The 57,399-nt window shown below is 71.8% G+C and carries 50 protein-coding genes, 4 tRNA genes and 2 pseudogenes (2 of these 56 cut by a window edge); 39 read left to right on the plus strand and 17 right to left on the minus strand.

Features of this window, described 5'->3' with window-relative positions; translation table 11 throughout:
* From AC230_RS25200 to AC230_RS25215, 4 genes are all read left to right on the plus strand, one after another.
* Positions 1–363, plus strand: the final stretch of a protein-coding gene (locus tag AC230_RS25200) for a polyprenyl synthetase family protein (RefSeq protein ID WP_049718596.1). Its footprint begins 648 nt before the window's first position; the window shows 363 of its 1,011 coding nt (coding positions 649–1,011); its start codon lies beyond the left edge, outside the window; the stop codon is at positions 361–363.
* Positions 364–616: 253 nt separating this feature from the next.
* On the plus strand, positions 617–1,882 hold the full coding sequence (locus AC230_RS25205; protein WP_049718597.1) for a LolA family protein: 1,266 nt from the start codon (positions 617–619) through the stop codon (positions 1,880–1,882).
* Between the two features lie 16 nt (positions 1,883–1,898).
* On the plus strand, positions 1,899–2,846 hold the full coding sequence (locus AC230_RS25210) for an ABC transporter ATP-binding protein (protein WP_049718598.1): 948 nt from the start codon (positions 1,899–1,901) through the stop codon (positions 2,844–2,846).
* Positions 2,833–3,705 (plus strand): ABC transporter permease, encoded by an 873-nt coding sequence (locus AC230_RS25215; protein ID WP_049718599.1) that lies wholly within the window; start codon positions 2,833–2,835, stop codon positions 3,703–3,705. Before AC230_RS25210 ends, AC230_RS25215 begins: the two co-directional genes overlap by 14 nt.
* Positions 3,706–3,771: 66 nt before the next feature.
* Here the strand turns inward: AC230_RS25215 and AC230_RS25220 are convergent, their stop codons facing one another.
* The 8 genes from AC230_RS25220 to AC230_RS25255 form a co-directional block, all read right to left on the minus strand.
* Positions 3,772–5,118, minus strand: a complete 1,347-nt coding sequence (locus AC230_RS25220; RefSeq protein ID WP_049718600.1) for a M28 family metallopeptidase — start codon at positions 5,116–5,118, stop codon at positions 3,772–3,774.
* A gap of 67 nt (positions 5,119–5,185) precedes the next feature.
* Positions 5,186–6,205: an EamA family transporter RarD gene (gene rarD, locus AC230_RS25225; protein WP_049718601.1), complete on the minus strand. Its 1,020-nt coding sequence runs from the start codon at positions 6,203–6,205 to the stop codon at positions 5,186–5,188.
* Positions 6,206–6,287: 82 nt separating this feature from the next.
* Positions 6,288–8,339 carry an APC family permease gene (locus AC230_RS25230; RefSeq protein ID WP_078871555.1) on the minus strand — a complete coding sequence of 684 codons (2,052 nt, stop codon included), beginning with the start codon at positions 8,337–8,339 and terminating at the stop codon, positions 6,288–6,290.
* A 208-nt stretch (positions 8,340–8,547) separates the two neighbouring features.
* Positions 8,548–9,597 carry a 2-oxoacid:ferredoxin oxidoreductase subunit beta gene (locus AC230_RS25235; RefSeq protein WP_049718602.1) on the minus strand — a complete coding sequence of 350 codons (1,050 nt, stop codon included), beginning with the start codon at positions 9,595–9,597 and terminating at the stop codon, positions 8,548–8,550.
* The gene (locus tag AC230_RS25240) at positions 9,590–11,575 is read right to left on the minus strand and encodes a 2-oxoacid:acceptor oxidoreductase subunit alpha (protein ID WP_049718603.1); all 1,986 of its coding nucleotides are present in this window, start codon (positions 11,573–11,575) and stop codon (positions 9,590–9,592) included. Before AC230_RS25240 ends, AC230_RS25235 begins: the two co-directional genes overlap by 8 nt.
* Positions 11,576–11,877: 302 nt before the next feature.
* Positions 11,878–12,537 carry a response regulator transcription factor gene (locus AC230_RS25245; protein ID WP_049718901.1) on the minus strand — a complete coding sequence of 220 codons (660 nt, stop codon included), beginning with the start codon at positions 12,535–12,537 and terminating at the stop codon, positions 11,878–11,880.
* Positions 12,538–12,627: 90 nt separating this feature from the next.
* A complete protein-coding gene (locus AC230_RS25250; RefSeq protein ID WP_049718604.1) occupies positions 12,628–13,980 on the minus strand; it encodes a sensor histidine kinase in 1,353 nt (450 codons plus the stop codon).
* Between the two features lie 128 nt (positions 13,981–14,108).
* A complete protein-coding gene (locus AC230_RS25255; protein WP_049718605.1) occupies positions 14,109–15,287 on the minus strand; it encodes a sensor histidine kinase in 1,179 nt (392 codons plus the stop codon).
* Positions 15,288–15,478: 191 nt separating this feature from the next.
* On the opposite strand from AC230_RS25255, the gene AC230_RS25260 reads away from it, so the two are divergent.
* The 11 genes from AC230_RS25260 (at position 15,479) to htpX (ending at position 26,545) form a co-directional block, all read left to right on the plus strand.
* Positions 15,479–15,880: an NADH-quinone oxidoreductase subunit A gene (locus tag AC230_RS25260; protein ID WP_049718606.1), complete on the plus strand. Its 402-nt coding sequence runs from the start codon at positions 15,479–15,481 to the stop codon at positions 15,878–15,880.
* Positions 15,871–16,464 carry an NADH-quinone oxidoreductase subunit B gene (locus AC230_RS25265; protein ID WP_049718607.1) on the plus strand — a complete coding sequence of 198 codons (594 nt, stop codon included), beginning with the start codon at positions 15,871–15,873 and terminating at the stop codon, positions 16,462–16,464. Before AC230_RS25260 ends, AC230_RS25265 begins: the two co-directional genes overlap by 10 nt.
* Positions 16,461–17,792 (plus strand): NADH-quinone oxidoreductase subunit C, encoded by a 1,332-nt coding sequence (locus AC230_RS25270; RefSeq protein ID WP_078871556.1) that lies wholly within the window; start codon positions 16,461–16,463, stop codon positions 17,790–17,792. The genes AC230_RS25265 and AC230_RS25270 overlap by 4 nt, the downstream gene beginning before the upstream one ends.
* A complete protein-coding gene (locus tag AC230_RS25275) occupies positions 17,789–18,760 on the plus strand; it encodes a complex I subunit 1/NuoH family protein (protein WP_049718608.1) in 972 nt (323 codons plus the stop codon). Before AC230_RS25270 ends, AC230_RS25275 begins: the two co-directional genes overlap by 4 nt.
* Positions 18,757–19,302, plus strand: coding sequence for a NuoI/complex I 23 kDa subunit family protein (locus AC230_RS25280; RefSeq protein ID WP_049718609.1), 546 nt, complete (start codon positions 18,757–18,759; stop codon positions 19,300–19,302). The genes AC230_RS25275 and AC230_RS25280 overlap by 4 nt, the downstream gene beginning before the upstream one ends.
* Entirely contained in the window at positions 19,299–19,871 is a 573-nt protein-coding gene (locus tag AC230_RS25285) for an NADH-quinone oxidoreductase subunit J family protein (protein WP_049718610.1), read from the plus strand. Before AC230_RS25280 ends, AC230_RS25285 begins: the two co-directional genes overlap by 4 nt.
* Positions 19,871–20,257, plus strand: coding sequence for an NADH-quinone oxidoreductase subunit NuoK (gene nuoK, locus AC230_RS25290; RefSeq protein WP_049718611.1), 387 nt, complete (start codon positions 19,871–19,873; stop codon positions 20,255–20,257). Before AC230_RS25285 ends, nuoK begins: the two co-directional genes overlap by 1 nt.
* Positions 20,254–22,245: an NADH-quinone oxidoreductase subunit 5 family protein gene (locus tag AC230_RS25295; RefSeq protein ID WP_049718612.1), complete on the plus strand. Its 1,992-nt coding sequence runs from the start codon at positions 20,254–20,256 to the stop codon at positions 22,243–22,245. Before nuoK ends, AC230_RS25295 begins: the two co-directional genes overlap by 4 nt.
* 71 nt (positions 22,246–22,316) lie before the next feature.
* Positions 22,317–23,897 (plus strand): complex I subunit 4 family protein, encoded by a 1,581-nt coding sequence (locus AC230_RS25300; protein ID WP_049718613.1) that lies wholly within the window; start codon positions 22,317–22,319, stop codon positions 23,895–23,897.
* Positions 23,897–25,435: an NADH-quinone oxidoreductase subunit N gene (locus tag AC230_RS25305; RefSeq protein WP_049718614.1), complete on the plus strand. Its 1,539-nt coding sequence runs from the start codon at positions 23,897–23,899 to the stop codon at positions 25,433–25,435. The genes AC230_RS25300 and AC230_RS25305 overlap by 1 nt, the downstream gene beginning before the upstream one ends.
* A gap of 246 nt (positions 25,436–25,681) precedes the next feature.
* Positions 25,682–26,545, plus strand: coding sequence for a zinc metalloprotease HtpX (gene htpX, locus AC230_RS25310; protein ID WP_049718615.1), 864 nt, complete (start codon positions 25,682–25,684; stop codon positions 26,543–26,545).
* A gap of 13 nt (positions 26,546–26,558) precedes the next feature.
* Here the strand turns inward: htpX and AC230_RS25315 are convergent, their stop codons facing one another.
* Positions 26,559–26,774, minus strand: coding sequence for a hypothetical protein (locus tag AC230_RS25315; RefSeq protein WP_049718616.1), 216 nt, complete (start codon positions 26,772–26,774; stop codon positions 26,559–26,561).
* Between the two features lie 439 nt (positions 26,775–27,213).
* Between AC230_RS25315 and AC230_RS25320 the strand changes: the two genes are divergently transcribed.
* The 3 genes from AC230_RS25320 (at position 27,214) to AC230_RS25330 (ending at position 28,948) form a co-directional block, all read left to right on the plus strand.
* Positions 27,214–27,606 carry a YccF domain-containing protein gene (locus tag AC230_RS25320; RefSeq protein WP_049718617.1) on the plus strand — a complete coding sequence of 131 codons (393 nt, stop codon included), beginning with the start codon at positions 27,214–27,216 and terminating at the stop codon, positions 27,604–27,606.
* Positions 27,607–27,677: 71 nt separating this feature from the next.
* Positions 27,678–28,316, plus strand: a complete 639-nt coding sequence (locus AC230_RS32765) for a hypothetical protein (protein ID WP_157868657.1) — start codon at positions 27,678–27,680, stop codon at positions 28,314–28,316.
* Between the two features lie 161 nt (positions 28,317–28,477).
* Complete coding sequence (locus AC230_RS25330) at positions 28,478–28,948, plus strand: DUF3574 domain-containing protein (protein WP_049718904.1); 471 nt, start codon at positions 28,478–28,480, stop codon at positions 28,946–28,948.
* 296 nt (positions 28,949–29,244) lie between these two features.
* Here the strand turns inward: AC230_RS25330 and AC230_RS31505 are convergent.
* Both AC230_RS31505 and AC230_RS25335 read right to left on the minus strand, forming a co-directional pair.
* Positions 29,245–29,720: pseudogene (locus tag AC230_RS31505) on the minus strand (hypothetical protein).
* Between the two features lie 30 nt (positions 29,721–29,750).
* Positions 29,751–30,614 carry an NsdA family TPR-like regulatory protein gene (locus AC230_RS25335; protein ID WP_241833359.1) on the minus strand — a complete coding sequence of 288 codons (864 nt, stop codon included), beginning with the start codon at positions 30,612–30,614 and terminating at the stop codon, positions 29,751–29,753.
* Positions 30,615–30,796: 182 nt separating this feature from the next.
* On the opposite strand from AC230_RS25335, the gene AC230_RS32770 reads away from it, so the two are divergent.
* Entirely contained in the window at positions 30,797–31,135 is a 339-nt protein-coding gene (locus AC230_RS32770) for a DUF7848 domain-containing protein (RefSeq protein WP_049718618.1), read from the plus strand.
* 615 nt (positions 31,136–31,750) lie between these two features.
* Here the strand turns inward: AC230_RS32770 and AC230_RS25345 are convergent.
* On the minus strand, positions 31,751–32,251 hold the full coding sequence (locus AC230_RS25345) for a hypothetical protein (RefSeq protein ID WP_049718619.1): 501 nt from the start codon (positions 32,249–32,251) through the stop codon (positions 31,751–31,753).
* Between the two features lie 244 nt (positions 32,252–32,495).
* On the opposite strand from AC230_RS25345, the gene AC230_RS25350 reads away from it, so the two are divergent.
* Positions 32,496–33,443, plus strand: a complete 948-nt coding sequence (locus AC230_RS25350; RefSeq protein WP_078871558.1) for a site-specific integrase — start codon at positions 32,496–32,498, stop codon at positions 33,441–33,443.
* Positions 33,444–33,463: 20 nt separating this feature from the next.
* Here AC230_RS25350 and AC230_RS25355 read toward each other — a convergent pair whose 3' ends face one another.
* Positions 33,464–33,952, minus strand: coding sequence for a YajQ family cyclic di-GMP-binding protein (locus AC230_RS25355; RefSeq protein ID WP_049718620.1), 489 nt, complete (start codon positions 33,950–33,952; stop codon positions 33,464–33,466).
* 237 nt (positions 33,953–34,189) lie between these two features.
* On the opposite strand from AC230_RS25355, the gene AC230_RS25360 reads away from it, so the two are divergent.
* A tRNA-Tyr gene (locus AC230_RS25360) sits at positions 34,190–34,271 on the plus strand.
* A 92-nt stretch (positions 34,272–34,363) separates the two neighbouring features.
* Here the strand turns inward: AC230_RS25360 and AC230_RS25365 are convergent.
* A complete protein-coding gene (locus AC230_RS25365; protein ID WP_049718621.1) occupies positions 34,364–35,026 on the minus strand; it encodes an NAD(P)H-binding protein in 663 nt (220 codons plus the stop codon).
* Between the two features lie 32 nt (positions 35,027–35,058).
* Positions 35,059–36,339, minus strand: a complete 1,281-nt coding sequence (locus AC230_RS25370; protein ID WP_049718622.1) for an amidohydrolase family protein — start codon at positions 36,337–36,339, stop codon at positions 35,059–35,061.
* Positions 36,340–36,563: 224 nt separating this feature from the next.
* Between AC230_RS25370 and AC230_RS25375 the strand changes: the two genes are divergently transcribed.
* From AC230_RS25375 to AC230_RS25410, 8 genes are all read left to right on the plus strand, one after another.
* Positions 36,564–36,636 (plus strand) — tRNA-Thr (locus AC230_RS25375).
* Positions 36,637–36,687: 51 nt separating this feature from the next.
* A tRNA-Met gene (locus AC230_RS25380) sits at positions 36,688–36,760 on the plus strand.
* Between the two features lie 85 nt (positions 36,761–36,845).
* Positions 36,846–37,010, plus strand: a complete 165-nt coding sequence (gene rpmG / locus AC230_RS25385; RefSeq protein ID WP_004571794.1) for a 50S ribosomal protein L33 — start codon at positions 36,846–36,848, stop codon at positions 37,008–37,010.
* 82 nt (positions 37,011–37,092) lie between these two features.
* Positions 37,093–37,545 (plus strand): MaoC family dehydratase N-terminal domain-containing protein, encoded by a 453-nt coding sequence (locus AC230_RS25390; protein ID WP_049718623.1) that lies wholly within the window; start codon positions 37,093–37,095, stop codon positions 37,543–37,545.
* Positions 37,545–37,979 carry a MaoC family dehydratase gene (locus AC230_RS25395; RefSeq protein ID WP_049718624.1) on the plus strand — a complete coding sequence of 145 codons (435 nt, stop codon included), beginning with the start codon at positions 37,545–37,547 and terminating at the stop codon, positions 37,977–37,979. The genes AC230_RS25390 and AC230_RS25395 overlap by 1 nt, the downstream gene beginning before the upstream one ends.
* 54 nt (positions 37,980–38,033) lie before the next feature.
* Positions 38,034–38,576 carry a TetR/AcrR family transcriptional regulator gene (locus AC230_RS25400; protein ID WP_198535604.1) on the plus strand — a complete coding sequence of 181 codons (543 nt, stop codon included), beginning with the start codon at positions 38,034–38,036 and terminating at the stop codon, positions 38,574–38,576.
* A 102-nt stretch (positions 38,577–38,678) separates the two neighbouring features.
* A complete protein-coding gene (locus AC230_RS25405) occupies positions 38,679–40,094 on the plus strand; it encodes an MFS transporter (RefSeq protein WP_049718626.1) in 1,416 nt (471 codons plus the stop codon).
* Between the two features lie 24 nt (positions 40,095–40,118).
* Complete coding sequence (locus tag AC230_RS25410; RefSeq protein WP_049718627.1) at positions 40,119–41,174, plus strand: UDP-N-acetylmuramate dehydrogenase; 1,056 nt, start codon at positions 40,119–40,121, stop codon at positions 41,172–41,174.
* Positions 41,175–41,878: 704 nt separating this feature from the next.
* Here the strand turns inward: AC230_RS25410 and AC230_RS31515 are convergent.
* Both AC230_RS31515 and AC230_RS25420 read right to left on the minus strand, forming a co-directional pair.
* A pseudogene (locus AC230_RS31515) lies at positions 41,879–42,895 on the minus strand (adenosine deaminase); the annotation flags it as partial.
* A 97-nt stretch (positions 42,896–42,992) separates the two neighbouring features.
* Complete coding sequence (locus AC230_RS25420; RefSeq protein WP_049718629.1) at positions 42,993–44,240, minus strand: pyridoxal phosphate-dependent aminotransferase; 1,248 nt, start codon at positions 44,238–44,240, stop codon at positions 42,993–42,995.
* Positions 44,241–44,477: 237 nt separating this feature from the next.
* On the opposite strand from AC230_RS25420, the gene AC230_RS25425 reads away from it, so the two are divergent.
* From AC230_RS25425 to AC230_RS25470, 10 genes are all read left to right on the plus strand, one after another.
* Positions 44,478–44,550 (plus strand) — tRNA-Trp (locus tag AC230_RS25425).
* Between the two features lie 102 nt (positions 44,551–44,652).
* A complete protein-coding gene (gene secE / locus AC230_RS25430) occupies positions 44,653–44,940 on the plus strand; it encodes a preprotein translocase subunit SecE (protein WP_049718630.1) in 288 nt (95 codons plus the stop codon).
* A gap of 96 nt (positions 44,941–45,036) precedes the next feature.
* Entirely contained in the window at positions 45,037–45,882 is an 846-nt protein-coding gene (nusG, locus tag AC230_RS25435) for a transcription termination/antitermination protein NusG (protein WP_049718631.1), read from the plus strand.
* Positions 45,883–46,024: 142 nt separating this feature from the next.
* Positions 46,025–46,459, plus strand: coding sequence for a 50S ribosomal protein L11 (gene rplK, locus AC230_RS25440; RefSeq protein ID WP_030412999.1), 435 nt, complete (start codon positions 46,025–46,027; stop codon positions 46,457–46,459).
* Positions 46,460–46,543: 84 nt separating this feature from the next.
* A complete protein-coding gene (rplA, locus tag AC230_RS25445) occupies positions 46,544–47,260 on the plus strand; it encodes a 50S ribosomal protein L1 (protein ID WP_049718632.1) in 717 nt (238 codons plus the stop codon).
* 143 nt (positions 47,261–47,403) lie between these two features.
* A complete protein-coding gene (locus AC230_RS25450; RefSeq protein ID WP_049718633.1) occupies positions 47,404–48,360 on the plus strand; it encodes an SCO4651 family lipoprotein in 957 nt (318 codons plus the stop codon).
* A 281-nt stretch (positions 48,361–48,641) separates the two neighbouring features.
* A complete protein-coding gene (rplJ, locus tag AC230_RS25455; RefSeq protein ID WP_049718634.1) occupies positions 48,642–49,172 on the plus strand; it encodes a 50S ribosomal protein L10 in 531 nt (176 codons plus the stop codon).
* Between the two features lie 107 nt (positions 49,173–49,279).
* Positions 49,280–49,669, plus strand: a complete 390-nt coding sequence (gene rplL, locus AC230_RS25460) for a 50S ribosomal protein L7/L12 (RefSeq protein WP_049718635.1) — start codon at positions 49,280–49,282, stop codon at positions 49,667–49,669.
* A 639-nt stretch (positions 49,670–50,308) separates the two neighbouring features.
* A complete protein-coding gene (rpoB, locus tag AC230_RS25465) occupies positions 50,309–53,791 on the plus strand; it encodes a DNA-directed RNA polymerase subunit beta (protein WP_049718636.1) in 3,483 nt (1,160 codons plus the stop codon).
* A 124-nt stretch (positions 53,792–53,915) separates the two neighbouring features.
* A protein-coding gene (locus AC230_RS25470; protein WP_049718637.1) for a DNA-directed RNA polymerase subunit beta' crosses the window boundary here: on the plus strand, positions 53,916–57,399 show its 5' portion. The gene runs 416 nt beyond the window's last position; the window shows 3,484 of its 3,900 coding nt (coding positions 1–3,484); it begins with the start codon at positions 53,916–53,918; the stop codon falls past the right edge of the window.

The following is a 57,399-nucleotide window of genomic DNA, read 5'->3' on the forward strand; positions in this document are numbered from 1 at the left end:
CAGCTCGCGGATGACGTCCTGGACATCGCCAGCGACTCCCACGAGTCCGGCAAGACCCCGGGCACCGACCTGCGCGAGGGCGTCCCCACCCTGCCGGTGCTGCACCTGCGCGCGAGCGCCGCGGCCACCGGGGCGCCGGAGGACGTCGAGCTGTGCGAGCTGCTGGAGGGCGATCTCGGCGACGACGGGCGGCTCGCCGAGGTGCTGCGCCGGCTGCGCGTCCACCCGGCCCTGGAGCAGGCCCGCCGGGACACCGTCCGCTACGCCCAGGAGGCCCGCGCGGCGCTGGCCCCGCTGCCCGACTGCCCGGCCAAGGCCGCGCTGGAGGAGCTGTGCGACGCGGTCTGCCACCGGGCGGGCTGACGGGCCGTCGGCCGTCCGTCCTCCCGGAGGAGCCTCCCCCTAGGGGGCGTCATACCGCAGAGGTACGGGAGGCTGATTCCGGCGGCTGATGACCGGGGCGCGGCGGCTTGGTGGAATGGGAAGGGTCGTGCCGGAGCGCGGAGGGAAATCCTCCCGGCCCGGCGCCCCCGCCGAGCGGTCGGGCCACAATGAGTCCCGGTGTGGGCGAGTGCACGACGTGAACAGACCGCCGCAGACGACGGAGGTAGAGCACATGGCACGGATCCAGCCGACACCGGACGCCGCGGGCCCCGGGACGTCCGGAGAGAACGGCCCCTCGGGCCCGGGCCGCCGCAAGGCCGTCCGCTACGCGGTGCCCGTCGCGGTGGCGGGCGTCGCCGCGGCGACGATCGGCATCGGTTCCGCCCTGGCCAGTTCGGGCGACCCCGACCTGCCGGAGATCGGCGCGAAGGAGCTCATAGCCAAGGTCGCCGCCTCGGACGCCCGGCAGCTGTCCGGCTCCGTCCGGATCACCACCGACCTCGGGCTGCCGTCGCTGCCCTCGGGCATGTCGTTCGGCGGGCAGGGGAACCAGGGCGGCAAGGGCGGCGCCTCCCCGCAGGAGCGGCTCACCGAGCTGGCCTCCGGCACGCACACCCTGCGCGTCGCCGCGGATGGCCCGGAGCGCCAGCGCGTGTCGATCGTCGAGCGCGCCGCGGAGTACAGCGTGGTCCGCGACGGCGACCAGGTCTGGGCGTACGACAGCGGCAGCAACTCCGCGTACCACGCGAAGGCGCCCGAGGGGCACGAGCGGCACCCGGGGAGCGGGCTGGAGAGCGCCTCCCCGCAGGAGCTCGCCAGGAGGGTCCTCGACGCCGCCGGTCCCACCACCGACGTGTCCGTGGACGGCACGGCCAAGGTGGCCGGGCGGGACGCCTACCGGCTCACCCTGAAGCCCAAGCAGGGCGACACGACCGTCGGCGCGGTGCGCATCGCGGTCGACGCGAAGAACGGCGTCCCGCTGAAGTTCACCGTCGACCCGAAGGGCGGGGGCAAGGCCGTCGTGGACGTGGCCTTCACCAAGGTCTCCTTCGACAAGCCCGCGGCGTCCTCCTTCTCCTTCACGCCGCCGAAGGGCGCCAAGGTCACCGAGGCGGGCGAGGGCCGGGGGAAGGGCCACGGCCAGGACTTCGGCAAGGGCGTGCTGCCCGTCGTCCCGCCCGGTACCGGTGCCGGCGGCGGCGAGCGGGTGATCGGTACGGGCTGGTCCTCGATCGCCGAGTTCTCCGGCGGCGGCAAGGGCAAGCTGCCCGCCGGCACGGACGACAGGGGCGGCAAGGGCGCGAAGGGCGACAGGACGTCCGCCGACTCCGCGGCCCTGCTGGACTCCTTCGGCAGCAAGGTGACCGGCGACTTCGGCTCCGGCCGGATCGTCAGCACCCGCCTGGTCAACGCCCTGCTGACCGACGACGGCAAGGTCTACGTCGGCGCGGTCACCAAGGACGCGCTGCTGAAGGCCGCCGACTCGGCCGCCCGCTAGAGCGGGAGGGGGATTCGTGACGGAGCCGGCGGCGGTCATCGAGACGCGGGGGCTCACCAAGCGCTTCCGCGGGGGCCAGCTCGCGGTGGCGGGCCTCGACCTCGTCGTGCCGCGCGGCAGCGTGTTCGGCTTCCTCGGGCCCAACGGATCGGGCAAGACCACCACGATCCGGATGCTCATGGGGCTGATCGAGCCGACCGCCGGGCTCGCCCGGGTGCTCGGCGAGCCGATGCCGGCCGCCGGCGCCCGGGTGCTGCCCCGGGTGGGGGCGCTCATCGAGGGCCCCGCGCTCTACGGCTTCCTCTCCGGCCGCGACAACCTGGTGCGGTTCGACGCGGCCGACCCCACCGCCGATCCGCGCACCCGGGCCGCGCGGGTCTCCGAGGCGCTGGAGCGGGTCGGGCTGGCGAGCGCCGCCGGCAAGAAGGCCCGCGCCTACTCGCTGGGCATGAAGCAGCGCCTCGGCCTGGCCGCGGCGCTGCTCCGGCCGCGCGAGCTGCTCGTCCTGGACGAGCCGACGAACGGGCTGGACCCGCAGGGCATGCGCGAGATCCGCGCCCTGGTGCGGTCGCTGGCGTCCGGGGGCACGACGGTCTTCCTCTCCTCCCATCTCCTCGACGAGATCGAGCAGGTGTGCACCCACGCGGCGGTGATGTCCCGGGGCCGGCTCCTCGTCCAGGGCACCGTCGGCGAGCTGGCCGCCTCCACCCGCGGCCGGCTGGCCGTCACCACCCCCGACACGGCGGACGCCGTCCGCGTCCTCAAGGAGCACGGTGTGAACGATCTGGCGGTCGCCGACGACCGCGTCACCGGCGAACCCCCAGTGGCGCCCGCCGACCTCGCCGACCTCAACGCCGCCCTCGTCCGGGCGGGCGTGCGGGTCCGCGCCTTCGGCACCGAACGGGCCTCGCTGGAGGACGCGTTCGTCGCCCTCACCGGGGAGGGCTTCGATGTCGCAGGCTGAGGCGGCGGTGCGGCCGCCCGCGCTCCGGCGGCTGTCCCTCTTCCGCAACGAGACCGTCACCCTCTTCCGGCGGTGGCGCACGCTGGTGCTCCTCGGGGTGCTCGCGGCCGTCCCCGTCCTGGTCGGCATCGCCGTGAAGATCGAGACGGGCGGGGGCGGGCGGGGTGCCGGCGCGCACGGCGGGGACGGGCCGGCGTTCGTCGGCCAGGTCACCAACAACGGGCTCTTCCTCGTCTTCGCGTCCCTCGCCGCGACGCTTCCGTTCTTCCTGCCCATGGCGGTCGGGGTCGTCGCCGGCGACTCGATCGCGGGCGAGGCGTCGGCCGGCACCCTGCGCTATCTGCTCGTCGCCCCGGCCGGGCGGACGCGGCTGCTGCTCGCCAAGTTCACGACGACGCTGGTCTTCTGCCTGGCGGCCACGCTGGTCGTGGCGGTGTCCGCGCTGGCGGTCGGGGCGCTGCTCTTCCCGCTCGGCGAGGTGACGCTGATCAGCGGGACGACGGTGTCGCTGGGCGAGGGGCTCGTACGGGCCCTGGCCATCGCCGGCGTGGTGGCGGCCTCGCTGGTGGGCGTCGCGGCGCTGGGGCTGTTCGTCTCGACGCTGACGGGGAGCGGGATCGCGGCGATGGCGGCGACCGTGGGGCTGCTGATCACGGTCCAGATCCTGGACCAGTTCCCCCAACTGCACGCCGTGCAGCCGTATTTGTTCCCGCACTACTGGCTGAGCTTCGCGGATCTGCTCCGCGATCCCGTGTACGGCGACCAGCTCTGGCGGAACCTCGCCCTCCAGGGCCTGTACGCGGCGGTGTTCGGCTCGGCGGCGTGGGCCCGCTTCACGTCGCGCGACGTGACGGCGTAGCCCCCGCCCCGCCCTTGCGTCCCGGGGGACGGGGAGGGGACGGGCGGGGGCGGATCCCCGCCGGGGCTAGAAGGTGAGCTTCCAGCTCCGCAGGGTGCCGGAGTCCTGCGGGGCGACGTCCTGGACGCGCAGTTTCCAGGTGCCGTTCGCCGGCTCGGCCGACGCGTCGACGGTGTAGGTCGTGACGACGTCCGCCGCGGAGTCGTCGGCGTCGGACGGCTTCAGCCGGTACGCCCGTCCCCCGGGAGCGACCAGGTCGACGACCAGGTCACCGCGGTAGGGGTGGGCGATGTCGACGCCGACCTTCAGGGAGGAGGGGGCCCGGCCCGTCAGCCCGCTCACGGTGAGGGGGGATTCGACCGCCGCCCCCGCGTCGGGAATCGCGACGGAGACCTTGCTCTCGAAGCTCGTACCGCCCGGCGGCGTCGTGGACGAGCCCCCGCTCAGCTTCCAGACCGCACCGGCGATGGCCGTGCTGTTCGTGCCGAGCGCCTTGTCGTCGATGTTGGAGGACGTGTCGCAGGAGCGGTGGTAGCAGGCGTCGAAGGCGCGGCCCGCCGTGCCGCCCCAGTTGCGGGCCTGCTCGTCGGTCTTGATGTAGTCGGCGCCGCTGAAGAGGCCGCCGACGCGTATGCCCGCCCGCTGGAAGGGCGCGTGGTCGGAGCGGCCGTCGCCCTCGGTGTCCACCTCGGTCGCGATGTTCCGCGCGGTGAACCAGTCCTCGAAGAGCGACTTGAGGGACGCATCGTAGCCGTAGACGAAGTAGCCCGGGTTCGGCGAGCCGATCATGTCGAAGTTGAGGTACGCGTCGATCTTCGAACGCTCGCCGGCCGGCAGCTGGTTGACGTAGTACGAGGAGCCGCGCATCCCCAGCTCCTCCGCTCCCCACCAGCCGAACCGCAGGTGCTTGTCCGGCTTGTAGCCCGACTTGGCCACGGTGAGGGCGACTTCGAGGACGCCGGCCGAGCCGGAGCCGTTGTCGTTGATGCCGGGGCCGGCGGAGACGGAGTCGAGGTGCGAGCCGGCGAACACGACGTGGTCCGGGTCGCCGCCGGGCCAGTCGGCCACGAGGTTGTAGCCGGTGGCGCCGTTGGTGGTGAACTGCTGGACGGTGGTGGTGTAACCGGCCGCGTCCAGCTTGGACTTCACATAGTCGAGGGACGCCTTGTAACCGGTGCGGCCGTGCGCGCGGTTGCCGCCGTTGGCGTTGGCGATGGACTGCAACTGGTTCAGGTGGGCTTTCACGTTCGCCGCGGGTATCTCGGGGGCGTCGGCGGCCGGCCGGGCGGTGGGTACCCGGGCCGGGGCGGAGGCGGACGCCTGGGCCGCGGGGGCCGATGCGAGACCGAGGAGGGCGGCCGTCAGGGCCGCGCCGAGGGCGGCCGATCTTCGGGTGGGTCCGTTGAGGAACATGGGGGGCTCCCAGTATTTGACGTGCCCATGATGTGCCCATGATGTTCAACGGACCCTCGAAGACGCGTCAAGGGCGGGTTTCGGACACCGCACTCCGGTTTCCGGATATCGGGCGCCCGGTGGGGGCGGCCTGGTCCGGGGCGGCGTCCAGAGCCGCGTCCCGCGCCGCCGCGAGCTCCGCCCGCCCCGCCCGCGCCGTCCGCATCGCGTCCCACGTCAGCACCGCCAGCGCCAGCCACACCAGCGCGAAGCCGGCCCACCGCTCCGGCGGCATCGACTCGTGGAAGACCGCGAGGCCCAGCGCGAACTGGAAGACCGGCGCCAGGTACTGGAGCATCCCCAGCACCGACAGCGGCAGCCGCACCGCCGCCGCACCGAAGGAGACCAGCGGCAGCGCCGTGATCGCACCGGACGCGATCAGCAGCGCCATGTGCCCGGCGCCCGCGCTCACGAAGGTGCTCCCGCCGCCGCCACCGCCACCGAGGAACAGCAGGAAGCCCAGCGCCGGCAGGAACTGCACGGCCGTCTCGGCCGCCATCGACTCCAGCCCGCCCAGGCCCACCTGCTTCTTGATCAGGCTGTACGTGCCGAACGACGCCGAGATGCCCAGGGCGATCCACGGCAGCTTCCCGTAGCCGACCGCGAGCACGACCACCGCCACCGCGCCGATGCCGACCGCCGCCCACTGCGCCCTCCGCAGCCGCTCGCGCAGCACGACGACGCCGAGGGCGATGACGACGAGCGGGTTGATGAAGTAGCCGAGCGAGGTCTCGACGACGTGGCCGCTGTTCACGGCCCAGATGTAGATGCCCCAGTTGACCGAGATCGTCGCCGCGCCCAGCGCGATCATGCCCAGCCGCTTCGGCTGCCTCAGCAGCGGGGGTATCCAGGCCCAGCGCCGGGTCACGGCGAGCACGGCGACGACCGTCACCAGCGACCACACCATCCGGTGGGCGAGGATCTCGGTCGCGCCGGAGGGCTCCAGCAGGGGCCAGTAGAGGGGGAACAGCCCCCAGATCGCATAGGCGGCGACACCGCACAGGAACCCCGTGCGTGCCTCGTTCTTCTCCTGTGGATCCGGCTTCACGGAACCCTCCCGGTGGGACGACGGCGACCCGGCGAAGGTAACGCCGCCCCGGCCCGGCTGTCATGTCCGTATCGCATGACGGTCATGACGCCCCGGTATCCGGCGTGCCGGACGCCTCCTCCCGCGCCGCGCGCAGCAGTTGGATGGCCTGGGTGACGTCGAACGGGAGGATCGTCACCGCCACGTTCGGCAGGTGCTCCAGCGCGCGGGCGATCAGGTCGCCGGTGTCGCGGTGGAGCAGCCGGCCGAGCGGGGTCGAGTGGGTGCGCCGGGGGATCAGCAGGGTCAGGGCCGTCGCCCGGTCGGCCGTCGTCCGGGCCGCCAGCAGGGTGACGGCGTGCCGCAGCCGCCGGTCGGGGCAGTCCACCAGCTCCAGCGGGACGTCCGTGCCGGGCGTCTCGTCCCAGCGCTCCGCCAGCCGGCGCGCCCGCTGCTCGTCGATCGCGAAGTGCACCGCCCGCACCTCGTCCGGCCGCAGCTCGTGCGCGTAGCGCAGCGCCTTGACCGTCGCCAGGTCGAGGACGTCGACGAGGACGTAGACGAGGTGGCGGCGCCAGCGCGGCCCGTCGGAGGTGAAGGCCGGGACGTTCTCCAGGGCCGCGGCCTCCTCCCGGTACTGGCGGTTGATGCGGATCAGCGCCCACACGCCGAGCGGGAAGACCACCACGACCAGCCAGGCGCCCTCGGTGAACTTGGTGATCGCGAAGATGACGACGACCAGGGCGGAGACCCCGGAGGCGGCCGCGTTCACCGCGACCTTCCAGGCGCGGCCCGGCTCCCGCCGCCGCCAGTGGTGGGCGGTCATGCCCGCGCCCGCCATGGTGAAGCCGGTGAAGACGCCGATGGCGTAGAGGGCGACGAGCTTGTCGACGTTGCTGCCCGTCACGAAGAGCAGGGCCAGGGAGACGACGGTGAGGCAGATGATGCCGTTGGAGAAGGCGAGGCGGTGGCCGCGCCGGGTCAGCTGGCGGGGCAGGAAGCGGTCCTCGGCGACGAAGCTCGCGAGGAACGGGAAGCCGGTGAACGGCGTGTTGGCGCCGGTGTAGAGGATGAGCGCGGTCGCGAGCTGGACGTAGACCAGGCCGGCGGTGCCGAGCCAGCCGCCGCCGAAGACGAGGTGGGCCTCCTGGGAGAGGACGGTCGGGTTGCCGTCCAGGTACGGGATGGCGTGCGTGAAGTGGGCGAGGACCGCGACGCCGAGCACCATCGTGCCGAGGATCAGGCTCATCACCGTCAGCGTGCGGCGGGCGTTGCGCCCCTGCGGTGAGCGGAACGCGGAGACGCCGTTGGAGATCGCCTCCAGACCGGTGAGGGACGAGCCGCCGTTCGCGAAGGACCGCAGCACCATGAACAGCGAGGCGCCGTAGAGCCAGCCGTGCCCCGGGGAGCCGAGCGGGTACGCGCCCTCGGCGTGGACGTCGGTGTGCGGGAGCCCGCCGCCGGCCACGCCGCGGACCAGCCCGGTCACCAGGAGCAGCGCGATCGCCGCCATGAAGAGGTAGGCGGGCGCGGCGAAGGCCCGGCCGGCCTCCCGGATGCCGCGCAGGTTCCCGTACATCAGGATCACGACGACGCCGGCGGTCACGGGCAGCTTGAGGTGATCGATCCCGTGGAAGCCGTGGCCCACCAGGTGCGCGAGGGAGATGAGCGCGTCGGTGCCGGCGGCGGACTGCACGGCGACGGTGACGATGTAGTCGATCAGCAGGGCGACCGAGGCGATCTGGGCCACGCGGGGGCCGAAGTTCTCGCGCGCGACGACGTAGGAGCCGCCGGCCCGGGTGTAGACGGAGACGACGTCGCGGTAGGAGAGCGTCACGAGGAGGAGGACGAGGAGGATGACGCAGGCGACCAGGGGGACGAGGTCGAAGGCGGCGACGCCGATCACCGGGACGAGGATGATCAGCATCTCCTCCGGGCCGTAGGCGGTGGACGAGATGCAGTCCGAGGCGAGGACGCCGAGGGCCAGCGGGTTGGACAGCTTCTCGTGGGAGAGGGCCTGGGTGACGAGGGGCGGGCCGAGGAGGGCGCGCTTCAGGAGGTAGCCGGGGCGGTCCCGGACGGTGGGCTCTTCGGCGGGGTTCCCGGCGGGTTGCTCGGCGGGGTCCCCGGCGGGTTCCTTGGCGGAGGCGGCCATTCCCATATGAGAGCGGGTGCCCCGCGCGAGGGGCGGCAGACGCCTCCGTCCGGGCACCCGTTCGGTGGGTTTCCCGGGCGGGGGAGGGGCTCGGCGGGGCGCCGGGGTTCACCTCGCGCCGGGTGGCCCGCAACGGCGCTGCGCGCGGTGGGACGGGCCGGGGCCCCGCCCCGGGACACGGTGGAAGGGCGGGGCGGGGAGGCGGGGGCTAGCCGACCACGGTCCAGGTGTCGTTGCCGGCCAGCAGGGCGGACAGGTCGCCCTTGCCCTTCTGTTCGACCGCCGTCTCCAGCTGGTCGGCCATGAGCGTGTCGTAGACCGGGCGTTCGACGTCGCGCAGGACGCCGATGGGGGTGCGGTGGAGGGTCTGGGGGTCGGCGAGGCGGGAGAGGGCGAAGGCCGTCGTCGGGGAGGCCGCGTGGGCGTCGTGGACCAGGATGCGCGACTCGGTCTCCGGGGTGACGTCGACGACTTCCAGGTCGCCGGTGGCCGCGTTGCGGACGACGCCCTTGGAGAGGTCGGTGCCGAAGCGGATGGGCTGTCCGTGCTCCAGCCGGATCACCGCCTCCTGCGCCTGGTCGCGGTCCTTGAGTGCCTCGAAGGCGTTGTCGTTGTAGATGTTGCAGTTCTGGTAGATCTCCACGAGTGCCGTGCCGGGGTGGTCGGCGGCGGCCCGCAGGACCTGGGTGAGGTGCTTGCGGTCGGAGTCGATGGTGCGGGCCACGAAGGACGCCTCCGCGCCCAGCGCGAGCGAGACCGGGTTGAAGGGCGCGTCCAGCGATCCCATCGGCGTCGACTTCGTGATCTTGCCCAGCTCGCTGGTCGGACTGTACTGACCCTTCGTCAGCCCGTAGATCCGGTTGTTGAACAGCAGGATCTTCAGGTTGACGTTGCGGCGCAGGGCGTGGATGAGGTGGTTGCCGCCGATGGACAGGGCGTCGCCGTCGCCGGTGACCACCCAGACCGACAGGTCGCGGCGGGAGGTGGCCAGGCCGGTGGCGATGGCCGGGGCGCGGCCGTGGATGGAGTGCATCCCGTAGGTGTTCATGTAGTACGGGAAGCGGGAGGAGCAGCCGATGCCGGAGACGAAGACGATGTTCTCGCGGGCGACGCCGAGGTCGGGCATGAAGCCCTGGACGGCGGCGAGGATGGCGTAGTCGCCGCAGCCGGGGCACCAGCGCACTTCCTGGTCGGACTTGAAGTCCTTCATGGACTGGCGGGTGTCGGCCTTGGGCACCAGTTTGAGCGCCTCAGACATCGATGGCCTCCTCGATCACGGTGGCGAGCTGCTCGGCTTTGAACGGCATGCCGCTGACCTGGGTGTGGGAGTGGATGTCCACGAGGTACCGGGCGCGCAGCAGGGTGGCGAGCTGGCCGAGGTTCATTTCGGGTACGACGACGGTGTCGTAGCGCCGGAGTACCTCGCCCAGGTTGCGGGGGAAGGGGTTGAGGTGGCGCAGGTGGGCCTGGGCGACGTGGTGGCCTTGGTTGCGGACGCGCCGGACGGCGGCGGTGATGGGCCCGTAGGTGGAGCCCCAGCCGAGGATGAGGGTGCGGGCCTGGCCGGACGGGTCGTCGACCTCGGTGTCGGGGACGGTGATGTTGTCGATCTTGGCCTGGCGGGTGCGGACCATGTGGTCGTGGTTGGCCGGGTCGTAGGAGATGTTGCCGGTGCCGTCCTGTTTTTCGATGCCGCCGATGCGGTGTTCCAGGCCGGGGGTGCCGGGCACCGCCCACGGGCGGGCGAGGGTGTGGGGGTCGCGCTTGTAGGGCCAGAAGACCTCGGTGCCGTCGGCCAGCGTGTGGTTGGGGGTGGTGGCGAACTGGACGCGCAGGTCGGGCAGTTCGTCGGGCTCGGGGATGCGCCAGGGTTCGGAGCCGTTGGCGAGGTAGCCGTCGGAGAGCAGGAAGACCGGGGTGCGGTAGGCCAGCGCGATGCGCGCGGCGTCGAGGGCCGCCGCGAAACAGTCCGCGGGCGTCTTCGGCGCCACGACCGGCACCGGGGCCTCGCCGTTGCGACCGTACATCGCCTGGAGCAGGTCGGCCTGCTCGGTCTTGGTCGGCAGCCCGGTGGACGGGCCGCCGCGCTGGATGTCCACCACCAGCAACGGCAGCTCCAGCGACACCGCCAGCCCGATCGTCTCCGACTTCAGCGCCACGCCGGGCCCCGACGTCGTCGTCACCGCCAGCGCCCCGCCGAACGCCGCGCCCAGCGCCGCGCCGATCCCGGCGATCTCGTCCTCGGCCTGGAAGGTCCGCACGCCGAAGTTCTTGTGCTTCGACAGCTCGTGCAGGATGTCGGAGGCCGGAGTGATCGGGTACGAGCCGAGGTAGAGCGGCAGATCCGCCTGCTGCCCGGCGGCGATCAGCCCGTAGGCCAGGGCGAGGTTGCCGGAGATGTTGCGATAACTCCCCGGCGGGAAAGCGGCGGTGGCGGGGGCGACCTCGTAGGAGACCGCGAAGTCCTCAGTGGTCTCGCCGAAGTTCCACCCCGCCCGGAACGCCGCCACGTTCGCCTCGGCGATCTGCGGCTTGCCCGCGAACTTCCGCCGCAAGAACGCCTCGGTGTTCTCCGTCGGCCGGTGATACATCCACGACAGCAGCCCCAGCGCGAACATGTTCTTGCTGCGCTCGGCCTCCTTGCGCGGCAGCCCGAACTCCTTGAGCGCCTCCAGCGTCAGCGTCGTCAGCGGCACCGGGTGGACGCTGTAGGCGTCCAGCGAGCCGTCCTCCAGCGGGCTGGTGTCGTACCCGACCTTGGCCATCGGGCGCTTGGTGAACTCGTCGGTGTTCACGATGATCTCCGCGCCCCGCGGCAGATCGCCCAGGTTGGCCTTCAGCGCGGCCGGGTTCATCGCGACCAGCACGTTCGGCGCGTCGCCCGGGGTGAGGATGTCGTGATCGGCGAAGTGCAGCTGGAACGACGAGACGCCGGGCAGAGTGCCGGCGGGAGCCCGGATCTCCGCCGGGAAGTTCGGCAGCGTCGACAGGTCGTTGCCGAACGAGGCCGTCTCCGACGTGAAGCGGTCACCGGTGAGCTGCATCCCGTCCCCGGAGTCACCCGCGAAGCGGATGATCACGCGGTCCAGCCGGCGGACCTCCTTGCCGTCGGAGCGGGGCGCGGAGCCGCGCTGTCCGGCGAGGCGCGACGGTTCGTCCCCGGTGTCCGGCGGGGAGAACCCTGGCTGTTCGGCTGAATCGGCCTGCTCGGCCGGGCTGCTGACCTGGCTGGTCACTGCTTCGGACCTCCCTCATGACGGCGGCCCCGCGCTGTGGTGGTGCCGACCGGCGTTCCCATCGCCATCGTACGTGGGCGGGGCACGGCCACCCGGGTCGGATCACGGGATGGGAGGGGCCCCGCAGGCGTCCTCAATCCTGGCACGGCGAGGTTGAACGACTCTTGAATCCGGGCTCCGGCGGGCCCGGCGACCGCGACCGGGGTCGCAGGTCCCCGGGACCAGCCCTCCCACCAGCGGCGTGGCCGGAAGGTGACAGGGCGTCAGCGGAAGGTTTGGTTCACGAACGGTTCACGAGCGCTTCACGAACGCAGATAGGTGAGCACCGCGAGGACGCGACGGTGATCCCCGTCACTCGGCGAGAGGCCGAGCTTCATGAAGATGTTGCTGACGTGTTTCTCCACCGCGCCGTCGCTGACGACGAGCTGCCGGGCGATGGCGGAGTTCGTCCGCCCTTCCGCCATCAGGCCGAGGACCTCCCGCTCGCGCGGCGTGAGGTTCGCCAGCACGTCCTGCTTGCGGCTGCGGCCCAGGAGCTGGGCGACGACCTCGGGGTCCAGCGCGGTGCCGCCCCGGGCGACCCGGACGACCGCGTCGACGAACTCGCGGACCTCGGCCACCCGGTCCTTCAGGAGGTAGCCGACCCCCCTGCTGCTGCCGGCCAGCAGCTCCGTCGCGTACTGCTCCTCGACATACTGCGAAAGGACCAGGACCCCCAGGGCCGGAAAGTCGCGCCGGAGGGCGACGGACGCGCGGACGCCCTCGTCCGTGTGCGTGGGGGGCATCCGGACGTCGGCGACCACCACATCCGGGAGGGCGCCCTCGTCGGCGAGCTCCCGCACGGCCTTCAGCAGCGCCTCGGCGTCGCCCACGCCGGCCACGACCTCGTGCCCGCGGTCGGTCAGTAGCCGGGTCAGGCCCTCGCGGAGCAGCACTGAATCCTCGGCGATGACCACTCGCACCCTGTCCTCGACCACGACCTCGGCCCCCGTCTCCCCGGCTCGGCTGCTGTTTGCGAGCCCTTAGCATCGCAGCAAGCCGGGGGGTGGTGCTCAGCGGTCGCGCCAGGGCAGCTCCGCGGTGATCGTCGTGGGGCCGCCGGCGGGGGAGTCCACGACCAGCAGTCCGTCCACCGAGCCGAGCCGCTCGGCGAGCCCGGCCAGGCCGCTGCCCGCGGTCGTGGACGCGCCGCCCTGCCCGTCGTCCCACACCTGGAGCATGACGCGGTCGGCCGAGCGCCAGATCTCCACGCGGGCGGTGCGGGCGCGGCTGTGCTTGCTGATGTTCTGGAGGAGTTCGGAGACGGTGAAGTAGGCGATGCCCTCGATGGCGGGGGCGGGCCGGGAGTCCAGGTCCACGTGGACGGCGACGGGGACGGTGCAGCGGCCGGCCAGCGAGGAGAGGGCGGCGTCGAGGCCGCGGTCGGTGAGGACGGCGGGGTGGATGCCGCGGGCGAGGTCGCGCAGTTCCTGGAGGGCGAGCTTCACCTCGCCGTGCGCCTCGTCCACCATCTTCGCGGCGGCCTCCGGGTCCTCCAGCAGCTTCTCCTTGGCCAGGCCGAGGTCCATGGCGAGGGCCACGAGGCGGGCCTGGGCGCCGTCGTGCAGGTCGCGTTCGATGCGGCGCAGGTCGGCGGCGGCGGTGTCCACCACCACGCCCCGGTCCTGCTCCAGCTCGACGACCCGCGCGTCGAGCCGGGAGCGGCCGAGCAGCGCGCGGACCAGCAGGCCGTCCACGCAGGCCATCGCGTGCAGCACCCAGGGCGTGGCGAGGACGACCACCAGGCCGGCCAGGGACGCGGCGGCGATCTCGAAGGGGTTGTCGAGGTAGATCTGGACGCCGTGGCTGTCGCTGTAGAGGCCCATGCCCGGACTGCCCCACCAGGCGGGGTACATCCACTGGTACGCCGGGTAGAGGAACAGCGCCCAGCCCACCACCATCGCCACCAGCGACACCGTGAAGGTGCACAGCGCCCACGGCAGCTGCACCACCGCGTAGATCAGCTGCCGCCACGACGCGCCGCTGCGCAGCAGCGCCCAGGTCCAGCCCAGCGGCCCGCCGCCGCGGTTGCCGGCCTGCACCGGGTACGGGGCCTCCACCTCGACGCCGAGCAGCAGCCGGGCCCGCGTCCGCTCCACCGCGCCGAGCACGCGCGCGCCGGCCAGGGCGAGGGCCAGGACGGGCAGCCCGACGAAGGTGACCAGCAGGCCGACGCCCAGCGACGTCGTGGTCACGGCCCACACGAATCCCGCGAGCGCGATCGGGAAGTTGAGCTGCGCGTGCAGGAACGCCCGCCAGGTGCGGCCCGACAGGGGCGCCCGCAGCACCACCGGCAGCCGGTGTGCCGGCCGCGGTCCCGCCGCGTCCGGCCGGTGTCCGCGTTCGTATCCATGCTCGATGGCCATCAGGGTCCTCTGGTTCGTCTCCGCCGGTCGTGGCTCCACCTTCTCCCTCGGGCGGGGGGCGCGGCCATGCGGTGAGTGGGTGTGCCGGGGGTGGGGTTGTCCCCACCCCCGGTGTACGGGCGGGGCGCTCAGCGGTCGCGCCAGGGCAGCTCCGCGGTGATCGTCGTCGGGCCGCCGGCGGGGGAGTCGACGGCGAGGAGGCCGTCCACGGAGCCGAGGCGTTCGGCGAGCCCGGCCAGGCCGCTGCCGCCCGTGGTGGTCGCGCCGCCCTGTCCGTCGTCCCGGACCTGGAGCAACAGCCGGTCGCCCGCCCGCCACACCTCGACGCGTGCCGTGCGGGCGCGGCTGTGCTTGCTGACGTTCTGGAGGAGTTCGGAGACGGTGAAGTAGGCGATGCCCTCGACGGCCGGGGCGGGCCGGGAGCCGAGGTCCACCTGCACCGCGACCGGCACCGTGCAGCGGCCGGCCAGCGAGGAGAGGGCGGCGTCGAGGCCGCGGTCGGTGAGGACGGCGGGGTGGATGCCGCGGGCGAGGTCGCGCAGTTCCTGGAGGGCGAGCTTCACCTCGCCGTGCGCCTCGTCCACCATCTTCGCGGCGGCCTCCGGGTCCTCCAGCACCTTCTCCTTCGCCAGGCCCAGCCCCATCGCCAGCGCGACGAGGCGGGCCTGGGCGCCGTCGTGCAGGTCGCGTTCGATGCGGCGCAGGTCGGCGGCGGCGGTGTCCACCACCACGCCCCGGTCCTGCTCCAGCTCCGCCACCCGCCGCTCCAGCTCGCTGGACGGGGACAGCAGGCCGCGCACCATCGCCCGGTCCACCGCCGTCATCCCCCGGGCCAGATGGCCCAGGACCGGCCAGGCGACGAAGAGCGCCACCAGCGTCACGCCGAAGGTGAGGACGCCCCAGGGCAGCCGGATCATCGCGTACAGCGTGGCGCGCCAGGCGACCGTGTCCTTGAGGGTCTCCCAGACGCGGACGGCGAAGCCGCGGCGGCGGCCGCGCGGCAGCGGGCTCGGTTCGTCGATCCGCAGCCCCAGCAGCCGCCGGGCCCGCGCGCGTTCCAGCCGTCCCAGCGGCCGCATGCCCGCCAGCCCCGCCGCCAGCAGCGGCAGACCGACCACCGTGAACGACAGCACCAGCCCGGGGAACAGCCACAGCACGGTGAACACGAACCCCACGAGGCCCGTCGGCAGATTGCCCAGCAGATGGGCGACCTCCTTCCACGTCCGCGCGCCGAAGGCGAACCGGGCGGGTGGCAGCGCCTCGTCGTCCGAGGTGGGGCGGGTGGTGCGGGAGGCGCGGGCGGTCATGCCACCAGCCTGCCCGGCGTCCGGCGCGCCCCGCCATGGGGGCCCCGGGAGCCGCCGGGTGGGGAGAACCCCACCCCCGGGCGGGCAGCGCGGCCCGCTCCCCGTCCGGCAGCACCTAGACTCCTGTGCGTACAGATCGTCGAATGCGGACGAAACCGCCGCACAGGTTCACAGGGAGCGAGGGGCCGGAGGTGCCGGAGGCGACCGCTGCGACCGATGGGACGACCGCGTACTTCGACGGTTACGGTCTCGTCGCCCTGCTGGCCGTGCTCGGCGTGCTCTTCGTCGCCGTCGCCTTCGGCGCCGGACGGCTGCTGCGGCCCGTGGTGCCGACGCCGGAGAAGCTGCTGACGTACGAGTGCGGCGTCGATCCCGTCGGGGAGGGCTGGGCGCACACCCAGGTGCGCTACTACGTCTACGCCTTCCTGTACGTGATCTTCGCCGTCGACTCCGTCTTCCTGTTCCCCTGGGCCACGGTCTTCGCCGCCCCGGGCTTCGGCGCCGCCACGCTCGTCGAGATGTTCGTCTTCCTCGGCTTCCTCGCCGTGGGCCTGTTGTACGCATGGAAGAAGGGCGTCCTGGAATGGACGTGACAGACGTGACGCGTTCCGCCGACCTTCCCGAGCCCCGCCGGCTGGGCGCGCTGGCCCGGCTGGCCCCCGAGCCCATGAAGGTCGTCCTCAACTGGGGCCGCCGCTACAGCCTCTGGGTCTTCAACTTCGGCCTCGCCTGCTGCGCGATCGAGTTCATCGCCGCGTCGATGGCCCGGCACGACTTCATCCGGCTCGGCGTCATCCCCTTCGCGCCCGGGCCGCGGCAGGCCGACCTCATGATCGTCTCCGGCACGGTGACGGACAAGATGGCGCCCGCCGTCAAGCGGCTCTACGAGCAGATGCCCGAGCCCAAGTACGTCATCTCCTTCGGCGCCTGCTCCAACTGCGGCGGGCCCTACTGGGACTCGTACGCCGTCACCAAGGGCGTCGACCAGATCATCCCCGTGGACGTCTACGTCCCCGGCTGCCCGCCGCGTCCCGAGGCGCTCCTCCAGGGCATCCTCAAGCTCCAGGAGAAGATCGCGGGGGAGTCGACGGCCGAGCGGTACGGCTCCGCCGCCTCGGTCTCCGAACTCCGCAGCGGGCTCGTCGCCCCGCCCGCCCCCGGGGAGGGCACCCGATGACCGGCTGGCTGCCCGGCCCCGCCGAGGACGTCTTCGGCGCCGGCGCCACGGCCGAGGAGGCGTACGAGCTCCTCACCGTCGACGTGCCCGCCGCGTCCTGGCCCACCGCCCTCGACACCGCCCGCTCGGTGCTGGGCTGCACCTTCTTCGACTGGCTGAGCGCCGTCGACGAACCCGGCACCGGCTTCCGCGTCTGCGCGCACCTCGCGGCGCTGCCGGCGGCGGCCGGCGCGCCCGTGCGGCGGCTCCTGCTGCGCACGACGGTGCCGCACGAGGCGCCCGTCCTGCCGACGGCGGTGCACGTGTACGCCGGGGCGGCGTGGCACGAGCGCGAGACGCACGAGATGTTCGGCATCGACTTCACGGGCCACCCGCACCTGGTGCCCCTGCTGCTCCCCGAGGGCTTCGAGGGCCACCCCCTGCGCAAGGACTTCGTGCTGGCGGCCCGCGTCGCGAAGGCGTGGCCCGGGGCCAAGGAGCCCGGCGAATCCGAACACGGCGGCCCCAAGCGCCGCCAGATGCTCCCTCCCGGCGTCCCCGACCCCAACGAATGGGGCCCCCTGAAGGGCCAGCTCCCCCCGGCCCCCTCCCGCCCGGCCCGCCCGTCCCGCGGACCGGCCACCGACACCGACCGCCCCGCCCGGCGGACGCGCACCGCGAGCGAGGGCTCGGCCGCCCAGCGCGGAGATGCCACGGCGCCCGGCGCCGCCGGCCGGCCCGAGGGCCCGGCCGCGCCGCGGCGTGCGCGGAGTGTGTCGGACGGTTCCGCGAGCCAGCGGGCCGAGCCCGCCGCTCCGGCGGGGCCGCGCCGCAACCGCAGTGCGGCTGACGGCTCGGCGAGTCAGCAGGGTGGTGCGGGTGCCGTGCCGCGGCGTGCGCGCAGCGCGTCGGACGGCTCCGCGAGCCAGCGGGCGGAAGGAGTGGAAGGAACGGAGGCCGGCGACCGCCCCGCACCCCGGCGGACGGCACCGCGCTCGCCGGACGCCCCGTGGCACCACGCGCGTCCCGCCTTCGGCGAGCCGGAGGCCGAGTCTGCTCCGGCGCCGGAGGCAGGCCCCCAGCCGGAGGCTGGGCCCGCCCCCGCGCCGGGAGCGAAGCCCGCCCCCGCGCCGGAAACGGAGCCCGCCCCCGCGCCCGAAGCCGGTGACGCCCCGGGTACCGCCCCCCGACCGGGCGGGCCCTCGGCCCCCGGTGAGGCCGCGGGCACCCCGGACGCCGCGGCCGGCGACGGCGCCGAGCCGGAATCACGCGCCGACGGCGCGCATGGCGCGCGCGGCGCGCGGCGCGCCGAGAACGACAACGACCCCGCCGGAGGCGACCCCGCATGAGCAGCAGCGACACCCTCGACGTGGTGCTGCGCCTCCTCGCCCTGTTCGCCGTCTTCCTGGTGTTCCCGCTGCTCGTGGGGCAGGCGGAGCACAAGGTGATGGCCCATATGCAGGGGCGGCTGGGGCCGATGTACGCGGGCGGGTTCCACGGGTGGGCGCAGCTCGTCGCGGACGGTGTGAAGTTCGCGCAGAAGGAGGACATCGTCCCGGCCGACGCCGACCGGCGGATCTTCCAGCTCGCCCCGGCCGTGGCGCTCCTGCCCTACCTCCTCGTCCTCGTCGCGATCCCGATCGGCCCGGGCCGGGCGGTCGGCTGGTACATCGACGCGGGCGTCTTCTTCGTCCTCGCGGTGATGGGCGTCGGCGTCCTCGGCTCGCTCATGGGCGGCTGGGCGTCGGCCAACAAGTTCTCGCTGCTGGGCGCGTTGCGGACGGCCGCCCAGCTGATGGCGTACGAGCTGCCGATGCTGCTCGCCGCCGCGTCCGTGGCGATGGCGGCGGGCACGGTCTCGCTGCCGGGGATCCTGGGCGCGTTCCACTGGTGGTGGGTGCCGTGGCAGGCCGTCGGCGGGCTGGTGTTCTTCACCGCGGGCCTCGCGGAGCTGCAACGGCCGCCGTTCGACATGCCGGTGGCCGACTCGGAGATCATCTTCGGTGCGTACACCGAGTACACGGGCCTGCGGTTCGCGATGTTCCTGCTGTCCGAGTACGCGGGCATCGTCGTGCTGTGCGCCCTGACGTCGGCGCTGTTCCTCGGCGGCTGGCACGGACCGTTCGGGGCCGACGGCCTCGGCTGGGTGTGGATGCTGCTGAAGACGGCGGTGCTGGCGTTCGTCGTGATCTGGCTGCGGGTCACCTACCCGCGGCTCCGCGAGGACCAGCTGCAGAAGCTCGCCTGGACCGTCCTCATCCCGCTCGCCCTCGCGCAGATCGCGCTGACCGGCGTCGTCAAGGTGGCGATCTCATGAACATCCCCGGCAGCGGCCTCGCCAAGGGGCTGGCCGTCACCCTCCGCACGTTCACCCGCCGCGCGGAGACCGTTCCGTACCCGGACGCGCAGCCCGAGCTGGCCCCCCGCACCCGCGGTGTGATCGGCCTGTTCGAGGAGAACTGCACGGTCTGCATGCTGTGCGCCCGCGAGTGTCCGGACTGGTGCATCTACATCGACTCCCACAAGGAGACCGTCCCGCCGGCCGCCCCCGGCGGACGGGAGCGCAGCCGCAACGTGCTGGACCGGTTCGCGATCGACTTCGCGCTGTGCATGTACTGCGGCATCTGCATCGAGGTCTGTCCGTTCGACGCCCTCTTCTGGTCGCCGGAGTTCGAGTACGCCGAGACGGACATCCGCGAGCTCACCCACGAACGGGACCGGCTGCGCGAGTGGATGTGGACGGTGCCCGAACCGCCCGCGCTCGACCCGGGGGCGGAGGAGCCCAAGGAGGTGGCGGCGGCCCGCAAGACGGCCGAGAAACTGGCCAAGGAGAAGGAAGCGAAGGAGGACGGCTCATGAGCGGCACGCTCGCCGCGGGCGCCCACGGCTTCCTCTCCCCGACCGGCATCGAGATCGCCTTCCTGCTGGTCGGCCTCGTCACCCTCGGCGCCGCCGTCCTGACCGTGACGACCAGGCAGCTCGTGCACGCCGCCCTGTGGCTGGTCGTGGCGCTCGGCGGGCTGGCGGTGGAATACCTGCTGCTGACGGCCGAGTTCATCGCCTGGGTGCAGGTGCTGATCTACGTCGGCTCCGTGGTCGTCCTGCTGCTGTTCGGCCTGATGCTCACCAAGGCGCCCATCGGCCGCTCCCCGGACGCCGACTCGGGCAACCGCCCGGTGGCGCTCGCGGTGGCCGGCGCCGCCGCGATCGCCCTCGTCTGGGTGGTCCTGGACGCCTTCCGGTCCACCTGGATCGGGGTCCACGGCCAGGTCCAGGGCTCGACGAAGGTCACCGGCGAGGTGCTCTTCCGGCACTGGGTGCTGCCCTTCGAGGCGCTGTCCGTCCTGCTGCTCGCCGCGCTCGTCGGGGCGATCGTGCTGTCCCGCAAGCGCCGTGCGGACGAGCGTGCGGACGAGGAGGAACGCTGATGCACCTGGTCTACCCCGCGGTCCTCGCCGCCCTCCTCTTCTGCACCGGCCTGTACGGCGTCCTCGCCCGCCGCAACGCCGTCCTCGTCCTGCTGTCGGTCGAGCTGATGCTCAACGCCGTCAACCTCAACCTCGTCGCCTTCGACGTGTGGCTCCGCGACGAGCTGCACGCCGGACAGGCGCTCACCCTCTTCACCATCGCCATCGCCGCCGCCGAGATCGGCATCGGCCTGGCGATCGTCCTGCTCGTCCACCGCAACCGCGGCACCGCCGACATCGACCGGCTCCGCGACCTGCGCGAGGACGCGAACGACCCCGACGCGAACGCCCCCCGGCCCGCCGGCGGGGACGCCGCCCGCGGGGAGAAGGCCGAGGCCGCCGCGTGACGACCACGACCACCGCCGCGCTCGTCCCGCTGCTGCCCTTCCTCGGCGCCGTCGGCGGGCTCCTCGCCGGCCGCCGCGCCCCCGGCCTCGTCCGCCCGCTCGCCGTCCTGCCGACCGCCGTCGCCGCCGTGCTGGCCGTCGTCGTCGCCTGGCGGCAGGGCGGCGGCGCGCCGCTGGAGGCGGCGGCCCGGCTCACCCCGACCGGCTCCGTCCCCGTCGACCTCGCCCTGCACCTGGACGGCTTCGCCGTCCTCGTCGCCGTCCTCGTCGGCGCCGTCGCCACCTGCGTGCAGGTCTACTCGACGGCGTACCTGCGCGACGACCTGCGCTACCCCTCCTACGCCGCGCTGGTGTCCCTGTTCACCTCCGCGATGCTGCTCGTCGTCTACTCCGGCGACCTGATGGTGCTGTTGGTCGGCTGGGAGGTCATGGGCATCTGCTCGTACTTCCTCGTCGGCCACTACTGGGAGACCGAGGCCGCGCGGGCCGCCTCCCTCAAGGCGTTCCTGGTCACCAAGGCCGGTGACGTCCCCTTCCTGATCGGCGTCTTCGCGCTCGCCGCCGACGCCGGGACGTTCCGGATCGACGGCATCGTCACCACCGCCGCGTCCGGCGGCCTGGCGCACCCCACCCTCGACGCGCTGCTGCTGCTCGCCGGGGTGGCGGGCAAGTCCGCCCAGTTCCCGCTGCACACCTGGCTGCCCGACGCGATGGCCGGCCCCACGCCCGTCTCGGCGCTGATCCACGCCGCGACGATGGTCGCGGCCGGCGTCTACCTCGTGGCCCGGCTCCTGCCCGTCCTCGCCGCCTCCACCGCGGCGATGGTGGTGCTCGCGGTCATGGCCGCGGTCACCATGGTCGGCTCCGGCCTCGCCGCCCTCGCCCAGGACGACGTCAAACGCGTCCTGGCCTATTCGACGGTCGGCCAGCTCGGCTACATGACCGGCGCCCTGGCCGTCGGCGACCGCGGCGCGGCCGTCTTCCACCTCCTCTCCCACGGCGCGTTCAAGGCCCTCCTCTTCCTCGCCGCCGGCGTCGTCATCCACGCCGCCGGCACCAACTCGCTGGCCGCGACCGCCCGCGCGGGCGGCCTCGCCCGGCGCGCCCCCGACGCGTACTGGACGATGACCGTCGCCCTCCTCGCGCTCGCCGCGATCCCGCCCTTCAGCGGCTTCTTCTCCAAGGAGGCCGTCCTCGGCGCCGCCGAGCACGCCGCCCGCGGGCAGGCCGACGGCATCCCCTGCGCGGCCGGCTGGCTCGTGCTCGCCGCCGGCCTGGCCACCGCCGTCCTCACGGCCGGCTACGCCACACGCCTGTGGCTCATGGCCTTCCGCGGCCGCGGCCCCGAGGCCGCCGACCACGGTCGCGAGCCCCGGGCCATGACCGCCGTCCTGTGGCTCCTCCTCGTCCCCACCCTCGGGCTCGGCCTGGCCGCGTGGAAGCTGCCCGACTGGTTCGACGGGCACTCCCTCGCCCCGGCCGCGACCACCTCCCTCCTCGGCACCGGCTGCGCCCTCGCCGGCGCGCTCGTCGTCCTCACCGCCTGGCGGCGCGTCCACGCCCGCGCCGCCCGGACCCCCATGGGCGCCGTCGCCGCCGACCCGGAGGCGGCCCCCGCCGTCTCCGAGGAGGAGGCGATCGCCACCCACGAGGCGGCGTACGGCAGCGTCGCCGGCGCCCAGGACCCGGCCGACCCCGGCCGGCTCCTGCTCGGCCCCCTCCACCGGCACGCCGCCGCCGGCTTCCACCTCGACGCCGTCGTCCGCGCCCTCGTCGTCCGGCCCGTGCTCGGCGCCGCCCGCCTCGCCCGCTTCCTCGACCGCGAGGTCGTCGAGGGCTACGTGCGCGGCGCGGGCACCGCGCCCGGCCTGCTGGGCGCGGCCGTCCGCCGGGCCCAGACCGGCAACACCCAGACGTATCTGGGCGTCCTGTTCGCAGGCTCGGCCGTCCTGGCCGTCGCCGCCGTCCTCGTCGCCTCCGGAGCCTGAACCGTGAGCACTACCGCCCCCGTAGCCTCCGGCCCCGAAGCCTCCGGCCCCGTCGCCTCCGGAGCCCGACCGTGAGCACCACCGCCTTGCAGATCCTCCTCGCCGCGATCGTCGTCGTCCCCCTCCTCGGAGCCGTCGCCGCCCTGCTCCCGGCCCCGCCCGGCCTCAAGGGCCGCAGCCCCGGACAGGCCGTCCTGCGGCACGGCGTCACCGTCACAGGCGCCGTGCTCGCCCTGTCCGTCGCGCTGGCCGCGGGCTTCGACCACGACCACCCGGCCAGGATGCAGGCCACCACCGACGTCGGCTGGATCCCGGCCCTCGGTGTCCGGATCCACCTCGGCGTCGACGGGGTCTCGCTCCCCCTTCTCGTCCTGACCTCGCTCCTCACCTTCCTCTGCGCGCTCCACAGCTACTGGCGGACGCCCGACGGCCCGTCACCCAAGGCGTTCGTCGCGCTGCTGCTCCTCCTGGAGGGCGGCACCCTCGCGAGCTTCGCCGTCCTCGACCTCGTGCTGTTCTTCCTCGCGTTCGAGACCGTGCTGATCCCGATGTACTTCCTGATCTCCCGCTGGGGCGGCGAGGGAAGGGAGCGCGGCGCCTGGCGCTTCATCCTCTACACCCTGCTCGGGTCCGTCGTGATGCTGCTGGGCCTCCTCCTCGTCGGCATCAAGGGCGGCACGTTCGACATGGTGGCACTCGCCACTGACAACGGGTCGGGTCTGAGCCACTCCACGCAGGTCATCGCGGTGTTGGCCATCGGTCTCGGACTCGCCGTCAAGGCCCCGGTGTGGCCGCTGCACAGCTGGCTGCCCGACGCGCACACCTCCGCCCCGACCGCCGGCTCCGTCCTCCTAGCCGGCGTCCTGCTCAAGATGGGCACGTACGGACTCGTCCGCATCGTCCTGCCCATCGCCCCGGACGGCGCCCGCACGTTCGCGCCGTACCTGGCCGCCCTCGCCGCCGTCGGCATCGTCTACGGCTCGCTGGTCTGCCTGGCGCTCGCCCGCCGGGGCGCGAAGGGCGACCTCAAACGGCTCGTCGCCTACTCCTCCGTCGGCCACATGGGCTTCGTCCTGCTCGGCATCGCCACGCTGACCCCCACCGGCGTCAACGGCGCGCTCTTCGCCAACGTCGCCCACGGCCTCGTCACCGGCCTGCTCTTCTTCCTCGTCGGCGGCATCAAGGACCGCTACGGCACCACCGACCTCGACCGGCTCTCCGGCCCCACCGGCGCCGCGCTCTACGGCCGGGCCCCCCGCCTCGGCGGCCTCCTGGCCTTCGGCGCCGTCGCCTCCCTCGGCCTGCCCGGACTGGCCGGCTTCTGGGGCGAGATGCTCGCCATGTTCGCCTCCTTCCGCCCCGCCGACGGGCTCTCCCGCCCGGCCTACCTGGTCTTCCTCGTGCTCGCCGGCCTCGGCACCCTGCTCACCGCCGCCTATCTGCTCGCCGTCGTGCGCCGGGTCTGCATGGGCGGCAACGGCGAGCAGCACCCGGCCGGGGCCGTCGGGCCGGCGCTCACGGACGTCCGTCCGTACGAGTTCGCCGCCTGGACGCCGCTCGTCGTCCTCACCGTCCTCGCCGGACTCTGGCCCGCGGCCCTCCTGGGCCTCACCGACCCGGTCGTCCAGCAGCTCCTCGGAGGGGGCAACTGATGGTTCTCCTCGCCGAAGCGCCCGCCTCGGTGGCGGCCCTGCTCCCGCGCGCCGTCCAGTCCGTCGACTGGCTCGCCGTCGCCCCGCCGACCCTCCTCGCCCTCGCGGCCCTCGCCGTCCTCGTCGCCGACCTCTTCCTGCCCGTGGAGCGCAAGCAGCTCCTCGGCGCGGTCACCCTGGGCGGCATCGTCCTCTCCGGCCTCTCCCTGCTTCCGCTGCACGGCGGCCACCGCAGCACCTTCTGCCTCACCACCGGCAGCCACACCTGCAGTTACGAGGCCGACCGCTTCACCCTCGTCATCCAGCTGCTCGTCCTCGGCGGCGCGCTGCTGACGGCGCTGCTCTCCCACGACGCCGTCCGCGACGAGCGGCTGCCCGCCGGCGAGTACTGGTTCCTGCTGCTCTCCTCCGCCGCCGGTGCCGCCCTGCTGCCCGCCGCCCGCGACCTCGCCACCCTCGTCGTCGCCCTGGAGGTCGCCTCCCTGCCCGCCTTCGCCCTGGTCGGCCTGCGCCGCGGCGACCGGCGCTCGGCCGAGGCCGCGCTGAAGTTCTTCCTCTCCTCGGTCACCGCCACCGCCGTCACCCTGCTGGGCGTCAGCTTCGTCTACGCGGCCACCGGCACGCTCCACCTCACCGACATCGCCCACAGCCTCGGCGACACCGACCCGCGGCTGGCCGTCCTCGCCCGTACCGGCGTCGTCCTGACCCTCGTCGGCTTCGCCTTCAAGACCGCCGCCGTGCCCTTCCACTTCTGGGTGCCCGAGGCGTACGTCGGCGCGCCGCTGCCGGTCGCCGGCTATCTCTCGGTCGTCGGCAAGGCGGTCGGCTTCACGGGCATCGCGCTCGTGACGGTCGTCGCGTTCCCGTCGTACGCGAACGTGTGGGGGCCGGCGCTCGCCGTCCTCGCCGCCGTCACGATGACCGCCGGCAACGCCGCGGCCCTGCGCCAGCGGCCGGACCGGCGGCACGGCGCCGTCCGGCTCCTCGCCTGGTCCTCCGTCGGCCAGGCCGGCTACCTGCTCGTCCCGCTGGCCGCCGCCGGCTACGCGCGGGAGCCGGGACGGGCGGTCGGCTCCACCGTCGCGTACGCGCTGATGTACGCGGCCGTGAACCTCGGCGCGTTCGCCGTCGCCGCGCTCGTCGCCCGGACGAGCCCGGCCCAGCGCCTCGCCGACTACCGCGGCCTGTTCGCCCGCCGCCCGGCCGCCGCCCTCTGCCTGGCCTTCTTCCTCCTCTGCCTGGCCGGCCTGCCGCCGGGCGTCATCGGCCTGTTCGCGAAGGTCACGGTCTTCTCGGCGGCGGTGGACGCGGGGCTGGGGTGGCTGGCGGTCGTCATGGCCGTCAACGTCGTGGTCTCGCTCTACTACTACCTGCAGTGGACCGCACTCCTCTTCCGCCCGGCGGACGAGGGCGCGGCGGCAGCCCCGGAGGTGCCCGCCCGGCTGGGCGCGGCGATCGGCCTGGCGGCCGTGGCGGGCGTGGTGCTCTCGGGGGCGCCGCAGCTGGTGCTGCGCTTCGCGTCCGGGGCGCTGCTGTAGGGCGGCTGCCGGGAAGCGCCGGACGGGCCGGAACCCACCCCGTCCGGCGCCTGAGCACGCCCCCGCGCCGGGCGCGGCAGGAGACGGCGAAAGGGCGGGGCGGGGAGAACGCCCCCCGGCGTTCACCCGAACGCCACCCCCGGCCCCCGTGCACAAGGGAACTAGCTCCTCCCGCCTCGCGTTGACCCAAGCGAAAGGTTCCACTGGTTCAAGGGTTCCCCTGCCGCACCACTTGGAGGGCGTACCGTGCACCGCCGGCACAACGGACTCAGGACTGCCGTGCTCCTCGGGGGGCTGTCCGCGCTCATCATCGTCATCGGCAGCGCCTTCGGCCGCACCGGCCTCGTCGTCGCCGTCCTCCTCGCCCTCGGCACCAACGCCTACGCGTACTGGAACAGCGACAAGATCGCCCTCCGCGCCATGCGCGCCCGCCCCGTCAGCGAGTTCGAGGCGCCGCAGCTCTACCGGATGGTCCGCGAGCTCTCCACCGCCGCCCGCCAGCCCATGCCCCGGCTCTACATCTCACCGACCGAGGCCCCCAACGCGTTCGCCACGGGCCGCAATCCGCGCAACGCCGCCGTCTGCTGCACCGACGGCATCCTCCGCATCCTCGACGAACGCGAGCTGCGCGGCGTCATCGGCCACGAGCTGAGCCACGTCTACAACCGCGACATCCTCATCTCCTCCGTCGCCGGCGCCCTCGCCTCGGTCGTGATGTTCCTGGTGAACTTCGCCTGGCTGATCCCCTTCGGCCGGTCCGAGGACGACGAGGGCCCGGGCATCGTCGGCATGATCATGATCATGCTGCTGGGCCCGGTCGCGGCCTCCCTCATCCAGCTCGCCGTCAGCCGCTCCCGGGAGTACGAGGCCGACGCGTCCGGCGCCCGCCTCACCGGCGACCCGCTGGCCCTCGCCTCGGCCCTGCGCAAGCTCGAGGCGGGCACCCGGCAGCTGCCGCTCCCGCCCGAGCCCCGCCTCGAAACCGCGAGCCACATGATGATCGCGAACCCCTTCCGTCCGGGCGAGGGCCTGTCGAAGCTCTTCTCCACCCACCCCCCGATGGCCGAACGGATCGGCCGCCTGGAGCGGATGGCCGGCGGCGGGCACTGACGGCCGCCGGGCGCTAGTGGACGGGGACGGGGTCCAGATCGGAGATCGGCTGCCCGTTGGACGTACCGTCCACACAGACCCACGAACCGTTCTCCGTCACGTCGGGATAGCCGCCGTTCTCGATGCAGGTGCCGAGGTCCACGTCGGCCGGCTGCGCCTGTGCGGCGGCGGGTATCCCGAACACGCTCACGGCGGCGGCCAGGGCCGCCGAAACGATCGCTGTACGCATGGTTCCTCCCGGTTCACGAGAGTGACGATGTCCGCCGAACGGCGGCACGCCCCACCATGACCGCGCCCGCGCCCCGCAGCGCGCTGCGTTAGGCCATCCGGGGGACGTACGGAAGCGGCGGGCCCCGGACCGCCGCTCACCCGCCCCCCGCCGCCCGCCGCGCCCAACTCCCGTGCCCGGAAGGCCCGTTCGGCCCGCCACCCCGGCACCGTCACCGCCCCCGCCGAACCCGCCCGCGCCGTCCGAACGGACCCGTACGCACCGCTCGACGGACCCGTGCGCACCGACGCGGCGCGCCCCCGCCGCCGCGGCAGCACCCCCGGACCCCGCCCGCACCACCCGCCGTCCCCCCGCCTCACCTGCGGAAAGGGAGGCAACCGCGCGTCACTGCCCCGGCGTCTCAGTGGCCGGAGAATCATTCGCGTGGAAGGCTGTTTTCATGAGGCTCATCCTGAACGTCATCTGGCTGGTCCTCTGCGGCTTCTGGATGGCGATCGGCTATGCCGTCGCGGGAATCATCTGCTGCATCCTGATCATCACCATCCCCTTCGGCATCGCCTCCTTCCGTATCGCCTCCTACGCGCTGTGGCCGTTCGGCCGGACGACGGTGGAGCGGCGGGACGCCGGTGCGGGTTCGCTGATCGGGAACGTGATCTGGATCGTCTTCGCGGGCTGGTGGCTGGCACTGGGCCACATCGTCACCGGGATCGCGCTCTGCTGCTCGATCATCGGGATCCCGCTGGGGATCGCCAACTTCAAGCTGATCCCGGTCTCCCTCATGCCGCTGGGCCGCGAGATCGTCCCGACGGACGCGCCGTTCGCGACGCGCTGACGGCGCCGGCGCCCGGCGGTGCGGGCGGCCGCCGGAGCCCCGTTGTCAGTGGTGGGTGAGAGGATCGGTTCATGGCTTTTTCCATCGAGATCGTCCGTGATGCGGACGACGAGCGCACCCTCGCGGTCGTCCTGGGCCACGACACGGACACCCACGCCCTCGCCGGGTCGGTGACCCTGCTCGACCTGGGCGCCGAGGACCCCGCCCTCCGGATCGTCGCGCTGCCGGAGGTGCCCCGCGAGGCCCTGGTGCCCCTGATGCGGGAGGCGGCGGCCGTGGCGCGGGAGGCCGGTGGGACGGTCCTGCGGTGGGTCACGGAGTCCGAGGAGGAGGAGCGCCCGGCGCTGGAGGAGCTCGGCGCCGTCGAGGGCGACGAGGTCCACCGCTGGTGGCGGCTGGAAACGACCCCCACCGGCCCCGCCCCGGACGCCGCCCCCGCCTTCCGCGTGACGCGCGAAGACGCCCTGTTCGACGTCGAGTTCGAGGGCGACACGGCGATCCTGGCGCACGACCGCGTGGAGGACGGCACCGTCGCCGGCCTCACCGAGCTCGTCACCGCCGCCCTGGAGAAGGTCCTCGCCGAGCACCCGGGCACGCGCGAGGTCCTCGCCTACTCCGGCCCCGACGACGACGTCCTCAACTCGGCGCTGTCGGCGGCCGGTTTCGCCCGGACGCCCCGGCGGGCCGTCGAATACGGCCTGCCCCTGTAGCGGGCACGCCGCCCCGGCGGCGGGACGGCCACGGGCAGACGGTTTTCGGCCGACCTCGCGCCTTTCCCGGCCAAGCTCCCCGGCTCACAGCAGAGTTGGGGAGCCGCGCACCGTTCCGCGCGGCCCGTACGGAACGGAAGGGAACCGCCCACGTGCCCCTCATGCCCCTCAGCAAACCGCGGCTGCGCGCCGCCGCCGTGACCACCGCCGCCGTCCTCGCCGTGGGGGCACCCACCGCGTACGCCGCCCTCGACCCCGGCGGCGACCCGTCGACGACCGCGCGGTCCGCGGCCGTGCGCGGCAAGCCCTACATCGGCACGCACCTCTACTTCGGCACCGGCCGCCCCGACGGCAAGCCGGATGTGACGGAGAAGCAGTTCCTGGCCTTCGTCACCAAGACCGTCACCCCGAGATTCCCCGAGGGCCTGACCATCGAGGACGCCCGCGGCCAGTGGCGCGACGCCAAGGGCGTGGTCATCCGCGAACGCTCCTACGAACTGACGCTGCTCTACCCGAAGTCACAGGCGCGGGCCAAGGACGCGGGCATCGAGGCGATCCGCTCCGCCTACAAGAAGGAGTTCCGCCAGGAGTCGGTGATGCGGGCGGACGAGCCGGCGAACGTCGACTTCTGAGCCGCCCCTCCCGGCGGCGGACGAGGGCGCGCCGCGGAAGGTCGGAAACCTTCCCCGGCGCGCCCTCGTGTCAGGGGGGCAAGCTCCCCGTCGTCAGCGGTAGTTGGCGAGCCGCCCGCTTGATCGTCTGACCTGCACGGACGCCAGGAGATGTGCCCTGACCTGTGAAAACTACTTTCGGTAGTTGTCGCGATTTTCCGCGGCTTTCTGGGGTCCTGTGCCCTCGCTGTGCCCTCGACCGCGTGCCGTCCAACGGCTGTGCGAGGGGAGGCGAGGGCACTCTGCGTGCTGACTTCTCAGTCCCGGGTCGCTCCTGCCGGCCACAGCACGCGCACAGGCACACCTGTCCGGTGGGCGTAGGCGACCACGTCGCCGTTCCGCCGTAGCCCCGGGCAGGCTGGCTGTCCCACACCGCGAGCACTTCGGCAACGAGGCCGACGAGTAGTTCGCTGCCCGCCATGTGTGCCTCAGAGGTGGACTCGGCGAGACCGGTGTGGTGAACGTCCGAGGCGCGGCCGAGGAGTTCGTCATAGGTCTCGTGGTGCCAGTCGGGCAGGCCGTTCCGGTATTCCGCCGCGGGAACGACGACTTCGACGCGTCCCCCGTGATCGGGCACCGCCCGGACGAACCGGGAATCCGGGCCGTCCGCAATGCAGCTCACGCCCACCAGTTCAACGGGCGGGTACGCCTTGACGGCATCGGTGAGTTGCTGCCGCACCTGTTGTTCGACCTTGTCGGTCAACCCTCGGTGGCCGGTGATGCCGATCCTCACCTGTCCCCCTCGTTCACAGGTAGGTGTCGTTCAGCCACACATCGAAGTCACGGAAGTCGCCGGCGGCGCTGCGGACGAGTAGCCCCGCCGAAAGGTCCGGGCGCGCTCGGCCACCCTGCCGGAGCGTAGCCGCAGGCCAGTGTCGAGCGCCTGGGTTGCGAGACCGAAGGCAACGTCGAGTTGACCCGCGCTCATGTACCCGGCGGCCACGTCCAGTGTGAGCAGCGCTCGCTGTTTCTCGTGGCTCGACGACAGGGCGGCCGATGCGTCGGCGAGGGACGACTGCACCCACCGAGGACGCGCCAACCGGGCGCCGCAGGTCACCCGAGCCGCCGCGATCTTGCGTTCGTCGAAGGCGAAGACCCACGGCCATGGTGGCGCCGTATCCGCCGTCATCCGGGCCACCGCCGCAGCACTTGCCAGTAGGGCACGGTCGGCGGCCCGCTCGTCACCGGCCGTGGCGTGTGCGACCGCCTTGAGGGAAGAGAGCCACGCCGCCGCAATCGGTGGCCGTTCCGATCCAAGTTGCCGCCTCGCCGAGCGAATCAGGGAAAGCCCCTGTGCACAGTTGCCGTACTCGACCTCGAACTGAGCCAAGCTGCCCTGCTGGTAAGCGATCAACAGCGGATCGCCGGCACGGCGCGCGGCCTTGATCGCTGCGCCGTACCACGTGCGGGCTGAACCTCGGTCGGACATGTCCCAGCTCAACCAGCCGACGAGGCTTGCAACCCCGCTTCGGAGGTTGCGCCGTTCCACCGCATCGCTTCCGTCTGTGCACTGGCCCGGTGCTGCGCCACTGTCGGCAAGGCCGACCAGCCGGAGCGGGATGCCGAGATGGTGCGCTGCCCGGGCGAGGGCGGTCATGTCGTACTCGCCCGTGCCGCGCTTCTCCAAGCGTAATGTCGGACCAATTCATTGGTTCCTGTCCCTCTCACGGTAGGCAGGGGAGACCGGATACGCGACCCTGCGTACCCGCCTGCTGCATACCGGTATGAGGGTCCGCATGAATGCGGCGTAGCCATGCGCCACAGCGGTTCGCTCGTCTCACGCAACAACAGGTCTGAGGAGCAACCGACATGGCGATGACCGTACGCCGCTGGTACCGGCACGCCGAGTGGACCACCATGCAGGACCCGAACACCGCTGAAGTGTTCTCCCTTGAGTGCAGCGAGCAGGGCTGCGGGGCCGAGTTCAGCGTCAAGGACGGTCAGTCCGAGGTCGAGAGCTGGAAGTACCAGCACACGATCAGCACGGGGCATCGGCGGTTCTGGGAGACGTACGGGCGGTCCGTGCTCGTCGGGCCTCCGCCGGGCGCCATCGTCGCCGGCGAGATCGTCGGCCACGAAAGGGCCGTTGACTCCTCCGGAAGCCGCGGCCGGCCCGTCCTCGAGCGGGTCCACGGCGCGACCGGCTAGAGCCCCTGCCCCTCTGCGGTCGAGCCCGGGTGAGGCTCCCCCCCCCGGCGGCGGGACAGGGCCGTCCGTCCGGCTGCACGGGGGACAGCCGGACGGCTCCAGGCTCCGCCCTCGCCAGGTGATCGGGTGATGTGCCTCTTGCTCACTACGAACTCCTGCCAAGGGGGCGGGTACTACGCCCGCCTGGTTGTCCTCGTGGCCGTCGATGGCCGGGCGGGTCAGCAAGTGCAGTGCACCACTCCAACGTAAGGAGAGCGGCACTATGCGCACAGCAGTCAAGACGCGGACGCGAGATCCGCGCATCATCCTCAACGCGGTACAGGAACGAGTGCCGCACCTTGTCGCCGACGTCGGCGTATCGGACCTGTGGAAGAGGGAAGTTGCGCTTCCCCTCCGCGACGGCGTGGCAGTCCGCAGCCTGGCAGAACGCATCCTTGGCCAGGGCATCGCGTACCTGATCACGGCCGCGGTGCCTTTCTTTCGAACAGATGGGCGGTGCTTCGTGGGGGACGGCTCGCAGCGTGGTGTACGTCCCTGCGCCGTCCCCGGATGGGCCCATTCCGCCCGTCGGGCGCCGTGATGTGGCGGACGGCGTCGGTGCCCGGTTCGAGAACGTCATGGTCCGAGATCCATGATCTCCCCGCATGTGGCGCGTCCGGAGGCTGATGCTGATGTGTTGGCGTGACCGAGCCAGGTGAGGGCGCTGGTCGTCATCCATGCCCATTGCTTGGCCACTGGTGAAACACCCACATGGGTACCGAATTGATACGACATGAGCCGGAGAGCCTGGACGTCGGCCATGCCGTCGGCCGACAGCTCGGGCAGCGAGGCGAACAGTTCGTGATGCGGGCGCGTATGGACCGCCTCGGCGACAGCAGTAGCGCGGATTGCTCGTAAGTCACTGGTGGCAGCGATCGGCCGGTCGAAACTGATCGAGTGGAGGCCAAGACAGATGAGCGCCTGAGCCTTTGTGTCAATGTCCTCGGCCTTTGTCTCCCACCCCTGATACCAGCGGTGGATCCGCTCACGCAGCGCTGCGTCACGCATGGCTAGGTCGAAGACATGAGAGCCGAAGTTCCGGCAGAACTGCCACCGTTGCTCATTGCTGATCGTCACTGCTGGCCTCCGGTCGCTGTGGGAGCGAGCGCCGCCTCGCTCTCACAGCATTCCGGTGGCACGCAAAGACGGGAAGGGGGTGTTCAGGCGCACTTGACGTTGAGGAGCGAACTGTCCGCGTATCCTGTCTTCTGAGACCCGCCGTCGGTGATCGTGACCCAGGTCCTCGACATGTAACTCCAGTCGATGTGCGCGGGTTCCGCTCGCCCGCGGCCAGACCGGAACGGATCGCGGCCTTGGCCTCGTGGTCCGACAGCCCGGCGTGCCGGGCCGCGCCGGCGAGCACGTCGGCGACCTGGGCGCGGTTGAGGCGCCCGGCAGCGCACAGGGTGCCGAGGCTGAACGCGGCACGGTTCAGCGTGCCGTTCCGGGTGCCGGGCTCCGCCTCGGCGACGGTGCGCAGTTCGGCCTCGACGGCGGCGGCCACGTACCCGCTGCCCATGCGGCGGGAGCGACAGGGAAGGGCGACGCGGGGCCGCTCGGGGCGTACCCGGTCACCCTGCTTGCGGCAGCGTCCGGGCTGCGTCAGGGCGAGGTGTTCGGGCCCGAGGCCGAACATGTCGACTTTCTGCGCCGCGAGGTGAGGGTGCAGCAACAGCCCATGACCCCGGAAGAGGGCGTGCCTTACCTCGGTGGGCCGAAGACGCACGAGAGTCATCGCACCGTGCCGCTCGCCAAGTCGGCTATTGGCGCTCTTGCGGCGCATCTCGAGCGGTACCCCGTCGTCGAGACGGAGACCGAGGATCGCACGAACCCGCGTAAGCCGCGCAGGCGTAAGGCTCGGCTGCTGTTCCTCAACGAGCACAACGAGCCTGTGCGGCGTGACGGTTGGGCGCACGTCTGGCGGCGGATGGTAGGCAACGCGAACAAGGCGCTCACTGCGGCGCATGGTCGCGCCCACGCGACGTGGGTCAGGAAAGGGAAACCGGATGGGCAGGTGCCAGAACTCTTGCAGATCCCCGAAGGAACGAGCATGCACGACCTGCGCCACTTCTACGCGTCGCTGCTGATCGAGCACCGCGAGAACGTCAAGACAGTGCAGAAGCGACTCGGCCACGCCAAGCCGTCGATCACGCTCGATACCTGCACGCATCTGTGGCCGGACGACGAGGACACAACGAGGGCCGCCGTCGAGGAAGTCCTCGGCGATGTGCCCCCGTTGTGCCCTCCCCGCCGCGCCTATGGAGCATAACCGCAGGTCAGCGCCCTAGATCAGCGATAGTTGACGAACTGGAGGGCGAAGTCCAGGTCCTTGCCCTTCAGCAGCGCGATGACGGCCTGGAGGTCGTCGCGGCTCTTGGAGGAGACGCGCAGCTCGTCGCCCTGGACCTGGGCCTTGACGCCCTTGGGGCCCTCATCGCGGATGATCTTGGCGACCTTCTTCGCGTTCTCCTGGGAGATGCCCTCCTGGAGGGACGCGAAGATCTTGTACTCCTTGCCGGAGAGCTGCGGCTCGCCGGCCTCCAGCGCCTTCAGCGAGATGCCCCGCTTGATGAGCTTGGACTGGAAGATGTCGAGGACCGCCTTGACGCGTTCCTCGCCGTTGGCGCGCATCTCGATCTTGTCGCCGGACCAGGCGATCGAGGCGCCGACGCCCTTGAAGTCGTAGCGCGTCGAGATCTCCTTGGCGGCCTGGTTGAGGGCGTTGTCGACCTCCTGCCGCTCGACCTTCGAGACGATGTCGAAACTGGAGTCGGCCATATTGAGTTGGCTCCTCGTACGTAGATTTCCGTCAGGGGGCGCGGCGTGGGGGCGTCCCGTGGGAGCGCCGCCCGGCGGCGGCGCCGGGCCGGGCCGGGGACGGCCGCCCCGCAAGCCTAGTCACCCGGGGGCGGATCGGGCGGCTGCGAACCGAGTGGCGGAGCACCCCTGGTCATCGGGTATGGTTTACGTCGTTGCCCCGGGGACTCGAAAGGGAATCCGAGGCGACGGACCCATGGCGGTGTGCCCGAGTGGCCAATGGGAGCGGACTGTAAATCCGTCGGCTTAGCCTACCCAGGTTCGAATCCTGGCGCCGCCACCGGTTGAGGCCCCGTCCTTTCGAGGACGGGGCTTTTCCGTATGCCCGGACGATGCCCGGCCATGCCCGGACGTGCCCGGGCCGGTGCGGTCTCAGCCCGCGGCGACGGCCCGGACGGCCGCGTCCACCGGTACGTCCCCGCCGATCAGTTCCAGCGTGCGGCCGGCCGTGCGCGGCTCGTCGAGCAGGGCCAGGAGGACGGCCGCGACGTCGTCGCGGGTGACCTCGCCGCGGCCGGTGGCCTCGCCCAGGGCGACCAGGCCCGTGCCGGGCTCGTCGGTCAGCCGGCCGGGGCGCAGGACCGTCCAGTCCAGGCCGGGCCGGGAGCGGACGTCCGCGTCGGCCGCGCCCTTGGCGCGCAGGTAGGCGGCGAAGACGGGGTCGGTGCCGGCCGGGGGCTCGCGGTCGGCGCCCATCGCGGAGACGACGAGGAGGCGGCGGACGCCGGCGGCCTCGGCGGCGTCGGCGAAGAGCACGGCGGCGGCCCGGTCCACGGTGTCCTTGCGGGCGGCCCCGCTGCCCGGGCCCGCACCGGCCGCGAAGACGGCCGCGTCGGCGCCCTCCAGGTGCCGGGCGACGTCGGCGACGGACGCCGACTCCAGGTCGCAGACGACGGGTTCGGCCCCGGCGGCGAGCAGGTCGCCCGCCTGTTCGGGCCGGCGGACGACGCCGGCCACCTCGTCCCCGCGCGCGGCGAGCAACCGCTCCAGCCGCAGCGCGATCTGTCCATGTCCACCAGCGATCACAATGCGCATGATCCGACCGTACGCCGGGGCGCCGGGCGGGGTCAGGAGGGCGGTTCGCCGCCGCGCGGCGACTGCCGGGGCAGCTCCAGGGCGGTCGTGCCGGCGCAGTGGCGGAACTCGCGGATCGCGCTCGTGCGGGCGACCACCCGGCCGCGGTGCACCACCAGGCGGCTGTAGCCGAGCGAGAGCACGCCGGCGATGCCGCCGCCGCGCACGGCCAGCAGCTCGGCCGGGAAGCCGGCCTCCACCCGCACCTCGGCGAGGCCCATGGCCTCCCGCGCCCGGCCGCTGACGGCCTCGTACGCCTCCTCGGGGGCCAGTTCGCCGCGCGAGGCGAGCAGGAAGGCGGCCTCCAGCGGGTCGCCGCGGCCGACCGGGTTGGCCGCGTCGCGGACGGCCCCGCTGCCGGCGGTGACGCGGACGCCCGCGGCGCGCAGCAGCCGGACCGGCGCGGACCGGGAGACGCGGTGCCGGGTCCGCGCGGTGAGGGCGCAGTCGCCCTGCGGCAGGCAGGCCACGGTCACCCCGGCGGCGGCGAGCTGCTCGGCGGCGCGCACGGCGGTCTCGCGGGGCAGCCGGGCGAGGCCGCCGCAGGGGCCGAGGGTGACGGCCGGGCGCAGCCCGCCCGCCATCGCGGCCAGCCGGGCCAGCCGGGGCGGGTCGTCGGCGTCGGTGTGCAGGTCGACGGCGCAGCCGTGCTCGGCGGCGACCCGCAGGACGGCCTCGGCGTAGCCGGTGGGGTCGGGGTCGAGGTCGGGACAGCCGCCGACGGCGGTGGCGCCCATCTTGACCGCGTCCCGGAGCAAGGCCAGGCCGTCGGCGCCGGCGACGCCGGTGAGCAGCCGGGGGACGGCGACGGCGGTCAGGTCGGTGAGTTCGCGCAGGGTGCGCCGGGCGGCGAGGACGCCCTCGAGCGCGCGCAGGCCCTGGACGTCGCCGATGCGGACGTGCGAGCGCACGGCGGTGGCGCCGTGCCCGAGCTGGAGCAGGGCGGCCTCGGTGACGCGCCGCTGGACGTCCTCGACGCCGTCGGGGACGGGGCCGTCGAGGTCGGCGGTGAGCGCGGTGTCGCAGTGCGCGTGGGGGTCGGCGGGGGCGGGCAGGAGGAGGTAGCCGGAGAGGTCGCAGCGCACTCCCGGGGCGAGGCTGCCGGCCGTGCCGACGGCCTCGATGCGGCCGCCGCTGAGGCGGACGTCCACGACGCGGCCGTCGGCGAGGTGTGCGTCACACAGCACCAGGGGGTTCTCGCCGGGGCCGCCGCCGGGCGGGGACGTGGCGTCGCCGTCGGGGTTGCGTGCGGGCTGCGGCTGGTTGTCGGGCATTGCGCTCCTACGGGCCGGGGCAGGCGTTCACGCAGCGTGGTCCGAGCGTAGGCCGCGTACGGAGCGGGTTCGGGGAGGGCGGCGACGGGCGGGCAATAGTCGTACCGGAGTGGTCCGGGAGGCGTACGGGGCGGTGCCGCGCGGGGCCCGGCGGGGCGTCGGGACGGGGGCCGCCCGATCGGATTTCACCTTCGGCCGCAGACCGTGTAATGTCTTCCTCGCTCGCCCCAATAGCTCAGTCGGCAGAGCGTCTCCATGGTAAGGAGAAGGTCAACGGTTCGATTCCGTTTTGGGGCTCTGGTGTGAGAGGTTTCCCCGCCTTCGGGCGGGGAAGTTCTCCCGCATCACAGCGGTGTAGCTCAGTCGGTAGAGCAAGCGGCTCATAATCGCTGTGTCACCGGTTCAAGTCCGGTCACCGCTACACATAGTAGCCGATTGCGGGGTCGGTCCTCCGATCGGCTACTCTTGTCTGCGTTTAATCCGTCCATCCGTCAAGGAGCACTCACGTGGCTGCCACCGACGTCCGCCCGAAGATCACGCTGGCCTGCGTGGAGTGCAAGGAGCGGAACTACATCACCAAGAAGAACCGGCGCAACGACCCGGACCGTCTTGAGATGAAGAAGCACTGCCCGCGTTGCAACGCGCACACCGCGCACCGCGAAACGCGATAAACGCAACAGCCTGTTCATGAGGCCGTCCCCGTTTCCCGGGGGCGGCCTCGTGGCGTATCCCCACCCAGGAGGTGCCGAGCCGATGGCGCTCGACCAGTCCTTCGTCGGACGGACCTATCCGGCCACCGCGCCCTACGAGGTCGGCCGGGAGAAGATCCGCGAATTCGCCGAGGCCATCGGCGACGCGAACCCGGCGTACACCGATCCGGCCGCCGCCCGGGCGCTCGGGTACCCGGACGTGATCGCTCCGCCGACCTTCGTGTTCGCCGTCACGTTCAAGGCCGCCGGCGAGGTGATCCAGGACCCGCAGCTGGGCCTGGACTACAGCCGGGTCGTCCACGGCGACCAGCGCTTCGCGTACACCCGCCCGGTCCGCGCGGGGGACCGGCTGACGGTCACCTCCACCATCGAGAAGATCAAGTCGATGGCGGGCAGCGATTTCCTGACCATTCGCGGCGAGGTGCACGACGAGCGCGGTGAGCACGTCGTGACCGCCCACACGATGCTGGTGGCGCGCGCCGCCGAGGAGGCGTGATGACGGCCCGGATCTCCTACGACGACGTCGAGGTCGGCACCGAGCTGCCCGCGGCGGAGTTCCCCGTGACGCGCGACACCCTGGTGCGCTACGCCGGTGCCTCGGGGGACTTCAACCCGATCCACTGGAACGAGAAGTTCGCCAAGGAGGTCGGTCTTCCGGACGTGATCGCGCACGGCATGTTCACCATGGCCGAGGCGGTCCGCGTGGTCACCGACTGGACGGGCGACCCGGGCGCCGTCGTCGAGTACGGGGTGCGCTTCACCAAGCCGGTCGTCGTGCCCAACGACGAGAAGGGCGCGGTGATCGAGGTCACCGGCAAGGTCGCGGCCAAGCTGGACGACGAGGCGCGGACCGTGCGGGTGGACCTGGTGGCGACCAGCGACGGCCAGAAGGTGCTGGGCATGTCGCGGGCCGTCGTGCGGCTGGCGTAGCCGGGCGGGGCCCGGGGGTTGCCCGACTAGTGATCGATCACTAACCTTTCGTTCATGGTCAGGATGAGCGCGGAGGAGCGGCGCGAGAGCGTCGTCCGGGCGGCGATCGCGGAGTTCGCGCGGGGTGGCTACCACGGCACCTCGACGGAGGCGATCGCCCGCCGGGTGGGGGTCTCCCAGCCCTATCTCTTCCGCCTCTTCCCGGGCAAGCAGGCGATCTTCCTCGCCGCGGTCGAGCGCTGCCAGCAGGAGATCCTGCGCACCTTCGAGGAGGCGTCCGAGGGGGTCGCCCCGGAGGACGCCAAGCGCACGATGGGCCTGGCCTACGAGGACCTGATCGCGCGCGACCGGGACACGCTGCTGATGCTGCTCCAGATGTGCGTCGCGGTGGCCGCCGCGGAGGCGGCGGGCGACATGGAGTTCGGCCGCCCGATCCGGGCCGGCTGGGAGAAGCTGCGGGACCACGTGCACGCCGCGCTCGGCGGCGACGCCAAGGCGTCGTCCCGGTTCATGGGGCACGGGATGCTCATCAACGCCCTGGTGTCCCTGGGTTTCCCCACGGATCACCGGGTCTGGGACGGGCTGCCGCAGGAGTGACCCCGCCCCGCACGCCGGGCGGCGCGTCCCGCCGCCCGTGTTTTCCGGCTTCTTTTTTGGCTCGCAAAGTTAGTGACTGATTAATAACTCTCAGGGGGAGAGATGGAACGTCACGCCGCCCGCCGGGCCGGCTGGGCCCTGGCGATCTCCGGCGCCGCCGGCTTCATGGCCGCGCTCGACAACCTCGTCGTCACCACCGCGCTGCCCTCCGTCCGCGCCGACCTCGGCGGCACGCCGGCGGACCTCGAATGGACGGTCAGCGCCTACACGCTCACCTACGCCGTGCTCCTGATGTCCGGTGCCGCGCTCGGCGACCGGTTCGGCCGCCGCCGCCTGTTCACCCTCGGGGTGCTCCTCTTCACCGCCGCCTCCGCCGCCGCGGCCCTGGCCCCCGGCATCGAGGCCCTGATCGCCGCCCGCGCCGTCCAGGGCGCCGGCGCCGCGGTCATGACACCGATCGGACTCACCCTGCTCACCGCCGCCACCCCGCCCGAGCGGCGCGGCACCGCCTTCGGCGTCTGGGGCGCCGTCAACGGCCTCGCCGTGGCCACCGGACCGCTCATCGGCGGCGGCCTGACCGAACACCTCTCCTGGCACTGGATCTTCTGGCTCAACGTGCCCGTCGGCCTCCTGCTGGTACCGCTCGTCCGGCTGCGCATGGCCGAGTCGTACGCCCCGGACGCCCGCCTCGACGTCCGGGGGACGCTCCTGGTCAGCCCCGGGCTCTTCGGCGTCGTCTTCGCGGTCGTGAACGTCGATGCCCATGGCTGGACCAGCGGCCGGGTCCTCACCGGCCTGATCGCCGGCGGACTGCTGCTCGTCGCGTTCCTCTGGCACTGCTCCGCCCACGACCGGCCCATGCTGCCGCTGCGGCTCTTCCGCGACAGGGCCTTCAGCGGCGTCAACGCGGCCGGACTGCTGATGTTCTTCGGGATGTTCGGCTCGATCTTCCTGCTCGGCCAGTTCCTGCAGAACGTCGCCGGGTACGCGCCCACCGAGGCCGGGTTGCGCATGCTGCCCTGGACCGGCATGCCCATGCTCGTCGCGCCCCTCGCGGGCCGGCTCGCCGACCGGGTCGGCGGCCGGATCGTCGTCGTCTGCGGACTCGCCCTCCAGGCCACCGGGCTCGTCCTCTACGCGCTGACGATCTCCGCCGACGTCTCGTACGCCGCCCAGCTGCCCGCGCTGATCCTCGGCGGGACCGGCATGGCGCTGTACTTCGCCCCCGCCTCCGCCCTGGTCATGGCCTCGGTGCCGGCCGCCGAACAGGGCATCGCCTCCGGGGCCAACAGCGCCCTGCGCGAGGTGGGCGGCGCGTTCGGCGTCGCCGTGCTCGGCTCGGTCTTCGCCGCGCGCGGCGGCTACGGGTCGCCGCAGCGGTTCGTGGACGGGATCACGCCCGCCCTGTGGATCGGCGCGGCCGGCGTCGCGCTCGCCGCCGTGGCGGCCGCGCTGATCCCGCGCCGGGGCACGGCGCAGGCCGCGCCCGCCCCCGCCCGGGAGCCCGCCGGGGTCTGACGCCCGCCCCGTACCCTTGTCGCCGTGCAGGAACTCCACGACACCCCCCTCGCCCCCCTGACCACCTTCCGCCTCGGCGGCCCCGTCACCCGGCTGATCACGGCCGTCACCGACGACGAGGTGATCGCGGCCGTGCGCGAGGCGGACGACGCCGGTGTGCCGCTGCTGATCATCGGTGGCGGCAGCAACCTCGTGATCTCCGACAAGGGGTTCGAGGGAACCGCCCTGCGCATCGCGACCACCGGCTTCTCGCTCGACGGCACCCGCCTGGAGCTCGCGGCCGGCGAGAACTGGTCCGACGCCGTGGCCCGCACCGTCGAGGCCGGGCTCGCCGGCGTCGAGTGCATGGCCGGGATCCCCGGGTCCGCCGGTGCCACGCCGATCCAGAACGTGGGCGCGTACGGCCAGGAGGTCTCCGCCACGATCACCGAGGTCGTGGCGTACGACCGCCGGGCCCGCGAGGTCGTCGTCCTCCCCAGCGCCGAGTGCGGCTTCTCCTACCGGCACAGCCGCTTCAAGCAGGACCCCTCGCGGTACGTCGTGCTCCGCGTCCGCTTCGCGCTGGAGGACGCGGGCGGGCTCTCGGCGCCCCTGCGCTACGCCGAGACGGCCCGCGCCCTCGGCGTGGCCGCCGGCGACCGCGTGCCGCTGGCCGCCGCCCGCGAGACGGTGCTCCGGCTGCGGGCCGGCAAGGGCATGGTCCTCGACCCCGAGGACCACGACACCTGGTCGGCCGGCTCCTTCTTCACCAACCCCGTGCTGACCGCCGCCGAACACGCGGCGTTCCTCGCGCGGGTGGCGGACCGGCTGGGCGCCGACGTCGCCCCGCCCGCCTACCCTGCCGGGGACGGCCTGGTGAAGACCTCCGCCGCCTGGCTCATCGACAAGGCCGGCTTCACGAAGGGCTACGGCTCCGGCCCCGCCCGCATCTCCACCAAGCACACACTCGCCCTGACGAACCGCGGCTCCGCCACGACGGAGGACCTGCTCGCACTGGCCCGCGAGGTCCGGGACGGCGTGCGGGCCGCGTTCGGAGTGACCCTCGTCAACGAGCCGGTGACGGTGGGCGTCAGCCTGTAGGGGTTCCTCCCCGTTCCCCGGGGCGGGCCCCCTTGCGCACCCCGGGACTCCGCTCCCGGCGTCCCCGCCCCGGCGCCCGGTGCCGCCCGTGGTGCCCCCGCGACGCGCGCGGGGCATCGCCCGCTGGGCGCACGGGGCCACCGCCCGCTGGGTGCGTCGCGGGACGCACCCCGTCGGACGGGTCGCGGGGTGCTCCCGCCGCGCGCGTCGCGGGGCGCAGCCCCGGTGGGATACCGGGGCGAAGCCCCACAAGGGGGCGCAGGGGGCGGAGCCCCGTGGGGGGCAGGGGCGCATCTCCGCATGGGGGTGCAGGGGGCGGAGCCCCCGTGGGGGCGGGGGCGCAGCCCCGGGGTGCCGCCGCGCCGCCGGGCGGTGCCGGGCGGAGGGGCGGAGCCCCGGTGGGGTGCAAGGGCGCAGCCCCGCATGGGAGTGCGGGGGGCCGTAGCCCCCGTGGGGGCGGGGGCGCAGCCCCGGGGTGCCGCCGCGCCGCCGGGCGGTGCCGGGCCGAGGGGCGGAGCCCCGGAAGAAACGGTGGAAGGGCGGGGCGGGGGCGAACCGGAGCGAACCGCAGCGAACGGCGGCGGGCCGGACCGGAGCGGGCCTGACCGGGGCGGACTCGACCGGGCGGACCGGAGCGCCGCGCCCGGACCCGCCCGGACCGAGCCCGCAGGGGCCCGACAAGACCCCTCAGGCCGCCACCCCCCACCCCCCACCCACGCCTCGATCCCCGCCAGCAGGCGGCCCTTCACGTCCGCCGGGGCGACGGAACCCCGCACGGACTGCCGGGCCAGCTCCGCCAGTTCCGCGTCGGTGAAGCCGTGGTGCTCCCGCGCCAGTTCGTACTGCGCGGCGAGGCGGGAGCCGAAGAGGAGGGGGTCGTCGGCCCCGAGGGCTATGGGGACGCCGGCCTCGTACAGGGTCCGCAGCGGGACGTCCGACGGCTTCTCGTAGACGCCGAGGGCGACGTTGGAGGAGGGGCAGACCTCACAGGTCACGCCCTGCTCGGCCAGGCGGCGCAGCAGGCGCGGGTCCTCCGCGGCCCGCACCCCGTGCCCGACCCGCCCGGCGTGCAGGTCGTCCAGGCAGTCCCGGACGCTGCTCGGGCCGGACAGCTCGCCGCCGTGCGGGGCGGCCAGCAGCCCGCCGTCGCGGGCGATCTGGAAGGCGCGGTCGAAGTCGCGCGCCAGGCCGCGCCGTTCGTCGTTGGAGAGCCCGAAGCCGACCACGCCCCGGTCCGCGTAGCGCACCGCGAGCCGGGCCAGGGTCCGGGCGTCGAGCGGGTGCTTCATCCGGTTCGCGGCGACCAGGACGCGGATGCCCAGCCCGGTCTCCCGGGACGCCCGCTCCACCGCGTCCACGATGACCTCCAGGGCCGGGATCAGCCCGCCCAGCCGCGGCGCGTACGACGTCGGGTCCACCTGGATCTCCAGCCAGCCCGAGCCGTCCCGGACGTCCTCCTCGGCGGCCTCCAGGACCAGCCGCTGGATGTCCTCGGGGGAGCGCAGGCAGGAGCGGGCGATGTCGTAGAGCCGCTGGAAGCGGAACCAGCCGCGTTCGTCCGTCGCCCGCAGCTTCGGCGGCTCGCCGCCGCTCAGCGCCTCGGGGAGGTGGACCCCGTACTTGTCGGCCAGCTCCAGCAGGGTCGAGGGCCGCATGGAACCGGTGAAGTGCAGGTGCAGGTGCGCCTTCGGCAGCAGCCGGACGTCGCGTACGTTCTCCATTCCGGGATCCTGCCGCATGGGGCGCGCCGACCGGAAGGGGCTTTCCCCGAAGGGGGGAGGGCCGCCCCGGAATCCGGGACGGCCCTCCGCGGGGGACTCAGCCGCGCGCCTCGGCCAGCAGCTTCTGGATCCGGGAGACGCCCTCGACGAGGTCCTCGTCGCCCAGCGCGTAGGACAGCCGCAGATAGCCCGGCGTGCCGAACGCCTCGCCCGGGACGACCGCGACCTCGGCCTCCTCCAGGATCAGCGCCGCCAGCTCCACCGAGGTGGCCGGCCGCCGCCCGCGGATCTCCTTGCCGAGCAGCGCCTTCACCGAGGGGTAGGCGTAGAAGGCGCCCTCGGGCTCGGGGCAGACGACGCCGTCGATCTCGTTGAGCATCTGCACGATCTTCCGCCGCCGGCGGTCGAAGGCGGTCTTCATCTCCTCGACGGCCTTCAGGTCGCCGGAGACGGCGGCCAGCGCGGCGCGCTGCGCCACGTTGCTCACGTTGGACGTGGCGTGCGACTGGAGGTTCGTCGCGGCCTTCACGACGTCCTTCGGGCCGATGACCCAGCCCACGCGCCAGCCCGTCATGGCGTACGTCTTGGCGACGCCGTTGACGACGACGCACTTGTCGCGCAGCTCCGGCACCACCACCGGCAGCGACGAGAACTCGGCGTCGCCGTAGACCAGGTGCTCGTAGATCTCGTCGGTGAGGACCCACAGCCCGTGCTCCGCCGCCCAGCGGCCGATGGCCTCGACCTCGGCGCGCGAGTAGACGGCGCCGGTCGGGTTGGAGGGCGAGACGAAGAGCAGCACCTTGGTGTGCTCGGTGCGGGCGGCCTCCAGCTGCTCGACGGAGACCCGGTAGCCGGTGGTCTCGTCGGCGACGACCTCGACCGGGATGCCGCCGGCGAGACGGATCGACTCGGGGTAGGTCGTCCAGTACGGCGCGGGGACGATGACCTCGTCGCCCGGGTCGAGGATGGTGGCGAAGGCCGCGTAGATGGCCTGCTTGCCGCCGTTGGTGACGAGCACCTGGGACGCCTCGACCTCGTAGCCGGAGTCGCGCAGCGTCTTGGCGGCGATGGCCGCCTTGAGCTCGGGCAGGCCGCCGGCCGGGGTGTAGCGGTGGTTCCTGGGGTCGCGGCACGCCTCCACGGCGGCCTCGACGATGTAGTCCGGGGTGGGGAAGTCCGGCTCGCCGGCACCGAAGCCGATCACCGGGCGCCCGGCCGCCTTGAGGGCCTTGGCCTTGGCGTCCACGGCGAGCGTCGCGGACTCGGAGATCGACCCGATGCGGGTGGAGACCCGGCGGTCGGTGGGTGCCTGCGCGGCGGGGAAGGGAGCGGTGGCATCGGTCATACAGGCATCGTCGCAGACCGGGCACGAACCGGGCGCCCGCATTCCGGGAAGCGGTACGGGAGCGGTAGGGGAACGGTGGGGGACGGCCCGCGGGGCCCTTTCCGGAGGTCGCGGCGGTATCTGTTCGACGCGGGGGCGGGAAGCACGTACACTCATGCGTCGTTGGCCCCTCCACGGCGAATCGGCCACGGGCACACCGTGCTTCCGGCCGGATGCGGTACGTTGGGGGAACCACAAAGGGTCGTAGCTCAATTGGTAGAGCACTGGTCTCCAAAACCAGCGGTTGGGGGTTCAAGTCCCTTCGGCCCTGCTACACGCATCGTCACCGAGGTGCGTGCGTACGCACTGATGCACCGCCGTGCGGCTCAACCGGGCGCGGCACGGCCACGACCCGGATTCAGGTGAGGACGTAGTGACGGAAGCCCTGGGCTCCACCGCGACGCCTGAAAGCGGTCGTCCCGAGGACGAGGTCGCCGTCAAGAAGCGCCGCGGCGGCAAGCGCGGCAAGAAGGGCCCCCTGGGCCGCCTCGCGCTGTTCTACCGCCAGGTCGTGGCGGAGCTCCGCAAGGTCGTCTGGCCCACCCGCAGCCAGCTCTCGACGTACACCACCGTGGTGATCGTCTTCGTCGTCATCGTCATTGGTCTCGTGACCGTGATTGACTATGGGTTCAGCAACGCCGTCAAGTACGTCTTCGGCTGAGCCCGCCCGCGCGCAGGGCGGCCGGCCCCGGGAGTTCTTCCGGGCAGCCGCCTTTTTGCACGTTCCACCCTTTGAAGACCAGGAAGAAGCAGCCACGTGTCTGACCCGAACCTGAACCCCGACGCCGCCGAGCCCGTCGAGGCGGCAGAGGCCGACGTGGACGCGGCTGTCTCGGCCGAGGTCGAGGGCGACGCTGCGGCCGCTGCGCAGGAGCCGGCCGAGGGCGCCGGCGAGGAGGCCCCGGCCGAGGCCGCGGAGCCCGCCGCCGAGGAAGCCCCGGAAACCGAGGCCGCCGAGGAGGAGGCCGCCGAGGAGCCCGAGGCCGTCGACCCGGTCGCCGCGCTCCGCGAGGAGCTGCGCGGGCTGCCCGGCGAGTGGTACGTCATCCACACCTACGCGGGCTACGAGAACCGCGTGAAGACCAACCTCGAGCAGCGCGCCGTCTCGCTGAACGTCGAGGACTACATCTTCCAGGCCGAGGTGCCGCAGGAAGAGGTCGTCCAGATCAAGAACGGCGACCGCCGCACCGTCCGCCAGAACAAGCTCCCCGGCTACGTGCTGGTGCGCATGGACCTGACGAACGAGTCCTGGGGCGTCGTCCGCAACACCCCGGGTGTCACCGGCTTCGTCGGCAACGCCTACGACCCGTACCCGCTGACCCTGGACGAGATCGTCAAGATGCTCGCCCCGGAGGCGGAGGCCAAGGCCGCCAAGGAGGCCGCCGAGGCCGAGGGCCGCCCGGCCCCGAGCCGCAAGGTCGAGGTCCAGGTGCTGGACTTCGAGGTCGGCGACTCGGTCACCGTCACCGACGGTCCGTTCGCCACCCTCCAGGCCACGATCAACGAGATCAACGCCGACTCGAAGAAGGTCAAGGGCCTCGTCGAGATCTTCGGCCGCGAGACGCCGGTCGAGCTGAGCTTCGACCAGATCCAGAAGAACTAGCCACAGGCGTCCGAGGGGCCAGACCGGCAGCGGTCTGGCCCCTCGGTTTTTGGCCCGGCCACGTTACCCGCTATCGTGGTGCGGTATGCCCGCGAGCAGTGTGTCGTGGGCAAAAAATTCTCACCAGGACCCGGAGAGAGCAATGCCTCCCAAGAAGAAGAAGGTCACGGGGCTCATCAAGCTCCAGATCCAGGCCGGCGCCGCCAACCCGGCTCCGCCGGTCGGCCCCGCGCTGGGTCAGCACGGCGTCAACATCATGGAGTTCTGCAAGGCCTACAACGCCGCGACCGAGTCGCAGCGTGGCATGGTCGTGCCGGTGGAGATCACGGTCTACGAGGACCGTTCCTTCACCTTCGTGACCAAGACCCCGCCGGCCGCGAAGCTGATCCTCAAGGCCGCGGGCGTGGAGAAGGGCTCCGGCGAGCCGCACAAGACCAAGGTCGCCAAGATCACCCGCGACCAGGTCCGCGACATCGCCACCACCAAGATGCCCGACCTGAACGCCAACGACCTGGACGCCGCCGAGAAGATCATCGCCGGCACCGCCCGCTCCATGGGCATCACGGTCGAGGGCTGATCCCTTCACCCCGCCTTCTGGCACATCCCCGTGGAAGGGCCGGCGCTGGCCCGCACCACGACTCCAAGAAACTGAGGAGTTTCAGTGAAGCGCAGCAAGACTCTTCGCAACGTGGACGCGAAGATCGACCGGGAGCGCCTGTACGCCCCGCTCGAGGCCGTCCGCCTGGCGAAGGAGACCTCCGCCACCAAGTTCGACGCCACCGTCGAGGTTGCCCTGCGCCTGGGTGTCGACCCGCGCAAGGCCGACCAGATGGTCCGCGGCACCGTGAACCTCCCGCACGGCACCGGTAAGACCGCCCGGGTCCTGGTCTTCGCGACCGGCGACCGTGCCGAGGCCGCGCGTGCCGCCGGCGCCGACATCGTCGGTGCCGACGAGCTGATCGACGAGGTCGCCAAGGGCCGCCTGGACTTCGACGCCGTCGTCGCCACCCCGGACCTCATGGGCAAGGTCGGCCGCCTCGGCCGCGTGCTCGGTCCCCGTGGCCTGATGCCGAACCCGAAGACCGGCACCGTCACCCCGGACACGGCCAAGGCCGTGACCGACATCAAGGGCGGCAAGATCGAGTTCCGTGTCGACAAGCACGCGAACCTGCACTTCATCATCGGCAAGGTCTCGTTCGACGAGAAGTCGCTGATCGAGAACTACGCCGCGGCGCTGGAGGAGATCCTCCGTCTGAAGCCGTCCGCCGCCAAGGGCCGCTACGTCAAGAAGGCGACCCTGACCACCACCATGGGCGCCGGCATCCCGCTGGACCCGAACCGCACCCGCAACCTGCTGGTCGAGGACGAGGCCGTCTGAGACCGCGCACGCGGCGCGTGACCGAGGGGCCGGCCCCCGCACCTTCCCGGTGCGGGGGCCGGCCCTTTCTTGTTGCCCCTTTGTCGCACCCCTGGGTTATCGTTCCGGCGAACGAGCACAGCAATCTCCAAAAGGTGGGGGACATGGCCAGGTCCACGGTGCGCCGCATAGGTATTTCGCTTTCCGCGGCCGCGATTCTCGTCGGCGCCGTCGCATGCGACTCCGACGACAAGAAGGACGACAAGAAGAGCGACAAGAGCGCCTCCCAGGGCGCCGCCAAGGGCTCCGACGACCGCAGCCCCGTCCAGGCCCTCCAGGCGGCCTACAAGAAGACCAGCGCCGTCAGGTCGGCCAAGGTGCACATGACCGTGTCCGCGACCGGCAGCAAGCCGTCCGAGAGCGGCGAGATGGTCATGGACGGCGTCATGGGCTGGAACCCCAGCCGGATGGACATGACGATGTCGGGCGCCCCCGCCATGGCCGGCGGCGGTGCCGGCACCGGCAAGACCCGCATGATCATGGTGGACGGCGTCCTGTACACCGAGATGCCCGCCGCCTCTATGAAGGACGCCCCCGAGGGGCTGCGCGGCAAGAAGTGGATGAAGCTCGACTTCAAGGACGCGCCCAACGCGGCCATGCAGCAGCAGCTGACCTCGAAGATGGACAACGCCAACCAGGACCCGGCCAAGCAGATGGCCGCCCTGCTGGACTCGCCGAGCCTCAAGCGCGTGGGCCCGGAGAAGGTCAACGGCGTCGACGCCCAGCACTACAAGGGCACCCTCACGCTCGACGAATTGCTCAAGGGCAACGAGTCCGCCAAGGTCATGGACGCGAAGGACCGCCAGAAGTTCCTGGACGCCGCCAAGCAGGCCGGCATCAAGGGATACGACACCGAATTCTGGGTCAACGGCGACGACCTCCCGGTGAAAATGATCATGGGGATGGACACCGCCCAGGGCAAGATGAAGATCACCGCCGATTACACCGATTACGGCACCAAGGTCGACGCCGCCGCGCCGCCGGCCGACCAGACCGCCGACTTCGCCCAGATGATGAAGGACCTGGCGAAGAGCATCGAGGACGCCAAGAAGCAGTCCTGACCGGATTTGCCTCCGCGCAGGTCGTTCACCTATCGTGTTCCGGAAGCCAAAGACCGCTGGTCGTTGCTGTGCCTTCGCTCGAAGGCGTGGTGGCCGAAGGATCCGCTAGCTGCGGGCGACCTGCGCAGGTGATTGTGGTTGAACTCCCACTGGGCGGCTGGATGCCAGTTGCTCACCGTGGTCGAGTCACGCCCCGAGCGCCCGCGCCGGGGCGTTTCGTTTTGCCCAGGTCCCTTCTCGCGCCTATGCGGTCCGAATCACCCGGAAGGAGGCCGAGGCTCATGGCGAGGCCCGACAAGTCTGCCGCGGTTGCCGAGCTGACGGACAAGTTCCGCAGCTCCAACGCCGCCGTGCTGACCGAGTACCGCGGTCTCACCGTGGCGCAGCTCAAGACGCTGCGCCGTTCGCTCGGTGAGAACGCGCAGTACGCCGTGGTGAAGAACACGCTGACCAAGATCGCGGCTGGTGAGGCCGGGATCACGCTGGCGGACGAGCTTTTCGCTGGTCCGACTGCGGTCGCCTTCGTCACCGGTGACCCGGTGGAGTCGGCGAAGGGTCTTCGTGACTTCGCCAAGGAGAACCCGAATCTCATCATCAAGGGCGGTGTCCTTGATGGCAAGGCGATGACCGCCGATGAGATCAAGAAGCTTGCGGACCTCGAGTCCCGCGAGGTTCTGCTCAGCAAGCTGGCCGGTGCCATGAAGGGCAAGCAGTCCCAGGCTGCCTCCCTCTTCCAGGCGCTGCCGACGAAGCTCGTCCGCACCGTGGACGCGCTGCGCGCCAAGCAGGCCGAGCAGGGCGGTGCCGAGTAATTCGGCTCGCGCAGTGACCGGCGCCACCCGGCACCGGTCGTAGCGGGCCGTACGCCCGCCGACATGTACATCCCGGCACCTGCCGATTTAGTGGAAGGACCGCCATCATGGCGAAGCTGACCAAGGACGAGCTGCTCGCGCAGTTCGAGGAGATGACCCTCATCGAGCTGGCCGAGTTCGTCTCCGCCTTCGAGGAGAAGTTCGACGTCACCGCCGCCGCTGCCGCGCCGGTCGTCGTCGCCGGCGGTGCCGCCGGTGGCGAGGGCGCTGCCGCCGCCGAGGAGAAGGACGAGTTCGACGTCATCCTCACCGCCGCCGGTGACAAGAAGATCCAGGTCATCAAGGTCGTGCGCGAGCTGACCTCCCTGGGTCTGAAGGAGGCCAAGGACCTCGTCGACGGCACCCCGAAGCCGGTCCTCGAGAAGGTCAACAAGGAGACCGCCGACAAGGCCGCCGAGTCCCTCAAGGGCGCCGGCGCCTCCGTCGAGGTCAAGTGACCCCACGGGGCCTGAGGGTCCCTGTCTGACTCGTCAGACGAACGAAGGGCGATCACCCATGCGGGTGGTCGCCCTTCGGCGTACCCGGGAGGGCTGCACGATGCCGCCTCCGGGGCGAGTATGGTGATCTTTGTTCGCCCCGTCGCAGGGCCCGGAACGGCGCGCCGCAGGGCCGCCGACGGGCCGCCCGGGGGCCGGAGGGCCTTGACGAACGGCACGTGGCGCGCAATTCTCAGTCCGCAGTGACGTGCGGAACCTCCCGAACACCGCCATCGGTTCACCGTCCGAGGCATGGAACGACGGCGGAGAGGGAAGTATCGTCGTGCACTTCCGGCGCCAGGCGGTCGCCGGGCGAGCCGGGCGCCGCGGTCGCGTCCGGCGGGTACGGCGAGGACAACAGGATCCCGGAGGGAGAGATTGGTATCGCACCGGTCTCGGGACATCCGCTCTGGACATCAGTGGGCCAAGTGGCTACACTGACCCTTTGCGCTGCCTGTTAGCTGCTCCCTGCCCGTCACCAGGGGCATGCCCACTGTCGAGCACCATTGATGGAAACCCCCTGACCTGGGATTTCTTATCGACGCACGGCGTGGGACCGGTACGCGCGCAGTGAGTCCGAGCCCTCGGAAGGACCCCCTCTTGGCCGCCTCGCGCAACGCCTCGACCGCCAATACGAACAACGGCGCCAGCACTGCCCCGCTGCGCATCTCATTTGCGAAGATCAAGGAGCCTCTCGAGGTTCCGAACCTCCTTGCGCTGCAGACCGAGAGCTTCGACTGGCTGCTCGGCAACGCCGCCTGGAAGGCTCGCGTCGAGGCTGCGCTGGAGTCTGGTCAGGACGTCCCCACCAAGTCCGGTCTGGAGGAGATCTTCGAGGAGATCTCCCCGATCGAGGACTTCTCCGGGTCGATGTCGCTGACGTTCCGTGACCACCGCTTCGAGCCCCCGAAGAACTCGATCGACGAGTGCAAGGAGCGCGACTTCACGTACGCGGCCCCGCTCTTCGTCACCGCCGAGTTCACCAACAACGAGACCGGTGAGATCAAGTCCCAGACGGTCTTCATGGGCGACTTCCCGCTCATGACGCCCAAGGGCACCTTCTGCATCAACGGCACCGAGCGTGTCGTCGTCTCGCAGCTGGTCCGTTCCCCCGGTGTCTACTTCGACTCCGCCATCGACAAGACGTCCGACAAGGACATCTTCACGGCCAAGATCATCCCGTCCCGGGGTGCCTGGCTGGAGATGGAGGTCGACAAGCGGGACATGGTCGGTGTCCGCATCGACCGCAAGCGCAAGCAGTCCGTCACCGTCCTCCTCAAGGCCCTCGGCTGGACCACCGAGCAGATCCTCGAGGAGTTCGGCGAGTACGAGTCCATGCGCGCCACCCTGGAGAAGGACCACACCCAGGGCCAGGACGACGCGCTGCTCGACATCTACCGCAAGCTGCGCCCGGGCGAGCCCCCGACGCGTGAGGCCGCGCAGACGCTGCTCGAGAACCTCTACTTCAACCCCAAGCGCTACGACCTGGCGAAGGTCGGCCGCTACAAGGTCAACAAGAAGCTGGGCGCCGACGCCCCGCTCGACGCCGGTGTGCTGACCGTCGACGACATCATCGCGACGATCAAGTACCTGGTGAAGCTGCACGCCGGTGAGACCGAGACGGTCGGCGAGAACGGCACCTCGATCGTCGTCGAGACCGACGACATCGACCACTTCGGCAACCGTCGTCTGCGCAACGTCGGCGAGCTCATCCAGAACCAGGTCCGCACCGGTCTGGCCCGTATGGAGCGCGTCGTCCGCGAGCGGATGACCACCCAGGACGTCGAGGCGATCACGCCGCAGACCCTGATCAACATCCGGCCGGTCGTCGCCTCCATCAAGGAGTTCTTCGGCACCAGCCAGCTGTCCCAGTTCATGGACCAGACCAACCCGCTGTCGGGTCTGACCCACAAGCGCCGTCTGTCGGCGCTGGGTCCGGGCGGTCTCTCCCGTGAGCGGGCCGGCTTCGAGGTCCGGGACGTCCACCCGTCGCACTACGGCCGCATGTGCCCGATCGAGACGCCGGAAGGCCCGAACATCGGTCTGATCGGTTCGCTCGCCTCCTACGGCCGGGTCAACGCGTTCGGCTTCGTCGAGACCCCGTACCGCAAGGTCATCGACGGCCAGGTCACCGACGAGGTGCACTACCTGACCGCCGACGAGGAGGACCGCTTCGTCATCGCGCAGGCCAACGCGCCGCTGACGGACGAGCTCCGCTTCGCCGAGAACCGCGTCCTGGTCCGCCGCCGCGGCGGTGAGATCGACTACATCGACCCGTCCGAGGTCGACTACATGGACGTCTCGCCGCGCCAGATGGTGTCGGTCGCGACCGCCATGATCCCGTTCCTCGAGCACGACGACGCCAACCGCGCGCTCATGGGATCGAACATGATGCGCCAGGCCGTTCCGCTGATCAAGGCGGAGGCCCCGCTGGTCGGCACCGGCATGGAGTACCGCTGCGCGGTCGACGCCGGCGACGTCATCAAGGCCGAGAAGGACGGCGTGGTCCAGGAGATCTCCGCGGACTACGTCACCGTCGCCAACGACGACGGCACCTACAACACCTACCGGGTCGCCAAGTTCTCCCGCTCGAACCAGGGCACGTCCTTCAACCAGAAGGTCGTCGTGGACGAGGGCGCCCGCGTCGTGGCCGGCCAGGTGCTCGCCGACGGCCCGTCCACCGAGAACGGTGAGATGGCGCTCGGCAAGAACCTGCTCGTGGCGTTCATGCCGTGGGAGGGCCACAACTACGAGGACGCGATCATCCTGTCGCAGCGCCTCGTCCAGGACGACGTCCTGTCCTCGATCCACATCGAGGAGCACGAGGTCGACGCCCGTGACACCAAGCTCGGCCCCGAGGAGATCACCCGGGACATCCCGAACGTCTCCGAGGAGGTCCTCTCCGACCTCGACGAGCGCGGCATCATCCGCATCGGTGCCGAGGTCATCGGCGGCGACATCCTCGTCGGCAAGGTCACCCCGAAGGGTGAGACCGAGCTGACCCCCGAGGAGCGCCTGCTCCGCGCGATCTTCGGTGAGAAGGCCCGTGAGGTCCGTGACACCTCGCTGAAGGTCCCGCACGGCGAGATCGGCAAGGTCATCGGCGTCCGCGTCTTCGACCGCGAGGAGGGCGACGAGCTGCCCCCGGGCGTGAACCAGCTCGTCCGCGTCTACGTCGCCCAGAAGCGCAAGATCACCGACGGTGACAAGCTCGCCGGCCGTCACGGCAACAAGGGCGTCATCTCCAAGATCCTGCCGGTCGAGGACATGCCGTTCCTGGAGGACGGCACCCCGGTCGACATCATCCTCAACCCGCTGGGTGTCCCGTCCCGGATGAACCCGGGACAGGTCCTCGAGATCCACCTCGGCTGGCTCGCCAGCCAGGGCTGGAACGTCGAGGGCAGCGAGGAGTGGATGGAGCGGCTCAAGGCCATCGGCGCCGCCGAGGTCGCCCCGGGCACCAACGTCGCGACCCCGGTCTTCGACGGCGCCCGCGAGGACGAGCTGGCCGGTCTGTTCGAGCACACCGTGCCGAACCGCGACGGCGAGCGCATGGTGCTCCCGTCCGGCAAGGCCCGGCTGTTCGACGGCCGCTCCGGCGAGCCGTTCCCGGACCCGATCTCCGTCGGGTACATGTACATCCTTAAGCTCCACCACCTGGTCGACGACAAGCTGCACGCCCGTTCGACCGGTCCGTACTCCATGATCACCCAGCAGCCGCTGGGTGGTAAGGCTCAGTTCGGTGGCCAGCGCTTCGGTGAGATGGAGGTGTGGGCGCTGGAGGCTTACGGCGCCGCCTACGCCCTCCAGGAGCTCCTGACCATCAAGTCCGACGACGTCACCGGCCGAGTGAAGGTCTACGAGGCGATCGTCAAGGGCGAGAACATCCCCGAGCCCGGCATCCCCGAGTCCTTCAAGGTGCTCATCAAGGAGATGCAGTCCCTCTGCCTCAACGTGGAGGTGCTGTCCTCGGACGGCATGTCCATCGAGATGCGGGACACCGACGAGGACGTCTTCCGCGCGGCGGAGGAGCTCGGTATCGACCTGTCCCGGCGCGAGCCGAGCAGCGTCGAAGAGGTCTGACGGGTCTGACCGGGGGATCCCATGAGATCCCCCGGTCGTCCCCGGACCCCCAGACCACTGATGTAGAGCCCATACCTCGCTAGTGCGAGAGGGCACGAACCCTGAAAGAGGGATTGACGACAAAGTGCTCGACGTCAACTTCTTCGACGAGCTGCGGATCGGCCTGGCGACCGCGGACGACATCCGAACCTGGTCCCACGGCGAGGTCAAGAAGCCGGAGACCATCAACTACCGCACCCTGAAGCCGGAAAAGGACGGGCTCTTCTGCGAGAAGATCTTCGGCCCCACCCGGGACTGGGAGTGCTACTGCGGCAAGTACAAGCGTGTCCGCTTCAAGGGCATCATCTGTGAGCGCTGTGGCGTCGAGGTGACCCGCGCCAAGGTGCGCCGTGAGCGGATGGGCCACATCGAGCTGGCCGCCCCCGTCACGCACATCTGGTACTTCAAGGGCGTCCCGAGCCGGCTGGGCTACCTGCTGGACCTCGCGCCCAAGGACCTCGAGAAGGTCATCTACTTCGCCGCCTACATGATCACGTGGGTGGACGAGGAGCGCCGCACGCGCGACCTGCCGTCGCTGGAGGCCCACGTCTCCGTCGAGCGCCAGCAGATCGAGCAGCGCCGCGACGCCGACCTGGAGGCCCGCGCCAAGAAGCTCGAGTCCGACCTGGCCGAGCTGGAGGCCGAGGGCGCCAAGGCCGACGTGCGCCGCAAGGTGCGCGAGGGCGCCGAGCGCGAGATGAAGCAGCTGCGCGACCGCGCGCAGCGCGAGATCGACCGCCTCGACGAGGTCTGGAACCGCTTCAAGAACCTCAAGGTCCAGGACCTCGAGGGCGATGAGCTGCTCTACCGCGAGCTGCGCGACCGCTTCGGCACCTACTTCATGGGTGCGATGGGCGCCGCCGCGCTGCAGAAGCGCCTGGAGTCCTTCGACCTGGAGGAGGAGGCCGAGCGCCTCCGCGAGATCATCCGCACCGGCAAGGGCCAGAAGAAGACCCGTGCGCTCAAGCGCCTCAAGGTCGTCTCCGCCTTCCTGCAGACCCGCAACAGCCCCAGCGGCATGGTGCTGGACTGCATCCCGGTGATTCCGCCGGACCTGCGTCCGATGGTGCAGCTGGACGGTGGCCGCTTCGCGACCTCCGACCTGAACGACCTGTACCGCCGCGTCATCAACCGCAACAACCGCCTCAAGCGACTCCTTGACCTCGGTGCGCCCGAGATCATCGTGAACAACGAGAAGCGCATGCTTCAGGAGGCCGTCGACGCGCTCTTCGACAACGGCCGCCGCGGCCGCCCGGTCACGGGCCCCGGCAACCGTCCGCTGAAGTCGCTGTCCGACATGCTCAAGGGCAAGCAGGGCCGCTTCCGTCAGAACCTGCTCGGCAAGCGCGTCGACTACTCGGCCCGTTCCGTCATCGTCGTCGGTCCGCAGCTGAAGCTGCACCAGTGCGGTCTGCCCAAGGCCATGGCGCTGGAGCTCTTCAAGCCGTTCGTGATGAAGCGCCTGGTCGACCTGAACCACGCGCAGAACATCAAGTCGGCCAAGCGCATGGTCGAGCGCGGCCGCACGGTCGTGTACGACGTGCTGGAAGAGGTCATCGCGGAGCACCCGGTTCTGCTGAACCGTGCGCCCACGCTGCACCGCCTCGGCATCCAGGCCTTCGAGCCGCAGCTGGTCGAGGGCAAGGCCATCCAGATCCACCCGCTCGTCTGCACCGCGTTCAACGCGGACTTCGACGGTGACCAGATGGCCGTCCACCTGCCGCTCTCCGCGGAGGCGCAGGCCGAGGCCCGCATCCTGATGCTGTCCTCGAACAACATCCTCAAGCCGGCCGACGGCCGTCCGGTCACCATGCCGACCCAGGACATGGTGCTGGGCCTCTTCTTCCTCACCACCGACGAGGAGGAGCGCGAGGTCAAGGGCGAGGGCCGCTCGTTCGCGTCCGTCGCCGAGGCGATCATGGCGTTCGACGCCCGGGAGCTCTCGCTCCAGGCGAAGGTCGACATCCGCTTCCCGATCGGCACCGTCCCGCCGCGCGGCTGGACCCCGCCGGCCGCGGAGGAGGGCGAGCCGGAGTGGCAGCAGGGCGACTCGTTCCGCCTGCGCACCACGCTGGGCCGCGCGCTCTTCAACGAGCTGCTGCCCGAGGACTACCCGTTCGTCGACTACTCGGTGGGCAAGAAGCAGCTCTCCGAGATCGTCAACGACCTGGCCGAGCGCTACCCCAAGGTCATCGTGGCGGCGACGCTCGACAACCTGAAGGCGGCCGGCTTCCACTGGGCGACCCGTTCCGGCGTCACCGTGGCCATCTCCGACGTCGTGGTCCCCGAGGCCAAGAAGGAGATCGTCGCGGGCTACGAGGCCCAGGACGAGAAGGTCCAGAAGCAGTACGAGCGCGGTCTGATCACCAAGGACGAGCGCACGCAGGAGCTCATCGCGATCTGGACCAAGGCGACCAACGAGGTCGCCGAGGCGATGAACGCGAACTTCCCCAAGACGAACCCCATCTTCATGATGGTTGACTCGGGTGCCCGAGGAAACATGATGCAGATGCGGCAGATCGCCGGTATGCGTGGTCTGGTGTCGAACGCGAAAAACGAGACCATCCCGCGGCCCATCAAGGCCTCGTTCCGCGAGGGTCTCTCCGTGCTGGAGTACTTCATCTCCACCCACGGTGCCCGTAAGGGTCTCGCGGACACCGCCCTCCGTACCGCCGACTCGGGTTACCTGACCCGTCGTCTGGTGGACGTCTCCCAGGACGTGATCATCCGCGAGGAGGACTGCGGCACCGACCGCGGCCTCAAGCTGACGATCGCCGTCCGCGGCGAGGACGGCGTGCTGCGCAAGGCCGACGACGTCGAGACGTCGGTGTACGCCCGCATGCTGGCCGAGGACGTCGTCGTCGACGGCAAGGTCATCGCGCCGGCCAACGTCGACCTCGGTGACGTGCTCATCGACCAGCTCGTCGCCCACGGCGTCGAGACGGTCAAGACCCGCTCCGTCCTCACCTGCGAGTCCGCCGTCGGCACTTGTGCCTACTGCTACGGCCGCTCGCTGGCGACCGGCAAGCTGGTGGACATCGGCGAGGCGGCCGGCATCATCGCCGCCCAGTCGATCGGTGAGCCCGGTACCCAGCTGACGATGCGTACCTTCCACACCGGTGGTGTGGCCGGTGACGACATCACCCAGGGTCTGCCCCGTGTCGTCGAGCTCTTCGAGGCCCGTACGCCGAAGGGTGTCGCCCCGATCTCCGAGGCCGCCGGCCGTGTCCGGATCGAGGAGACCGAGAAGACCAAGAAGATCGTCGTCACCCCGGACGACGGCTCCGACGAGACGTCCTACGCGATCTCGAAGCGGGCCCGTCTGCTGGTGGCCGAGGGCGACCACGTCGAGGTGGGCCAGAAGCTCACCGTGGGTGCCACCAACCCGCACGACGTGCTGCGCATCCTGGGTCAGCGGGCCGTCCAGGTCCACCTGGTCCAGGAAGTCCAGAAGGTCTACAACTCGCAGGGTGTGTCGATCCACGACAAGCACATCGAGATCATCATCCGGCAGATGCTGCGCCGTGTGACGATCATCGAGTCCGGCGACGCGGAGCTGCTGCCGGGCG

The organism is Streptomyces caatingaensis, assembly GCF_001187435.1.
In the GTDB taxonomy this organism is placed as follows: Bacteria; Actinomycetota; Actinomycetes; order Streptomycetales; family Streptomycetaceae; genus Streptomyces; species Streptomyces caatingaensis.

Coding starts and splice junctions, on each gene's coding strand:
- AC230_RS25205 (WP_049718597.1), top strand. CDS start 617: ATGGCACGGATCCAGCCGACACCGGACGCCGCGGGCCCCGGGACGTCC.
- AC230_RS25215 (WP_049718599.1), top strand. CDS start 2,833: ATGTCGCAGGCTGAGGCGGCGGTGCGGCCGCCCGCGCTCCGGCGGCTG.
- AC230_RS25220 (WP_049718600.1), bottom strand. CDS start 5,118: ATGTTCCTCAACGGACCCACCCGAAGATCGGCCGCCCTCGGCGCGGCC.
- AC230_RS25230 (WP_078871555.1), bottom strand. CDS start 8,339: ATGGCCGCCTCCGCCAAGGAACCCGCCGGGGACCCCGCCGAGCAACCC.
- AC230_RS25235 (WP_049718602.1), bottom strand. CDS start 9,597: ATGTCTGAGGCGCTCAAACTGGTGCCCAAGGCCGACACCCGCCAGTCC.
- AC230_RS25250 (WP_049718604.1), bottom strand. CDS start 13,980: ATGGCCATCGAGCATGGATACGAACGCGGACACCGGCCGGACGCGGCG.
- AC230_RS25255 (WP_049718605.1), bottom strand. CDS start 15,287: ATGACCGCCCGCGCCTCCCGCACCACCCGCCCCACCTCGGACGACGAG.
- AC230_RS25265 (WP_049718607.1), top strand. CDS start 15,871: ATGGACGTGACAGACGTGACGCGTTCCGCCGACCTTCCCGAGCCCCGC.
- AC230_RS25270 (WP_078871556.1), top strand. CDS start 16,461: ATGACCGGCTGGCTGCCCGGCCCCGCCGAGGACGTCTTCGGCGCCGGC.
- AC230_RS25275 (WP_049718608.1), top strand. CDS start 17,789: ATGAGCAGCAGCGACACCCTCGACGTGGTGCTGCGCCTCCTCGCCCTG.
- AC230_RS25280 (WP_049718609.1), top strand. CDS start 18,757: ATGAACATCCCCGGCAGCGGCCTCGCCAAGGGGCTGGCCGTCACCCTC.
- AC230_RS25285 (WP_049718610.1), top strand. CDS start 19,299: ATGAGCGGCACGCTCGCCGCGGGCGCCCACGGCTTCCTCTCCCCGACC.
- nuoK (WP_049718611.1), top strand. CDS start 19,871: ATGCACCTGGTCTACCCCGCGGTCCTCGCCGCCCTCCTCTTCTGCACC.
- AC230_RS25305 (WP_049718614.1), top strand. CDS start 23,897: ATGGTTCTCCTCGCCGAAGCGCCCGCCTCGGTGGCGGCCCTGCTCCCG.
- AC230_RS25315 (WP_049718616.1), bottom strand. CDS start 26,774: ATGCGTACAGCGATCGTTTCGGCGGCCCTGGCCGCCGCCGTGAGCGTG.
- AC230_RS25320 (WP_049718617.1), top strand. CDS start 27,214: ATGAGGCTCATCCTGAACGTCATCTGGCTGGTCCTCTGCGGCTTCTGG.
- AC230_RS32765 (WP_157868657.1), top strand. CDS start 27,678: ATGGCTTTTTCCATCGAGATCGTCCGTGATGCGGACGACGAGCGCACC.
- AC230_RS25330 (WP_049718904.1), top strand. CDS start 28,478: ATGCCCCTCAGCAAACCGCGGCTGCGCGCCGCCGCCGTGACCACCGCC.
- AC230_RS32770 (WP_049718618.1), top strand. CDS start 30,797: ATGGCGATGACCGTACGCCGCTGGTACCGGCACGCCGAGTGGACCACC.
- AC230_RS25355 (WP_049718620.1), bottom strand. CDS start 33,952: ATGGCCGACTCCAGTTTCGACATCGTCTCGAAGGTCGAGCGGCAGGAG.
- AC230_RS25365 (WP_049718621.1), bottom strand. CDS start 35,026: ATGCGCATTGTGATCGCTGGTGGACATGGACAGATCGCGCTGCGGCTG.
- AC230_RS25370 (WP_049718622.1), bottom strand. CDS start 36,339: ATGCCCGACAACCAGCCGCAGCCCGCACGCAACCCCGACGGCGACGCC.
- AC230_RS25390 (WP_049718623.1), top strand. CDS start 37,093: ATGGCGCTCGACCAGTCCTTCGTCGGACGGACCTATCCGGCCACCGCG.
- AC230_RS25395 (WP_049718624.1), top strand. CDS start 37,545: ATGACGGCCCGGATCTCCTACGACGACGTCGAGGTCGGCACCGAGCTG.
- AC230_RS25400 (WP_198535604.1), top strand. CDS start 38,034: ATGGTCAGGATGAGCGCGGAGGAGCGGCGCGAGAGCGTCGTCCGGGCG.
- AC230_RS25405 (WP_049718626.1), top strand. CDS start 38,679: ATGGAACGTCACGCCGCCCGCCGGGCCGGCTGGGCCCTGGCGATCTCC.
- AC230_RS25420 (WP_049718629.1), bottom strand. CDS start 44,240: ATGACCGATGCCACCGCTCCCTTCCCCGCCGCGCAGGCACCCACCGAC.
- rplK (WP_030412999.1), top strand. CDS start 46,025: ATGCCTCCCAAGAAGAAGAAGGTCACGGGGCTCATCAAGCTCCAGATC.
- AC230_RS25450 (WP_049718633.1), top strand. CDS start 47,404: ATGGCCAGGTCCACGGTGCGCCGCATAGGTATTTCGCTTTCCGCGGCC.
- rplJ (WP_049718634.1), top strand. CDS start 48,642: ATGGCGAGGCCCGACAAGTCTGCCGCGGTTGCCGAGCTGACGGACAAG.
- rplL (WP_049718635.1), top strand. CDS start 49,280: ATGGCGAAGCTGACCAAGGACGAGCTGCTCGCGCAGTTCGAGGAGATG.